The sequence below is a fragment of the Actinomycetospora sp. TBRC 11914 genome (genome assembly GCF_012933465.1).
Lineage (GTDB): Bacteria > Actinomycetota > Actinomycetes > Mycobacteriales > Pseudonocardiaceae > Actinomycetospora.
The window spans coordinates 115,344-173,014 of sequence record NZ_JABBND010000005.1 but is presented as its reverse complement, the minus strand read 5'-3'; the positions used below and the strand labels follow the sequence as shown (position 1 = coordinate 173,014).

50 protein-coding genes (2 of these 50 cut by a window edge) are annotated in these 57,671 nt (G+C 73.9%); 24 read left to right on the top strand and 26 right to left on the bottom strand.

What is annotated here, in order from left to right:
- On the top strand, positions 1-427 hold the final stretch of the coding sequence (locus tag HH311_RS11530; protein ID WP_169183801.1) for a 2-dehydropantoate 2-reductase. 455 nt of this gene lie to the left of the window's left edge; the window shows 427 of its 882 coding nt (coding positions 456-882); its start codon lies beyond the left edge, outside the window; the stop codon is at positions 425-427.
- A gap of 32 nt (positions 428-459) precedes the next feature.
- On the opposite strand, the gene HH311_RS11525 is transcribed toward HH311_RS11530, so the two are convergent.
- The 3 genes from HH311_RS11525 to HH311_RS11515 are packed head-to-tail and all read right to left on the bottom strand — an operon-like array spanning position 460 to position 4,129.
- Positions 460-2,496 (bottom strand): xanthine dehydrogenase family protein molybdopterin-binding subunit, encoded by a 2,037-nt coding sequence (locus HH311_RS11525; RefSeq protein ID WP_169183865.1) that lies wholly within the window; start codon positions 2,494-2,496, stop codon positions 460-462.
- A 20-nt stretch (positions 2,497-2,516) separates the two neighbouring features.
- Positions 2,517-3,581 carry a xanthine dehydrogenase family protein subunit M gene (locus HH311_RS11520; protein ID WP_169183800.1) on the bottom strand — a complete coding sequence of 355 codons (1,065 nt, stop codon included), beginning with the start codon at positions 3,579-3,581 and terminating at the stop codon, positions 2,517-2,519.
- Complete coding sequence (locus tag HH311_RS11515; protein ID WP_312030084.1) at positions 3,578-4,129, bottom strand: 2Fe-2S iron-sulfur cluster-binding protein; 552 nt, start codon at positions 4,127-4,129, stop codon at positions 3,578-3,580. Before HH311_RS11515 ends, HH311_RS11520 begins: the two co-directional genes overlap by 4 nt.
- A 129-nt stretch (positions 4,130-4,258) precedes the next feature.
- Here HH311_RS11515 and HH311_RS11510 point away from each other — a divergent pair, with 129 nt between their 5' ends.
- The 3 genes from HH311_RS11510 to HH311_RS11500 all read left to right on the top strand — a co-directional run bounded on the left by HH311_RS11510 (position 4,259) and on the right by HH311_RS11500 (position 6,130).
- Positions 4,259-4,495: a ribbon-helix-helix protein, CopG family gene (locus HH311_RS11510; protein WP_169183798.1), complete on the top strand. Its 237-nt coding sequence runs from the start codon at positions 4,259-4,261 to the stop codon at positions 4,493-4,495.
- The gene (locus tag HH311_RS11505; protein WP_169183797.1) at positions 4,492-4,923 is read left to right on the top strand and encodes a type II toxin-antitoxin system VapC family toxin; all 432 of its coding nucleotides are present in this window, start codon (positions 4,492-4,494) and stop codon (positions 4,921-4,923) included. Before HH311_RS11510 ends, HH311_RS11505 begins: the two co-directional genes overlap by 4 nt.
- Before the next feature lie 217 nt (positions 4,924-5,140).
- Positions 5,141-6,130 carry an LLM class flavin-dependent oxidoreductase gene (locus HH311_RS11500; RefSeq protein ID WP_169183796.1) on the top strand — a complete coding sequence of 330 codons (990 nt, stop codon included), beginning with the start codon at positions 5,141-5,143 and terminating at the stop codon, positions 6,128-6,130.
- 95 nt (positions 6,131-6,225) lie between these two features.
- Here HH311_RS11500 and HH311_RS11495 read toward each other — a convergent pair whose 3' ends face one another.
- Positions 6,226-6,918 (bottom strand): FadR/GntR family transcriptional regulator, encoded by a 693-nt coding sequence (locus HH311_RS11495; RefSeq protein WP_169183795.1) that lies wholly within the window; start codon positions 6,916-6,918, stop codon positions 6,226-6,228.
- 172 nt (positions 6,919-7,090) lie between these two features.
- Between HH311_RS11495 and HH311_RS11490 the strand changes: the two genes are divergently transcribed.
- From HH311_RS11490 to HH311_RS11470, 5 genes are all read left to right on the top strand, one after another.
- Positions 7,091-8,005, top strand: a complete 915-nt coding sequence (locus tag HH311_RS11490; RefSeq protein WP_169183794.1) for a fumarylacetoacetate hydrolase family protein — start codon at positions 7,091-7,093, stop codon at positions 8,003-8,005.
- On the top strand, positions 8,002-8,766 hold the full coding sequence (locus HH311_RS11485) for an alpha/beta fold hydrolase (protein ID WP_169183793.1): 765 nt from the start codon (positions 8,002-8,004) through the stop codon (positions 8,764-8,766). The genes HH311_RS11490 and HH311_RS11485 overlap by 4 nt, the downstream gene beginning before the upstream one ends.
- Positions 8,767-8,803: 37 nt before the next feature.
- A complete protein-coding gene (locus HH311_RS11480; protein ID WP_248292445.1) occupies positions 8,804-10,102 on the top strand; it encodes an amidohydrolase family protein in 1,299 nt (432 codons plus the stop codon).
- A gap of 171 nt (positions 10,103-10,273) precedes the next feature.
- Positions 10,274-11,899, top strand: coding sequence for a cytosine permease (locus HH311_RS11475; RefSeq protein ID WP_169183792.1), 1,626 nt, complete (start codon positions 10,274-10,276; stop codon positions 11,897-11,899).
- 77 nt (positions 11,900-11,976) lie between these two features.
- Positions 11,977-12,309: a DUF1636 family protein gene (locus HH311_RS11470; protein ID WP_169183791.1), complete on the top strand. Its 333-nt coding sequence runs from the start codon at positions 11,977-11,979 to the stop codon at positions 12,307-12,309.
- 145 nt (positions 12,310-12,454) lie between these two features.
- Here the strand turns inward: HH311_RS11470 and gvpJ are convergent, their stop codons facing one another.
- Genes gvpJ through HH311_RS11455 form a run of 3 tightly spaced genes read right to left on the bottom strand, consistent with a single transcriptional unit; the run spans position 12,455 to position 14,390 of the window.
- Positions 12,455-12,847 carry a gas vesicle protein GvpJ gene (gene gvpJ, locus HH311_RS11465; RefSeq protein ID WP_169183790.1) on the bottom strand — a complete coding sequence of 131 codons (393 nt, stop codon included), beginning with the start codon at positions 12,845-12,847 and terminating at the stop codon, positions 12,455-12,457.
- The gene (locus HH311_RS33245; RefSeq protein ID WP_169183789.1) at positions 12,844-13,452 is read right to left on the bottom strand and encodes a PadR family transcriptional regulator; all 609 of its coding nucleotides are present in this window, start codon (positions 13,450-13,452) and stop codon (positions 12,844-12,846) included. The genes gvpJ and HH311_RS33245 overlap by 4 nt, the downstream gene beginning before the upstream one ends.
- Positions 13,449-14,390: a ParA family protein gene (locus HH311_RS11455; protein ID WP_312030083.1), complete on the bottom strand. Its 942-nt coding sequence runs from the start codon at positions 14,388-14,390 to the stop codon at positions 13,449-13,451. The genes HH311_RS33245 and HH311_RS11455 overlap by 4 nt, the downstream gene beginning before the upstream one ends.
- A 1,105-nt stretch (positions 14,391-15,495) precedes the next feature.
- Here HH311_RS11455 and HH311_RS11450 point away from each other — a divergent pair.
- The 6 genes from HH311_RS11450 (at position 15,496) to HH311_RS11425 (ending at position 23,667) form a co-directional block, all read left to right on the top strand.
- Positions 15,496-16,518, top strand: a complete 1,023-nt coding sequence (locus HH311_RS11450) for a Gfo/Idh/MocA family oxidoreductase (protein WP_312030090.1) — start codon at positions 15,496-15,498, stop codon at positions 16,516-16,518.
- Positions 16,515-17,672: a DegT/DnrJ/EryC1/StrS aminotransferase family protein gene (locus HH311_RS11445; protein WP_169183787.1), complete on the top strand. Its 1,158-nt coding sequence runs from the start codon at positions 16,515-16,517 to the stop codon at positions 17,670-17,672. Before HH311_RS11450 ends, HH311_RS11445 begins: the two co-directional genes overlap by 4 nt.
- A 70-nt stretch (positions 17,673-17,742) precedes the next feature.
- Complete coding sequence (locus tag HH311_RS11440; protein WP_169183786.1) at positions 17,743-18,897, top strand: hypothetical protein; 1,155 nt, start codon at positions 17,743-17,745, stop codon at positions 18,895-18,897.
- Entirely contained in the window at positions 18,894-20,504 is a 1,611-nt protein-coding gene (locus tag HH311_RS11435; RefSeq protein ID WP_169183785.1) for a lipid II flippase MurJ, read from the top strand. The genes HH311_RS11440 and HH311_RS11435 overlap by 4 nt, the downstream gene beginning before the upstream one ends.
- Positions 20,498-22,606 (top strand): sugar transferase, encoded by a 2,109-nt coding sequence (locus HH311_RS31665; RefSeq protein ID WP_248292444.1) that lies wholly within the window; start codon positions 20,498-20,500, stop codon positions 22,604-22,606. Before HH311_RS11435 ends, HH311_RS31665 begins: the two co-directional genes overlap by 7 nt.
- The gene (locus HH311_RS11425) at positions 22,603-23,667 is read left to right on the top strand and encodes a GNAT family N-acetyltransferase (protein WP_169183784.1); all 1,065 of its coding nucleotides are present in this window, start codon (positions 22,603-22,605) and stop codon (positions 23,665-23,667) included. The genes HH311_RS31665 and HH311_RS11425 overlap by 4 nt, the downstream gene beginning before the upstream one ends.
- On the opposite strand, the gene HH311_RS11420 is transcribed toward HH311_RS11425, so the two are convergent.
- Positions 23,655-24,773, bottom strand: coding sequence for a GNAT family N-acetyltransferase (locus HH311_RS11420; RefSeq protein WP_169183783.1), 1,119 nt, complete (start codon positions 24,771-24,773; stop codon positions 23,655-23,657). The genes HH311_RS11425 and HH311_RS11420 overlap by 13 nt on opposite strands.
- Before the next feature lie 131 nt (positions 24,774-24,904).
- Here HH311_RS11420 and HH311_RS11415 point away from each other — a divergent pair, with 131 nt between their 5' ends.
- The 3 genes from HH311_RS11415 to HH311_RS11405 are packed head-to-tail and all read left to right on the top strand — an operon-like array spanning position 24,905 to position 28,280.
- Positions 24,905-26,179 (top strand): FAD-dependent monooxygenase, encoded by a 1,275-nt coding sequence (locus HH311_RS11415; RefSeq protein WP_169183782.1) that lies wholly within the window; start codon positions 24,905-24,907, stop codon positions 26,177-26,179.
- Positions 26,179-27,054: a hypothetical protein gene (locus tag HH311_RS11410; RefSeq protein ID WP_169183781.1), complete on the top strand. Its 876-nt coding sequence runs from the start codon at positions 26,179-26,181 to the stop codon at positions 27,052-27,054. The genes HH311_RS11415 and HH311_RS11410 overlap by 1 nt, the downstream gene beginning before the upstream one ends.
- Positions 27,045-28,280 (top strand): glycosyltransferase, encoded by a 1,236-nt coding sequence (locus HH311_RS11405; protein ID WP_169183780.1) that lies wholly within the window; start codon positions 27,045-27,047, stop codon positions 28,278-28,280. Before HH311_RS11410 ends, HH311_RS11405 begins: the two co-directional genes overlap by 10 nt.
- On the opposite strand, the gene HH311_RS33240 is transcribed toward HH311_RS11405, so the two are convergent.
- The 9 genes from HH311_RS33240 to HH311_RS11360 form a co-directional block, all read right to left on the bottom strand.
- Positions 28,267-28,725 (bottom strand): LysM peptidoglycan-binding domain-containing protein, encoded by a 459-nt coding sequence (locus HH311_RS33240; protein WP_169183779.1) that lies wholly within the window; start codon positions 28,723-28,725, stop codon positions 28,267-28,269. The two genes, HH311_RS11405 and HH311_RS33240, sit on opposite strands and share 14 nt — an antisense overlap.
- Positions 28,726-28,820: 95 nt before the next feature.
- Positions 28,821-29,333, bottom strand: a complete 513-nt coding sequence (locus HH311_RS33235) for a hypothetical protein (protein WP_169183778.1) — start codon at positions 29,331-29,333, stop codon at positions 28,821-28,823.
- Between the two features lie 111 nt (positions 29,334-29,444).
- Complete coding sequence (locus HH311_RS11390; RefSeq protein ID WP_169183777.1) at positions 29,445-30,164, bottom strand: hypothetical protein; 720 nt, start codon at positions 30,162-30,164, stop codon at positions 29,445-29,447.
- 32 nt (positions 30,165-30,196) lie between these two features.
- Entirely contained in the window at positions 30,197-30,895 is a 699-nt protein-coding gene (locus HH311_RS11385) for a hypothetical protein (RefSeq protein WP_169183776.1), read from the bottom strand.
- A gap of 8 nt (positions 30,896-30,903) precedes the next feature.
- Positions 30,904-31,683 carry a methyltransferase domain-containing protein gene (locus tag HH311_RS11380; RefSeq protein ID WP_169183775.1) on the bottom strand — a complete coding sequence of 260 codons (780 nt, stop codon included), beginning with the start codon at positions 31,681-31,683 and terminating at the stop codon, positions 30,904-30,906.
- An 8-nt stretch (positions 31,684-31,691) separates the two neighbouring features.
- Positions 31,692-32,726: an NAD-dependent epimerase/dehydratase family protein gene (locus HH311_RS11375; protein ID WP_169183774.1), complete on the bottom strand. Its 1,035-nt coding sequence runs from the start codon at positions 32,724-32,726 to the stop codon at positions 31,692-31,694.
- A gap of 44 nt (positions 32,727-32,770) precedes the next feature.
- Complete coding sequence (locus HH311_RS11370; protein ID WP_169183773.1) at positions 32,771-33,757, bottom strand: class I SAM-dependent methyltransferase; 987 nt, start codon at positions 33,755-33,757, stop codon at positions 32,771-32,773.
- A complete protein-coding gene (locus HH311_RS11365; RefSeq protein ID WP_169183772.1) occupies positions 33,754-35,007 on the bottom strand; it encodes a glycosyltransferase family 4 protein in 1,254 nt (417 codons plus the stop codon). Before HH311_RS11365 ends, HH311_RS11370 begins: the two co-directional genes overlap by 4 nt.
- A gap of 304 nt (positions 35,008-35,311) precedes the next feature.
- On the bottom strand, positions 35,312-36,112 hold the full coding sequence (locus HH311_RS11360) for a hypothetical protein (protein WP_169183771.1): 801 nt from the start codon (positions 36,110-36,112) through the stop codon (positions 35,312-35,314).
- Positions 36,113-36,292: 180 nt separating this feature from the next.
- Here HH311_RS11360 and HH311_RS11355 point away from each other — a divergent pair, with 180 nt between their 5' ends.
- Together HH311_RS11355 and HH311_RS11350 are read left to right on the top strand one after the other, a co-directional pair.
- Positions 36,293-37,057 (top strand): hypothetical protein, encoded by a 765-nt coding sequence (locus HH311_RS11355; RefSeq protein ID WP_169183770.1) that lies wholly within the window; start codon positions 36,293-36,295, stop codon positions 37,055-37,057.
- A gap of 60 nt (positions 37,058-37,117) precedes the next feature.
- On the top strand, positions 37,118-37,879 hold the full coding sequence (locus tag HH311_RS11350) for a sulfite exporter TauE/SafE family protein (protein ID WP_169183769.1): 762 nt from the start codon (positions 37,118-37,120) through the stop codon (positions 37,877-37,879).
- A 79-nt stretch (positions 37,880-37,958) separates the two neighbouring features.
- Here the strand turns inward: HH311_RS11350 and HH311_RS11345 are convergent, their stop codons facing one another.
- From HH311_RS11345 to HH311_RS11315, 7 genes are all read right to left on the bottom strand, one after another.
- On the bottom strand, positions 37,959-38,180 hold the full coding sequence (locus HH311_RS11345) for a helix-turn-helix domain-containing protein (RefSeq protein ID WP_211190126.1): 222 nt from the start codon (positions 38,178-38,180) through the stop codon (positions 37,959-37,961).
- A gap of 129 nt (positions 38,181-38,309) precedes the next feature.
- Complete coding sequence (locus tag HH311_RS11340; RefSeq protein WP_169183768.1) at positions 38,310-38,981, bottom strand: DUF2690 domain-containing protein; 672 nt, start codon at positions 38,979-38,981, stop codon at positions 38,310-38,312.
- A gap of 63 nt (positions 38,982-39,044) precedes the next feature.
- Complete coding sequence (locus HH311_RS11335) at positions 39,045-39,857, bottom strand: FHA domain-containing protein (RefSeq protein WP_169183767.1); 813 nt, start codon at positions 39,855-39,857, stop codon at positions 39,045-39,047.
- Positions 39,854-41,476, bottom strand: a complete 1,623-nt coding sequence (locus HH311_RS31655; protein ID WP_312030082.1) for a serine/threonine-protein kinase — start codon at positions 41,474-41,476, stop codon at positions 39,854-39,856. The genes HH311_RS11335 and HH311_RS31655 overlap by 4 nt, the downstream gene beginning before the upstream one ends.
- Positions 41,477-41,537: 61 nt before the next feature.
- A complete protein-coding gene (locus HH311_RS11325; protein ID WP_169183766.1) occupies positions 41,538-43,964 on the bottom strand; it encodes an ATP-binding cassette domain-containing protein in 2,427 nt (808 codons plus the stop codon).
- A gap of 1,514 nt (positions 43,965-45,478) precedes the next feature.
- Entirely contained in the window at positions 45,479-46,984 is a 1,506-nt protein-coding gene (locus HH311_RS32600) for a protein kinase domain-containing protein (protein ID WP_169183765.1), read from the bottom strand.
- A gap of 116 nt (positions 46,985-47,100) precedes the next feature.
- Complete coding sequence (locus tag HH311_RS11315; protein WP_169183764.1) at positions 47,101-48,711, bottom strand: protease pro-enzyme activation domain-containing protein; 1,611 nt, start codon at positions 48,709-48,711, stop codon at positions 47,101-47,103.
- Positions 48,712-49,235: 524 nt separating this feature from the next.
- Here HH311_RS11315 and HH311_RS11310 point away from each other — a divergent pair.
- From HH311_RS11310 to HH311_RS33225, 3 genes are all read left to right on the top strand, one after another.
- Positions 49,236-50,030 (top strand): hypothetical protein, encoded by a 795-nt coding sequence (locus tag HH311_RS11310; RefSeq protein ID WP_169183763.1) that lies wholly within the window; start codon positions 49,236-49,238, stop codon positions 50,028-50,030.
- Positions 50,031-50,108: 78 nt separating this feature from the next.
- On the top strand, positions 50,109-51,086 hold the full coding sequence (locus HH311_RS33230; protein WP_169183762.1) for an SIR2 family protein: 978 nt from the start codon (positions 50,109-50,111) through the stop codon (positions 51,084-51,086).
- 62 nt (positions 51,087-51,148) lie between these two features.
- Positions 51,149-54,715 carry a WD40 repeat domain-containing protein gene (locus HH311_RS33225; RefSeq protein ID WP_169183761.1) on the top strand — a complete coding sequence of 1,189 codons (3,567 nt, stop codon included), beginning with the start codon at positions 51,149-51,151 and terminating at the stop codon, positions 54,713-54,715.
- Positions 54,716-55,149: 434 nt separating this feature from the next.
- Here the strand turns inward: HH311_RS33225 and HH311_RS11295 are convergent, their stop codons facing one another.
- Positions 55,150-55,428 carry a chaplin family protein gene (locus HH311_RS11295; protein ID WP_211190125.1) on the bottom strand — a complete coding sequence of 93 codons (279 nt, stop codon included), beginning with the start codon at positions 55,426-55,428 and terminating at the stop codon, positions 55,150-55,152.
- A 339-nt stretch (positions 55,429-55,767) separates the two neighbouring features.
- Here HH311_RS11295 and HH311_RS11290 point away from each other — a divergent pair, with 339 nt between their 5' ends.
- The gene (locus tag HH311_RS11290; RefSeq protein ID WP_169183760.1) at positions 55,768-57,423 is read left to right on the top strand and encodes a polysaccharide deacetylase family protein; all 1,656 of its coding nucleotides are present in this window, start codon (positions 55,768-55,770) and stop codon (positions 57,421-57,423) included.
- 38 nt (positions 57,424-57,461) lie between these two features.
- On the opposite strand, the gene HH311_RS11285 is transcribed toward HH311_RS11290, so the two are convergent.
- Positions 57,462-57,671, bottom strand: the 3' end of a protein-coding gene (locus tag HH311_RS11285; protein ID WP_169183759.1) for a GMC family oxidoreductase. Its footprint extends 1,311 nt past the window's final position; the window shows 210 of its 1,521 coding nt (coding positions 1,312-1,521); its start codon lies off the right edge, out of view — the gene reads right to left on this strand; it ends in the stop codon at positions 57,462-57,464.

The following is a 57,671-nucleotide window of genomic DNA, read 5'->3' as shown; positions in this document are numbered from 1 at the left end:
CCTCGCCGCGCTGGTCGGCGGGGGCGACGACGGCGTCGAGGTGGCCGGCTCCACCGACTACCGCACCGACGCGTGGCGCAAGCTCATCAGCAACGCCGTCGCGAACCCGATCACCGCGCTGACCATGCGCCGCAACGAGGTGCTCGCCGAGGACCACCTGGCCGACCTGGTCCTCGGCCTCTCCCGCGAGGTCGTCGCCGTCGGCCGGGCCGAGGGCGCGGACATCTCCGACGACGACGTCACCGCGCTGCGGCGGCACTACGCGACGATGCCCGCCGGCACCGGCACCTCGATGCTCTACGACCGGCTCGCCGGGCGGCCGACCGAGCACGAGTACCTCTCCGGCGCCGTCGTCGCGGCCGGCGCGCGCCACGGCGTCCCGACCCCGCTCAACGCGACGATGCTGGCGCTGCTCCGCAGCATGTGAACGGATGTGGTCGTCCCGGCGACCACATCCGTTCACATGAGCGGCAGCTCTCGGCGTCGCACCCCCGTCGCGTGGTACGCGGCGTTGGCGATGGCGGCGGCCGTCCCGACGATGCCGATCTCGCCGATGCCCTTGGAGCCCATCGGGTTCACGTAGGGGTCGTCCTCGTCGATCCACTCCGCCGTCATCTCGCGCACGTCGGCGTGGGCGGCGATGTGGTAGCCGGCGAGGTCGTGGTTGACCACGTGGCCGAAGCGGGGGTCGACGACGCTCCGCTCGTGCAGGGCCATCGACAGCCCCCACACCATGCCGCCGAGGAACTGCGAGCGGGCCAGGGTCGGGTTGAGGATCCGGCCGGCCGCGTACACCCCGAGCAGCCGCGGCACCCGGATCTCGCCGGTGTCGGCGTGCACCGCGACCTCGGCGAACTGGGCCCCGTAGGCGGCCATCGACAGCTCGCCCGCCCACGGGTTGTCCGGGGTGGCGGCGTCGGCCTCGGCGCCCTCCTCCGGGTCGTCGCCCCACTTGTCCCGGAACCGGTCGGCGGCCTCGCTGATCGTCGACCCCCAGGACGCCGTGCCCGACGAGCCACCCGCCACCGTCCCCCGCGGCAGCGCGGTGTCGCCGATCGCGACCTCGATCCGGTCCGTGGGCACCCCGAGCGCGTCGGCCGCGATCTGGGTGAGCACCGTCCGGGCGCCCTGCCCGATGTCGGTCGCCCCGATCTCCACCTCGTAGCGCCCGTGGCGGAACCGGATCACCGCCGTCGAGCCCGGGAAGCGGATCGCCGGGAACGTCGCCGCCGCGACCCCGGTGCCGTGCCACCAGCCGTCGACCAGTGAGGCCCGCGGCTGCGGTGGTCGCGCCGACCACCCGAACCGCTCCGCCCCGCGCCGCAGGCACGCGACCAGGTTCCGCGTGGAGAACGGCACCCCCGACTCGGGATGCACCTCGGGCTCGTTGCGCACCCGCAGCTCGATCGGGTCGAGGCCCAGCGCCACCGCGAGCTCGTCCATCGCGCACTCGAGCCCGAAGCTGCCCGGGGCCTCCCCGGGGGCTCGCATGTAGGTGGGCGGGTCGACGTCGAGGGGCACCAGGTCGTGCGACGTGCGCCGGTGCGGCGCCGCGTACATCGCGCGGGTACCGGTCGCGGTCGGCTCGCCGAACTCCTCGATCCGCGCGGTGGACGCCACGACGTCGTGCGTGATCGCCTCCAGCCGCCCGTCGGCCGTCGCCCCCAGCGCGAGGTGCTGCACCGTCGCCGGCCGGTGCCCGACCGTCTCGAACATCTCCCGCCGCGACAGCGCCCGCTTCACCGCCCGGCCCGGCACGGTGCGCGCCGCGAGCACCGTCAGCACCGTCCCGGCGTGCAGCGAGCCCTTGGCGCCGAACCCGCCGCCGACGTGCGGCGACGCCACCTCGACGTCGTCCTCGCCCAGCCCGAACAGCGCCGCGACCGTGTCCCGCGCGCCCGCCACCCCCTGCGAGGACTCGTACAGCACGACGTGATCGCCGTCCCACGCCGCGACCGTCGCGTGCGGCTCCATCGGGCTGTGGTGCTGCACCGGGGTGGTGTAGGTGGCGCGGACGGTGACCGCGGCCGCGTCGAGCGCGGCGTCGGGATCAACGATCCCGCTGGTCGGCGGCGCGTAGTTCGCGAGCGTCGCCGCCGGGTGCCGCGCGGGGGAGTGCTCGTCGAACGCGGTGACCTGCGGTTCCTCCGCGACGGTCACGACGACGAGGCCCGCGGCCTCCCGCGCGACCTCCGGGGTCTCGGCGAGCACCGCCGCCACGTACTGGCCACGGTGGTGGATCTCGTGGTGCTGCAGCACCCGGAGCTCGGGGTCGCCGAGGTCCGCGAGCCGCGGCGCGTCGTCCGGGGTGAGGATCCCGACGACGCCGGGCACGGCCCGCGCCGCGCCCGTGTCCAGGCCGGTGATCCGGCCGCGGGCGACCGTCGCCTGCACCGGGTGCAGGTGCAGCGGGGCGTCGACCGGCTGGTCGGCGGCGTACCGGGCGGTGCCGGTGACCTTGTCCGGGCCCTCGACCCGGCGGACCGACGTGCCCATGACGCGGGCGTCGAGGACGGTCACGAGTGCTGCTCCTCGGTGAGTCGGCGCAGGGTGTCGGTCAGCGCGCCGACGACCAGGTCGAGCTTGAAGCGGTTGCCGCCGAGCGGGCTCTCGACCGGGTCGGCGTCGGCGAGCTCGGCGCGGGCGGCGGCGCGGTACGACTCGTCGGTGGCGGGGGCTCCCCGCAGGGCGTCCTCGGCGCGGGTGGCGCGCCACGGCTTGGGGGCGACCCCGCCGAGCGCGATCCGGACGTCGGCCACGGTGCCCTCGCGCACCCCGAGCGCCGCGGCGACCGAGACGAGGGCGAAGGCGTACGAGGCCCGGTCGCGCACCTTGCGGTAGGCCGAGCGCGCCGCGATCGGCGAGGCCGGCAGATCCACCGCCGTGATGAGCTCACCGTGGCGCAGCACGGTGTCGTGGGTGGGGTCGTCGCCGGGGAGCCGGTGCAGCTCGGCGACCGGGAGGGTGCGCGTGCCGTCGGCGCCGAGCACCTGGACCGTCGCGTCCAGCGCGACCAGCGCGACCGCCATGTCCGACGGGTGCGTCGCGAGGCAGTGCTCGGACGCGCCGAGGATCGCGTGGTAGCGGGTCCAGCCCTCCCGGGCCGAGCACGGCTGGGTGAGGTCGCGCTTGGTGCACGGGGTGGTGGTGTCGGCGAAGTAGACGCACCGGGTGCGCTGGAGCAGGTTGCCGCCGGTGGTGGCCATGTTCCGCAGCTGGCCCGAGGCGCCGGCGAGCAGGGCCTGGGCCAGCGCGGGGTAGCGGCGGCGTACCAGCGGGTGGGCCGCGACGTCGCTGTTGAGCGCGCCCGCGCCGATCCGCAGACCGCTCCTCGTGGTCGAGCTCCGCGCTGCTCCGTCTCCGTCCCCGTCTCCGTCTCCGTCCCCGCCGTCGTCGAGCTCGGTGATCGCGGTGCTCGTGACCCGGCCCAGGTCGACGACGGACGACGGGGTCGCGACGCCGAGCTTGAGGTGGTCGAGCAGGTTGGTGCCCCCGGCCAGGAACACGGCGCCGGGGTCGGCGCCGACCGTGGCGACCGCGGCCTCGGCGTCGTCGGGACGGGCGTAGGTGAACGGCCTCATCGGTCGGCCCCCTCGACGGTCGAGCCCCGCCGTGCGGCGTCTCCCGCCACCTCGGCGACGGCGGAGACGATGTTCGTGTACGCCGCGCAGCGGCACAGGTTGCCGCTCATGCGCTCGGCGATCTCGGCGCGGTCGAGCACCGTCGGGCCGGTGAGGTCGTCGGTGACCGCGCTCGGGGCGCCGTGCGCGGCCTCGTCGAGGACGCCGACCGCGGAACAGACCTGACCCGGGGTGCAGAAGCCGCACTGGTACGCGTCGTGGGCCAGGAACGCCTCGGCGACCGGGTGGAGCGCACCGTCGGGGGCGAGCCCGTCCGCCGTGGTGACCTCGGCGGCGTCCTTCGCGACGGCGAGGGTCAGGCAGGACAGCACCCGACGCCCGTCGACGAGCACCGTGCAGGCGCCGCACTGGCCGTGGTCGCAGCCCTTCTTCGGGCTGGTGTTGCCGAGCCGCTCGCGCAGCGCGTCGAGGAGGGTGGTGCGCGGGTCGACGTCGAGGTCGTGGTGGCGGCCGTCGACGGTGAGTCCGATGGGGATGGTGGTGGTCACGTCGCTCCCGGGGGGTGTCGTGCACTCCACGGTTCCACGGTGTCGATCTCCGAGCATGGGACCGTCGGTCCCAGGAAGCCGCGGCCGAGACGCCACGCATCATGATGCACACTCGGTATGCTGTGATGCATGCGCACGACGATCACCATCGACGACGGCCTCCTGGCGCAGGTTCGGCGTCGCGCGGCCGAGCTCGGCCAGACGGTGAGCCAGGTGATCGAGGACAGCGTGCGCGAGAAACTGCTGCGCCGTGACGATCAGGAGGCCGCCGGCTTCCGCGTGCGGGCGTTCCGAGGAGGGCGGCTCCGTCCGGGAGTGGACCTCGACGACAACGGTGCGCTGCTCGAGGTCCTGGACGAGCGGTGATCGCCTGTGACGTCAACGTCCTCGTGCACGCCTTCAACGCCGACGACGCGGCGCACGAGCCCTACCGGGCGTGGCTCGAGCGAGCCGCGGCCGGCCCCGAGCCCTTCGGGCTGGCCTCGGTGGTGGCCAGCGGCTTCGTCCGCGTGGTGACCCACCCCAAGGTCCTGGCCGAGCCGCTCGCCGTCGTCGACGCCCTGGAGCGGCTGGCCGATCTGCGAGCCGCGCCCGCGGTGGTGCCGATGGAGCCGGGCGACCGGCACTGGGCCCTCTTCGACGATCTCTGCCGGCGCACCGGCGCCCGGGGCAACGCGGTCCCGGACGCCTACCTCGCCGCCCTGGCGATCGAGCACGGCTGCACCTGGATGTCGGCTGATCGCGGATTCGCCCGATATCCGGGTCTCCGGTTCCGGCACCCCCTCGACCCGTGATGCCGCGGGAGCGCGTCGGCGAGCAGCCGGGTCCGCGCGACGCGGTCCACCAGCACCCCCGGCGGCAGCGCTACGTCCACCCCTCCCTCGGCCGGCCGGCACCGTGACGGTGTCCGCGCACAGGTGACTTGCCCACGCCGCGCCGTGACCGGGAGCATGCGCCCGGTAACCCAGATCACAGCCGATCGTCACCGGTGACGAGACGGAGGAGCTCCCCATGCAGGTCTCGTGCGCGTTCCCGACCGCCCTGCACTCCCCGGACGACATCGCCCTGGCGGAACAGCTCGGCTACGACCGCGCCTGGGTCTACGACACCCCGCAGCAGAGCCCCGACGTGTGGATGACCCTCGCGCTCGCGGCGGAGCGGACCGAGCGCATCGGGCTCGGTCCGGGCGTGCTGGTCCCGAGCCTGCGCCACCCGATGGTCAACGCCGCCGCCACCGCCACGCTCGCGGCGCTCGCCCCCGGCCGGACCGCCGTCTCCTTCGGCACCGGCTTCACCGGGCGTCGCGCGATGGGCTACCGGGCGATCACGTGGTCGTTCATGGACGCCTACCTCCGCGCGTTCCGGGGGCTGCTGCGCGGCGAGGTCGTGGAGTGGGAGGGCGCGCAGATGCAGATGCTCCACCCCGACGGGCACGCGCCTGCCCGCCCCGTCGACGTCCCGCTCCTCGTCGGGGCCCTCGGGCCGAAGGGGAACGCGGTCGCGCGGGAGCACGGCGACGGGCTCTTCGCGACGCTGCAGCTCCCGGACTTCCTGCCCGAGTGGTCCTGGGTGCCCTACCTGGCCTGGGGGACCGTGCTCGACGAGGGGGAGCCGCCGGACTCGGAGCACGCGCGGGTGGCGGGTGGACCGGGCTGGGCGCTCGCGTACCACGGGGCCTACGAGTTCGGCGGCCCCGACGCCGTGCGGGGCCTGCCCGGGGGCGCCGAGTGGCTGGAGACGGTCGAGAAGTCTCCAGAGGACCAGCGCCACCTCGCCGTGCACTCCGGGCACTGCGTCGAGCTCAGCGACGCCGACCGGGCGGCCTGGGACGCGGGTGGTCACTCGATGCTCCCCGACGTGACGATCAGCGGCACCCGCGCGCAGGTCGGCCGGCGGATCGAGGACCTCGCCGGGCACGGCGTCACCGAGATCGTGTTCCAGCCGTGCGGGCCGGACACCCGCGGCGAGCTCGAGCGGTTCCTGGAGGCGGCGCGCTCCTGACGCCGGCGAGCCGCGACGATGCGGCTTTCCTCCCACTGGTTGCCAGCAACGACGCTTCGCTTGCGCCGGGGAAGGGTGCCCGCCGGGGGAGGGGCTCAGTGCGGGCCGAGCAGGTTCGTCCGCACGTCGACGAGGTGCCCGCGCATGTGCTCGCGCGCCGCGTCGGGGTCGCGCTCCACCAGCGCGGCCACGATCTCGCCGTGGCTGCACTCGTAGCCGTGCCGGCGCTCCGGGGTGGCGGAGCGGCGCTTGATGCTGCCCCAGACGGGGAGGTCGCGGGCGGCGTTCATGGTGTCGAAGAGCCGCAGCAGCAGGCCGTTGTGCGCGGCGGCGGCGATCGCGCGGTGCAGCGCGGAGTCCCAGGCCTCGAACTCCTCGTAGGTCGCGGTGGAGTTCCCCCGGCGCAGGCAGTGGTGCACGTGGTCGATGTCGGACTGCGTGGCGTGCCGGGCCGCGAGCGCCGCGATCTCGGGCTCGAGGACCAGGCGGGTCGCCATGATCTCGGCCGGGCTGGTCTGCAGGGTGCCGCGCGCCGCCGCGGGGAGGCCCGGCTCCGCCTCGAGCTCGGCGAGGAAGGTGCCGCGCCCGACGTGGCGGGTGATCCGGCCCTCGCGCTCGAGCTCGGCGAGGGCCCCGCGCACCGCCGTCCGCGAGGCCTGCAACGACTCGCACAGCGCGCGTTCCGTGGGGATCTTCGCGCCCGTCCCGAGCGTGCCGTCGGCGACGGCCTCGTCGAGCAGCCGCCGCAGGCGGGTGACGACGGGTGCGGTGCTCGCCGGTGCTGCCATGCGACCAATATTAGACCAATGACGGCGAGCCGTCGGTATTGGCATCGCATACGCGGCGTCATATGGTCGGGGAAGCCCGCGAGGTGAGGTACCACTCCCTCGCAATGGTCCTGATTGGTCCGCAAAGGTGCGCTCCGCCCGAGCGTGCGGCGCACCTCGGGAAGGAGTCTGCGTGAAGCTGGTGACGTACGCCGTCGGCGGCCGGGAGGCCGTGGGTCTGGTCGACCCGGCCGACGACACCCGGGTGCTCGACCTGGTGCCCGTGGTGGGCGACCGGTCGCTGCTCGAGGTCGTCGAGGACTGGGAGCGGTTCGCGCCGGCGATCCGCGACACGCGCGACCTGCCCAGCGTCGTCGGCGCCACCCTGCGCGCCCCGTTCCCGCGGCCGCGTCGGGACCTCTTCGCGGTCGGCAAGAACTACCGCGAGCACGTCGCCGAGTTCGGGCGCTCGGGCTACGACACCCCGCAGCGCTCGGAGGACCTCCCGGACAAGCCGATCGTCTTCTCGAAGGCGACCACGAGCGTCACCGGCCCCTACGACGACGTCGAGGCCCACGCCGGCATCACCGCCGAGCTCGACTACGAGGCCGAGCTCGCCGTGATCATCGGCCGGGGCGGCCGCGGCATCTCCCGCGAGGACGCGTTCGCGCACGTCTGGGGCTACACGATCGTCGACGACGTCACCGCCCGCGACGTCCAGCGCGACCACAAGCAGTGGCTGCTCGGGAAGTCCCTCGACACCCACGCGCCGATGGGCCCGTGGGCCGTGACCGCCGACGAGGTCGGCGACGTCACCGCCCTCGAGGTGTCCTCGACCGTCAACGGCGAGCCGCGCCAGAAGGCCCCCGTCGCCGACCTGATCTTCGACATCCCCGAGCTCATCCGCGTCATCTCGGCCGGCATCACGCTCCTGCCGGGCGACGTCATCGCCACCGGCACCCCGGCCGGCGTCGGGATCGGCTTCGACCCGCCGCGCTTCCTGCAGTCCGGCGACGTCGTCGAGTGCGCGATCACCGGCCTCGGCGCGCTGCGCAACACCGTCCGCGCAACGACCCCCGACACCCCCACCAGGAGGACGAGCACGTGAAGGTCAACGGCAAGGAACTGGCGGTCGAGGTCACCGGAGAGGGCCCGGTGGTGCTGCTGGTCCACGGCCTCGGCGGCACGTCGAACTTCTACCAGCCGCAGGTCGCCGCGCTCGCCGAGCGCTTCACCGTCGTGCGGCCGGACATGGAGGGCTCCGGGCGCAGCACCGTCCGCGGGCGGCTGACCATCCAGGGCTTCGCGAACGACCTCGCCGATCTCCTGACGTCGCTCGACGCCGGCCCGGCCCGCGTCGTCGGCCACTCGATGGGGACCATCACCGTCCGGCTGCTCGCGGCCACACATCCCGAGCTGGTCTCGCACCTCGCGCTCCTCGGCGCCGTCCCCGCCCCGCTGCCCGAGGCCGGCCAGCAGGGCCAGCACGACCGCGCGGCCAAGGCCCGCGCGGGGGAGATGCCCGCGATCGCGGACGCCGTCATGGGCAACGCGACCGCCGAGGCCACGCGGCGCGACCACCCGGCCACCGCGGCCGCCGTCCGGGAGCTCGTGCTGCGCCAGGACCCCGAGGGCTACGCCCGGTCCTGCGAGGCGCTCGCCGCCGCGCCCGACCCCGGGCCGGTCGACCCCGAGCTGCCGCTCCTGCTGCTGACGGGAGCCGACGACGGCGTCGGCCGCCCCGAGGTCAGCCAGGCCCTCGCCGAGGCGCACGGCGCGGCGACGCTCGACGTCCTCGCCGACTGCGGCCACTGGACCGCCCTGGAGCGCCCGGTCGAGGTGACCGAGCACCTCCTCAAGTTCTTCTAGCCCGATACCGCAAGCCTCGACGACGAGGAGTCCTCCCATGAGCAAGGTCCTGTTCCGCAACGTCTCGATCCTCGACTCCACCGGCGCCGACCCGTACCCGGGCGACGTGCTCGTCGAGGACGACCGCATCGCCGCGGTCGGCACCGTCGACGGCTCGCGCGCCGAGGGCGCGCAGGTCGTCGAGGGCCGCGGCCGCACCCTCATGTCGGGCCTGTGCGACGCGCACACCCACTTCAGCTGGAACAACTCGGCCGACCTCGACGGGCTGGGCATGATGCCGGTCGAGGAGCACCTGCTCTTCTCGATGGAGTCGGCGAAGAAGTACATCGACTCCGGCTACACGATGTGCCTCGGGGCCGCCTCCGCGAAGGAGCGCCTCGACGTCGTCTGCCGCGACGCCATCAACGCCGGCCGCATCCCCGGCCCCCGCTACCTCGCCAACGGCCCGGAGATCGCGGTGACCGGCGGCGCGCTGATCAAGTCGATCACCAAGTTCGCCGACGGCCCGGAGGGCATGCGGCTCGCGGTCCGCGAGCTCATCGACCTCGGCGTCGACCAGATCAAGCTGTCGATGACCGGCGAGGAGATCACCGGCACCCAGCGCGCGGAAGACACCTACTTCTCCGACGAGGAGACCGCGGCCGCCGTCGCCGAGGCGCACCGGCGGGGGAAGCGGGTCTGCGCGCACGCCCGCTCCGCGGAGTCGGTGAAGATGTGCCTGCGCAACGGGGTCGACATCATCTACCACGCCAGCTTCACCGACGCCGAGGGCATGGACATGCTCGAGGCCAACAAGGACTGGGTGTTCGTCGCGCCCGGCATCAACTGGCTCATCGCGACCCTCTACGAGGCCGAGGCCTTCGGGTTCCCGCAGGAGGCCGCCGAGGCCGTCGGGTACAAGAAGGAACTGGAGATGGCCACCGACGGGCTGCGCGAGATGCACCGTCGCGGCATCAAGCTGCTGCCCGGCGGCGACTACGGGTTCGCGTGGACCCCGCACGGCACCTACGCCCGCGACCTCGAGCACTTCGTCGAGCGCCTCGGCTTCACGCCGATGGAGGCCATCATCTCGGCCACGGCCTGGGGCGGGGAGATCATGCTGCGTCCCGACGAGCTCGGGAAGGTCCAGCCCGGCTACCTCGCCGACCTGATCCTCGTCGACGGCGACCCGCTCGCCGACATCACGATCCTGCAGGACCACGACAAGCTGCACGCGATCATGAAGGACGGGCAGTTCCACAAGCAGGACAGCCCGATCGCGCCGCACAGCGGCCTCGACGCCCCGGCCGGCCAGCTGAGCGGGGCCACCCGCGAGTACGTCGAGGCCCGGCCGTAGGCACGTCCCGCCGCCCTCCCTGACCGCCCGACCCCTCCCTGACCGCCCGACGTCGGGTGCCGTCCCCGCTCCCGGGGGACGGCGCCCGACGTCGAGGCCTCTCGCCTCCCTCACCCCCCAGCCGTCGCGCCGCCGCGCGTCGGCCCTGTCCGCGCGCCTCCAGGAGCCCCGATGACGTCCGACGCCGACACCCCGGCCTCCCTCCAGCCCCCCACCTCCGGCCTCCCGCCCCTCGAGCTCTCCCGCACCGACGACCCCGAGGTCCTCGCCGAGGCCGCGCGCGACGACTACTCGCTGCACGTCGTCCCGCGCTCCTGGCGCCTGCGCGCCCCGAAGATGGCCCTCGCCTGGTCGGCGCTGATGTCGGCGATGTTCTGGGTGGTCGTCGCCGCCGGCGCCTCGCTCGTCGTCGGCACCGTGCAGGCCCTCGTCGGGCTCGCCGCGGCCGTCGTCGTGCACGGCACGTTGTGCCTGGTGATGTCGCGGACCGCCGCCGACTCCGGCCAGACCGTGGGCCTCTTCTCCCGCGCGATGTTCGGATACCGCGGCGCCGCGATCGCCACCCTGGCCCTCGGCCTCACCGGCACGTGGTTCGCCGTGTTCGAGGGGTCGGTGCTCGCGGTGGCTGCCCAGGCGGAGTTCGGCGGGCCCGTCTGGATCTGGTACCTCGTCGTCACGCTCGTGTGCATCCCGCTCGTCATCGGCGGTGTCCGGCAGGCGATCGAGAAGGTCAACGCCTGGCTGCTGCCGGTGTTCGCCGCCGGGCTGGTCCTCACCGTCGTCTGGGCCACCGTGGTCCACGGGTACGACGGTTCCTGGCTCACCGCCCCGCCCAGCACGCCGACGACGATGGCCGGACCGGGCTGGCTCTACGTCTTCGCCATCTACATGGGCGTCTTCTCGAACGTCCTCTACTCGTTCGACTTCGCCCGCATGGGCCGGCCGCAGGACCACCGGGTCAACGGCCTGCACACCTTCGGCTACACGTTCTACTTCTTCACGATCCTGGTGAACGGCGCCGTCGGCATCTACCTGGTGCACACCATCCCACTGGCCGAGGTCAGCGAGTCGGGCCTGGTCGTGGGCATCGTGCAGATGATGGGGCTCCTGGGCGTGGTGTTCATCGTCGCCACCCAGCTGAAGATCAACACGGCGAACTTCTACGTCGCCTCGACCAACTTCCAGGGCCTGTTCTCGCGGACGTTCAACCTCACGCTCTCCCGCACGACCTGGGTGTTCATCGTCGGCGCGCTGTCCTTCGCGGTGATGACGCTGAACATCTTCACGTTCATCAACACCTGGCTCTCCTACCAGGGTGCGGTGCTCGTGGCGTGGGTCGGGATCGCGCTGGTGACCGTCGCCGACGCGCGCCGCCGGGGCCGCGCGCAGGACGTCGCGTTCGAGTTCCGGCCGGGCCGGGTGCCGCGGGTGGACGTCGCCGGCGTCCTCGCGTGGGTGATCGCGTCCGGGGTCGGCATCACGCTGATCGCCACGGGCAGCGCGATCGCGAGCACGTGGGCCCTGGTCGGAACGTTCGTGCTCGCCGTGGTGATCGCCGCCGTCGGGAAGGCGCTGCGCCACGGCCGGCCCACCGGGATCGCGACCCGCCCGCACGACCCCCGCGACGAGGTCGACGACGTCTGGACCGACCGGGTCCGCTGCCACGTCTGCCACCGGTCCTACGTCGCCGTCGAGATGGACCGTGATCCGGCCCACGACCACGCGGCCATCTGCGCGGCGTGCGCCACCTCGACGGCGTTCCTCGACGCCGTCGCCGCCGAGACCCCGCGCGCCTGACCCCTGGCGTTGTCGCGGGCGCCGTCCCTCGCCGGGGACGGCGCCCGTCGCGCGTCCCCAGCACCGGAAGGACGTCCGTGCCGCTGCTCGTCTGCCGCACCTGCCCCCGCGACCACCCCGACAGCGGTTCCTTCGGCGTCGCCCTCGATCGTGCGCTCTGTGCGGACGGCGTCCGGGTGCGGCACGTGCCGTGCCTCGGGGGCTGCCCGAACGCGGGCAACGCCGCCGTCGACGGGCCCGGCAAGCCGCGGGTGCGCTTCTCCTCCCTCACCGACGACGACGCGGGCCCGCTCCTCGCCGCCGCGGCCGCCTACGACGCCAGCCCGACCGGCATGCCCGACGACGGGTGGGAGGTCCCGCCCGCGCTGCGCGACCGGCTCACGGCGGTGACGCCGAAGCGGGTCGTCTAGAGCCGCCCCGGGCCGGTTGATCAGGGGCACATAAGGCAGGCGCGGGGCCGGTCTGGCCTGCCCCTTGTGCCCCTCGCGCCCGAGCCCGGCCTGCGGTGCACTCGGCATGATCAACCGCCTAGGGCGCCCACCACCCCACCCGCCGTCAGGAGCGCCTCCGACGACGACGCCGCGGCTCGTCCTTCCCGCGGACCTCGCGCCACGTCTCGTGCACCGCGTCGAGCGCGCCCTTGGTGATCCCCTTGGCTGCGCCGTGCATCGTGTTCTCGGTCATGCTGCCGACGAACTCGTCGAGGGGCTTGCCGCCCTTCGCGTGCAGGTCCAACCGGTTGGTGGCCTCGGCGAACCGCAGGTAGGTGTCGACGCTCGCCACCACGATGCGGGCGTCGATGGTGAGGATCTCGATGCCGACCACCGAGACCTTCACGAACGCGTCGATGACCAGGCCCTTGTCCAGGACGAGGTCGAGGACCTCCGCGAGCCCGCCCTGCGGGGACCTGCGGACGCCGCCCGACTGCGGGCCCCGTGCGACCGTCACACCGCGCCTCCTCGCCGGGCGACGGCCTCCACGCCGCGGGTGAGTGCCTGCCACTCCCGCAGTCGGGCGCGGATCGACCGCTCGCCCGCCTCGGTCAGAGCGTAGAACTGCCGGCCCGACCGCGGGTCGGGCCGGCGGCCGAGCAACCGGTTGCGGGTGAGGCGGTGCAGCGTGACGTGCACCGTGCGTTCGGGGGCGTCCAGGTGCCCGTCGCTGCTCTCCCGGACCCGCGTGATCACGCCTCGCCCGTCCGTCGGGCCCTGCCGCAGGGCGAGCAGGACCAGGAGGTCGACCTGGTCGCGACCGGCGACGCGGGCGATGCTGCGGCGTCGGGCCGGCGCCGCGTCCGGGGACCGGCGGGCGCGGGTCCTCGGGCGCTCCTCCTCGGGCTCGTCGTCACCCTCGAGGGTCGGCTCGGGAGCCTCCTCGCGGGCAGGCTCGGCGGCCGCCCCGGCACCGTCGTCGTCGCGGGGGTCGTCCTCCGGCTCGCGTGGTGCGGGCACCGTGCGGTCGGTGCGGTCCCCGCCGTCGCGGTGGGGGAGCAGGCCCCGCAGGCTCGCCGTCGCCGGCTGCCCGAAGGCGTGGCTGAGGTCCTGGATCGTCACATGGCCTCCACGTCGCGACCGGTGGTGGACTCCTCGGCGGCGCGCAGCAGCGTCAGCAGCTCGACGCCGAGGTCGCGGTAGTCGGCCGCGACCCCGGCCGCGGCCGTCGACAGGCGGGGGGTGGCGGTGCTGCCGGCCCGCAGCGAGGCCCACCACGCGGGCTGCGCGGCCACCTCGAGCTCGAGCTCGTGGGCGAGCCGGCCCAGCCGCCGCGCGTCCTGGGCGCTGCGCTCGGCGTGCCGGATGACCGTGGCGAACAGCGGCGAGTGCCCGCCGAACGCCGCCGCCACCGCCCCGCGGAGCTCGGCGTGCACGCGCCGCGAGCGGGTCCCCGTCGCGAAGAGGACGGCGCCGAGGAGCGCGAGGTCGGGGTTGCGCTCGCGCGCGACGGCGAAGCGCTCGGCGACCAGCCGCATCCCGACGAGCCCGCCGACGTCGGACTTGGTCGGCATGACGATCCAGCGGGCGGCCGTCAGCGCGAGGTCGGTGAGGATCGTCGACTCGGGCGGGCAGTCGACGAACACGACGTCGTAGGGCTCCGCGGTCGGCGCCAGGACCTCGGCGAGGACGTCGAACGCCGCGCGGCCGCGCTCCTGCAGCCGCGACACCATCAGCGGGACGAGGTCGGCGAGGCGGGCGCCGCCGGGTACGACGTCGAGGCCCGGGCGCACGTCCTCGACGGGGGTCAGCGGGCTCTCGGTGAGGATCGAGAGCACGAGGCCCGCGCCCTGGTCGTCGTCCTCGTCGTCGCGGTAGCCGAGGTCGTCGGCGAGGTTGGCCTGGCGGTTGAGGTCGACCACCAGGCAGCGGTAGTCGGCCGCCGCGAGCTGGCCGGCCAGGTTCGCGACCAACGAGGTCTTCCCGACCCCGCCCTTGTCGTTGACCATCGCGATGACCCGGCCCAGCGCGTGGGCCCGACCCGCGCCACCTCCGTCCACGGCGCGGAGGGTGACCACCCGACCCCGCCGGGCACAAGTCGACGCACGGCCGCCCGGCGGAGTTGGGCCGGGCGCCGGAGCCGGCGGCGCGGACGGCCCAGGACGGACCGGCCCGGACACCGGCATCCGGGTGCGGAGCATTCGGCGGCGTCACCCCCGGCGAGCCCGCGAGCCGCTCACCGCCACGCGCTCCCGCTCACGGGCGCGGTGATCCGACCCGACGATTCCGGGGCACCGGGGTCCGCGGTGCCCGGTGCCGAGCCGGAGCGGCCCGGCCTCGTGGTGCCGGTGCCGGCCTGACGACCGTGTCCTCCCGCGGTCGGCGCGGCCGGGGGATCACGGGTCGGCGCATCTCGTCGAGCGCCTGGTCGTCGAGGGTGCCGTGACGGGCCATCGACACCCAGGGGGCCGCGATCCACGCGATCCCGGCCGCTCCGGCCACCACGAGCGCCCCCACCAGCACCTTCACCACGCCCCCCGACGGACTTGCCTCGACGACCGCCCCATCGTGGAGGAACCGGTCGAGGGGGCACAGGGCCCGGGAGCGCCGAGCCCCCAACGATTCGGTGACGACCCGTCGTGATCCGGGGTCCTCCTGGCCCGGACGAGTGACGGATCACTGCGAGCGGGTCAACCGTCTCGTGCGGACGATGATCCCGGGGAGTTCCGGGTCGGCGGCGAGGTCGACGGGCCCCGCCGGGACACCACCGCGGGAGGAGCGTCCCCGCCGCGGAGCCCTTCGGGCGGTACCGCCGAGATCGGCTCGTCGAGACAGGGACGTCCGGCCCCCATTTCCCGTCGAAGGTCCCGAATGGTGTGCGGACGCAACTGTCAGGATACCGATCTAATGTCACTCATCGATATCTTCCTGGTACCTCATCGATGCCCACCGGTGAGCAACCCGCAAACACTTCATACGTCCAATGAGTGCCCGGGAAAGTCTCTCCGGTTCTGTGCGACTTTCCTCGGGCGCTGGCCGAGCGAATCTCCGGGACCTTGGTCCCCATTTCACGGGAAAGTAGTGACAGTGCACTCCCATCGTGCTTCACTTCCCACCTCGTCTGAAGGGGACTTTGGTCGGGGGCACGGGCAACCAGGGGGTGCGGTGTACAGTTTGCGAATCGGCGTCGCGGGATACGGATACTGGGGGTCCAAACACGTCCGCGTGCTGAGCGGCCTGCCCGGGGTCGAGGTGACGGTCGTCGACGCGGACGAGAGCAGGCTCGCGGAGGCCCAGCGCGTCCACGGCCCGATCGTCGCCGTGAGCAGCCTGGACGAGTGCCTGGACGAGCTGGACGGCGTCGTCGTCGCCGTTCCGCCCGCCGCCCATGCCCCGCTGGCGCTCGCGGCGCTGGACGCCGGGAAGGGGGTGCTCGTCGAGAAGCCGCTCGCGACGACCGTCGCCGACGCCGAGACGATGGTCGAGCGTGCCCGCGCCCGCAATTGCTGCCTGATGGTCGGTCACACCTTCGAATACAACCCCGCGGTCTGGAAACTGAAGGAGATCATCGATTCGGGGGAACTCGGTAAGATTCTGTACATCGATACCGCGCGGCTCGACCTCGGTCGCTACCAGAACGACTGCAACGTCATCTGGGATCTCGCTCCGCACGACATCTCGATCGTCTCCTACCTGCTCGACGAAATGCCCGACGAGACCTCGGTGTGGGCGCGGCGGCACATCGGGCGCCGGCACGCCGACGTGGCCTACCTGCGCATGACCTTCCCCCGCCGGGAGGTGAGCGCCTATGTGCACGTGAGCTGGCTCGATCCGTGCAAGGTCCGGCGCGTCACCGTCGTCGGGGAACGCAAGATGGCGGTCTACAACGACCTTTCCGACAACGAGCGGGTGCGGGTCTACGACATCGGGGTGGACGCCCTCGAGTCCGACGACGTGCACGCCATGCCGGTCTCGTACCGCACCGGGGACATCGTCTCGCCCTACATCCAGCACGCCGAGCCACTGCTGGTGCAGGACACCCACTTCGTCGAGAGCCTGACCACGGGCCGTGCCCCGGCTACGCCCGGTGAGCGGGGACTGGAGGTCGTGCGGGTGCTGGCGTCGACCGACGAGGCCGCCGCCCCGGCGACGGCGGGCCGGTTCCGTTCGCTGGGCACCGCCTCATGACCACCCTCGCGACCGGGCGCCCGCAGGGCGTGCCGTTCCTCGACCTGCGGGACGAGCACGCCCGGATCCGCGGCGAGCTCGACGCGGCCTGGGCCGGGGTGCTCGCCCACGGGCACTACATCGGCGGACCCGAGGTCGCCGGGTTCGAGCGGGAGTTCGCCGAGTACGTCGGTGCCGCGGCCTGCGCGGGGGTCGCGAACGGCACCGACGCACTGGAGCTCGTGCTGCGCGCTCTCGGCGTCGGGCGGGGAGACGAGGTCCTCGTCCCGACGAACACCTTCGTCGCCACTGCCGAGGCGGTCCTGGCGGCGGGGGCGACCCCGAGGTTCGTCGACGTCCGGCCGGGCGACCTGCTCGTCGACCCGGCCGCGGTCGAGGCGGCGATCGGGCCGCGGACCGCCGCCGTCGTGGCCGTGCACCTGTTCGGGCAGGTCGCCGACGTGCCCGCCCTCGAGGTGCTGACCCGGCGTCACGGCCTCGCCCTGGTCGAGGACGCCGCGCAGGCCCACGGCGCCCGCCTGGGCGGGCATCGCGCGGGCAGCGCCGGGCATGCCGCGGCGTTCTCCTTCTACCCCGGCAAGAACCTCGGCGCCCTCGGCGACGGCGGGGCCGTGACCAGCACCGACACCGGCCTCGTCGAGCGGGTGCGCCGGCTGGCGGACCACGGCCGCGACCCGCGGGACCGCCACGTCCACCAGGTCTCCGGGCGCAACAGCCGGCTCGACACGCTCCAGGCCGCGGTGCTGCGGGTGCGCCTGCGCCGGCTGGACGACGACAACGCCGCCCGGCGGCGGGTCGTCGAGCGGTACCGCGAGCTGCTCCCCGACGGGTGCCGGCTGGTGGGTCTCGAGCCGCGCGGGGAGCCGGTCCACCACCTCGTGGTCGTCGAGGTCGACCGGCGCGAGGACGTGAGCGCCGTGCTGACGGCGGCCGGGATCGGGTGGGGGATCCACTACCCGGTGCCGTGCCACCGGCAGCCGGCCTTCGCCGACGGCACCCCGCCACCGTCGTTGCCCGTCGCCGAGGCCGCCGCCCGACGCATCCTCTCGCTGCCGTGCTCGCCCCACACGACCGACGAGCAGGTCGAGCGCGTCGCGGACGTCCTCGCGAGCGCGGTCGGGAGGTTCCGCGACCACTCCCTCCCGGCCCCGTGACGCGACGCCGGCCCTGCCCCCGCGGCGCGACGACCGCGCCGGAACCCCCGCGGTTTCCGAGGAGGAACCGATGACCGACCACCGGGACGACGCCGAGCCCACCCCGGCCCCCCACGACACCGCCTCGGACCCGGACCGCGAACGGACCCGGACCGTCGCCCTGATCCCCACCCCGCGCGGGACGTTCCCCCGGCCCACCCCGGCGCCCAGGAGCGAGGAGCCCGACACGGTGTCCGACATCCCGACCGCGAAGGACATCCCGACCGCGAAGGACATCCCGACCGCGACCGACACCCCGGCCGAGACCGGGACCGACACCGCCACCCCGACCGGGACCGACACGGAGCCGGCCGGGTTGACCGGCCCCGTCCGGCGGGGCTCCCCCGGAGGCCCCACCGACCCCCGTGGCAACGGGAACGGGGGAGCGGGCACCACGGCGCCGGCGGGCGAGCCCGGCGACGACGAGGGTGGGCCGCCGGGTCCCCCCGCGCTCGGCGCCGACCGGATCCGCCGGCTCGCGGTCGTGGGAGTGGTCATCATCGTGCTCGGCGCGCTCGTCGGCTTCGGGGCCTCGCTGCTATGGCCCACCGAGTACGCGGGCCGGGCCTCGGTGCTCTACATCATCAGCCAGGACCAGCCGACCGGCTTCCTCCGCGAGGACCGGAACCTGACCACGCAGGCGATGCTCGCGCAGAGCAACGCCGTCCTGGCCCCGGTGGCCGCACAGTACGGGCTCACCGCGCCCGGGCTCGCGCAGAAGCTCACCGTGGTCGTGCCCGACGGGAGCGAGATCCTGGAGTTCGAGGTCCGCGACCCGTCCCAGGACCTCGCCGTCCGGCTGGCCGACGCCGTCACCAAGCAGTACCTGCAGATCAGCGCGTCGTCCCAGCCGCAGTCGGACCAGATGCGCTACCTGCAGGGGCAGCTCACGGCGGCGCAGGCCCAGATGCAGCAGCTGCGGGTCGACGGCAGCGCCCCGGCCCTCGCGCAGCTCCCGGCGGTGGCCGACCGCGCCGGCAGCCTCGCCTCCCAGGTCGACACGCTGATGCTGGCCCAGGTCGCGCAGCCGCAGGCCCAGATCGTCGTCCCGCCGTACGCGGGCGGCGCGGTGAGCCCGCGGCCCGGGTTCGGTGCCGCCACCGGCGCCGTCTGCGGGCTCCTGGTCGCCCTGGTCACCGTCGCGCTGCTCGCCCGGCGGTGGGTGCGCCGCGGCCCACAGCCGTGACCCACGCCGCGGCCGGCCCGGAGGCCGGGGCCGCCCCGCCCGGCCCGGCGCGGGGGTCGATCACCGTGGCCGGCTGGACCGTGGTGAGCCGGGGCACCGGCCTGCTGCGGATCCTGGCGGTCGGGGCGGTGTTCGGCCCGACCTTCTTCACCAACGTCTTCCAGTCCACCAACCAGGTCCCGAACCTCATCTACGAGGTGATGGCCGGGCCGGTGCTGGCGCTGGTCGTCGTCCCCGCCGTGGTCCGGGCCCGGGCGCCCGGGAGCGGGGGCGACCACCAGCGGCTCCTCGAGGGGCTGACCGGTCTGCTGCTCGCCGCCGCGGGGCTCCTGGCGGTCGTGGTGGTCGTGGCGTCGCCGCTCGCGGCGTGGGCGCTGACCGCGGGCATCGGGGACTCCGCCGAACGGACTCGCGCCTTCTGGCTCGCCGTGCTCCTGCTCTGCTGCGTGGCCCCCCAGGTGCCGCTGTACGCGCTGGCCTACCTCGGCGCCGCCGCCCAGCAGGCCCGGCACCGGTTCGCCCTCGCGGCGGCCGCCCCCGCGGTGGAGAACGTCGGCCTGATCGCCGTCGTCCTCCTCCTCGGCCGGGCCACCGCCCCGGGCGTGGACGTGGGCACCGTCCCGCTGTCGCTCGTCCTGCTGCTCGGGATCGGCAGCACGGCGGCGGTCGCCGTGCACGCCGGGCTGCAGGTCGTCGGCGCCGCCCGCGCCGGGACCCGGCTGCGCCCGCGCCGGCGCCGTGACCCAGAGCTGCAGGTCGTCGCGCGCCGGCTGCGGGGCTCGGTGCGGGTGGCCGCGCTGCCCGCGCTCGGCGTCTTCGTCCTCCTCGCGGTGGCGGCCACGTCGCCCGGCGGGGTCACCGTGTTCTGGCTCGCCTACAGCATCGGGGCCGTCCCCACCGCGCTCGGCGCCCGCGCGGTCACCACGGCGGTCCTGCCCGAGCTCTCCCGGGCCGTGGACCGCGACGAGCACGACGCCTTCGCCGTCGGCTGGCGCCGCGCCCTCGGGTACACCACGTTCGTCAGCGCCCCCGCGGCCGTCGTGCTGGTCGTCCTCGCGGGCCCCATCGCCGGGGTGCTGGCCACCGGTGAGCTCCGGACCCCGCTGGTCGTCGAGCAGCTCGCCCTGTGCACCGCGGTGATCGGGGTGTCGCAGATCTTCGGGGGTGCCTACGAGATCGGGCGGCAGGCCCTCTTCGCCCGCCTCGACGTGCGGGGCGCCCGCCGCGCGACCGACTGGGGGACGCTGCTCGGGATCGCCGTCGGTCTCGCCGCCCTCCTCGCCGCGCCGGCGGACCGCCCGGCGCTGCTCTGCCTCGCCGTCGTGGCCCGCGACGCCACCGCGACCGCGGTGGTGTTCGCGCGGCTGCGGGGGGCGCTGCGGCCGCGGGCCCTCCTGCCCCGTCGGACGCTGACCGCGGTGCTGGTCGCGACCGCGGTCGCCGTGCCGGTCGCCCTCCTGGCCCGCGAGGGGTTCGTCGCGGTCGACCCGGGCGGGCTCGGCGCGTACGCCGTGCTGGCCGCGGCGGGCCTCGTCGTCGTCGCCGCCTTCGCCGGCGTGCTGCGCGGCGGGCTCGCCCTGGTCGGTCGCGGGAGGCCGGGATGGTGACGCTGGACAGGCGCGCCCGCGCGGGGGTGCCCGTCGCGACCCTCCTGGTCGGGGGCCTCGGGGCCGCCGGTCTGGCGCTGCTCGCGACGCGGCTGGACACCGCCGTCGCCACCCCGACCGTCGAGGCCGTACTGATCGCACTGCTCGTCGGCGGCATCGTCGTCGTGACCGCGCTGCGGCCCGTCGCCGCGGTCTACCTCTACGTGGTGACGCTGCCGTTCCTCGCGGGGATCGACCGGTCGACGCTCCTCCCGCTGGTGCGTCCCAACGAGGCCGTGCTCGTGCTCGGGCTGACGGGCGCCGGCCTCGGGTGGCTCCTGCGCTGGATCCGCACCGGTGCCGTCCCCCGCCCCGTCCTGCACCCCGTCGACGGCCCGCTGGCGGCGTTCGTCGTGCTCGCCACGGTGTGGCCGGTCGCCTCGATGATGCTGCGCGGGCTCACCCCCACCACCACGGACCTGGCCGCGACGCTGCCGATGGTCAAGCTCGCCGCGCTCTACGTGCTGGTGCGGGTGACCGTGCGCCAGGCCCGGCAGGTGGAGCGGCTCGTCCGCCTCGTGATCTGGCCCGCGGTCGTGGTGGCGGTGATCGCGGTGCTCCAGACCCTGCAGGTCGGGCCGGTCCTGGGGCTGCTCCAGCTCTTCTGGGCGAGCCAGGACTCGCCCGCGGATCTGCAGGAACGCGGCACCACGACGCTGGGCTCCCCCCTGGCGACCGGGGACGTGCTGGTGATCGCCGGGGTGATCCTGCTGTGCTGCGCCGCCCGCGGCATGCTCGGCCGGCGGGAACGGATCGTCGCGGGATCGGTGCTGCTGGCCGGGATCCTCGCGACCGGCCAGATCACGGCCTGGCTCTCGGCGATCGTGGCGGCCGGCTTCCTCCTGGTCGCGTTCCCCGCCCTGCGCCGCCGGCTGGGCCGCTGGCTCGTGCTCGCCGTCGTGCTGCTCGTCGCCGGCATCCCGGCACTGGGCGCCCGATTACAGGACACCAGCTCGTCCGGCATCCCGATCAGCTGGCTGACGCGGTGGGACAACCTGTCCAGCTTCTACCTGCCTGTGCTCGGTGACTTCCGCTTCGTGCTCGGCATCCGCCCGAACTCGGTGCTGGCCGCGCCGGAGACCTGGCGCGACGTGATCTACCTCGAGTCGGGCTACCTGGACCTGCTCTGGATCGGCGGTATCCCGCTGCTGCTCGGCTTCTGCTGGCTCTCCTGGGGGGTGCTGCGGACCGCGCGGGAGGCGGCCGCGGGTCCGGGCGCCCGGGGCGCCGTCGCGCAGGCGCTCGGGATCTGCTGGTGGACGCTGATCGTCGTCTCGGTCATCGACGCGCACCTGACCCTGCGCGGCACCGGCGACCTGCTCTTCGTGATGCTGGCGCTCGCCGTCGGGGTCGCGCCCCTCCGCGCGGCGACCCGCGTGCCCCGGAGGTTCGACGACGAGGCCGCTCCGGCCCTCCCGGCCGGCGTGGCGGCGGCGACGGGAGGCGTCGGCGCCGTGCTGCGCCGCGCGACGGACGTGGCCGCGGCCTCGGTCGCGCTCCTCGTCCTCGCGATCCCGCTGCTACTCATCGCCGCCGCCGTGCGGGTGAGCAGCCCGGGCCCGGCGCTGTGGCGGCAGCGGCGGGTCGGGCTGGACCGCCGCTCCTTCGTGCTCCTCAAGTTCCGCACCATGCGCGTCGGGAGCTCCGACGCCGCGCTCCGGGCGCTCATCGCCGCCGAGCTCCGCGGCGAGGACACCGTGGTCGACGGCAGCACCAAGCTGCCCGACGATCCCCGGGTCACCCGGGTCGGTCGGGTGCTGCGCCGCACCAGCCTCGACGAGCTGCCGCAGCTGCTCAACGTCCTGCGCGGCGACATGACGCTCGTCGGCCCGCGCCCGTGCCTGGAGTGGGAGGCGCCGCTGTTCCCCGAGCCCTACGGGCAGCGGTTCACGGTCAAGCCCGGCCTCACCGGCCTCTGGCAGGTGACGGGCCGCAGCACGCTCGGCACCCTCGACATGCTGCGCCTCGACCTCGAGTACGTGAACCACCGTGGCTGGCGTGTCGACCTCGAGATCCTCCTGCGCACGGTGCCGGTGCTGATCCGCGGCGAGGGGGCCCGGTGAGCGCCGCAGCGCTGGGGAGCCGGCAGGACCTGGTCGAGGTCGACCCGCGCGACGACCCGCGGTGGGCCGCGTGGATCGCCGGTGGGCGCGGCAGCCTCTTCAGCTCCCCGCCGTGGCTGCGTGCGGTGTGCCGGACCTACGGCTTCACCGCGCACGCCCGGCTGCTCCTCGCGTCCGGAGCCGTCGACGGCGCCGTCGAGGGGGGCGTCGCGTGGGTGCCCGTCGACGACGTCCGCGGGCCCCGCCGGGTGTCGTTGCCGTTCTCCGACCGCGCCGACCCGCTCCCGCGGGACCCGGCGGTGCTGGCCCGCCTGCTCGCCGACCGGCCCGACGACGCGCCCTGGACGCTGCGCCTCCTCGAGCCCGACGGCCCGTTCCTCCCGCCCGGCGGCGAGGTCACCGGCCGGGCGGCCTGGCACGCCACGACGATCGACGCGGACGACGACACGCTCTCCGCACGGCTGCACCCGACGGCCCGGCGGAACATCCGGGTCGCGGCGCGGCGGGGCGTCCACGTCCGCCGCGGGACCTCCGCGGCCGACCTGCACACCCTGCACGCGCTGCACGTCCAGCGGCGCCGCGAGCGCTACGGGATGCTCGCCCCGCCGGTCGACCTCTTCGACGAGCTGGCCGCGGAGTTCGACCCGGACGACACCATGACCGTGCTGCTCGCCGAGGTCGACGGGCAGGCGGTCGCGGGAGCGCTGTTCCTCGAGTGGGACGGCGTCCTCTACTACAAGTTCGGCGCCTCCCGCGCCGGGGCGTTGCCGCTGCGCCCCAACGACGCGCTCTTCTGGGCCGGGCTCCGCCACGCCGTCGACCGCGGCCTGGGCGCGCTCGACTGGGGCGTGAGCGACCTCGACCAGCCCGGCCTCGTCGGGTTCAAGCGCAAGTGGGCCGACGACGAGCGCCACGTCACCGCGCTCCGGCTCGGCCCGCCGTCGTCGTCGGTCCCGGTCGACCGGCTGCTCGGCGCGGTGACCGCGCTGCTCACCGACCCCCTCGTCCCCGACGAGCTCACCGCCCGCGCCGGGCGTGAGCTCTACCGCTACTTCTGCTGAGCCGGCCCGCCATGACCAGGACGCGCCCCCCGCAGCCGCTCGGTCGCGGTCGAGAGCAGTCGGCGACCCGTCTCGCTGTGCCGCGCGGCGTCGTAGGCCCAGCGGGCCGGGGCGGCGACCCGTTCGACGGCGGGCGGGTAGGCGTACGCCGTGCCCCCGAAGGACAGCTTCGCGCGGTCGGCGCCCGGCCAGGACTCCTCGTTCTCGCTCCGGCCGGCCAGCAGGTCCGCGAGCATCTCCGCGTCGATCCCGCCGAAGTCGAACCACCGGTAGCCCTGCTCCCGGGCCCAGCGGATCGCCGTCCAGCGCATCGCGCCGGGCACGCTGAGCTTGCCGGCCGGCCCGGAGCGGTCGAACCCACCCAGCCGACCCTTGATCACCCCGCCGCACCCGGTGAGCAGGTCCGCGGCCACCGGGCGGCCGTCGACCTCGCCGACGAACACCACCGCGTGCCCACCCGGGGCGAGCTCGCCGTAGAACGCCTCGACGTAGTGGCGGGGGAGCGGCTCGTAGCCCTGGTGGCGGGCGGTGTGCGCCATGAGCTCGCTCAGCAGGCCGAGGTCGCGCTCGTCGCCGCGGCGCACCGCGACGCCCCGCTCGGCCCACTTGCCGGTCCAGTAGCGCAGCCGGCGTCCCAGCCCGGCTCGCAGCGCCTCCTCCCCGACCGCGAGGTCGAGCCGCAGGGTGCCCGCGGGGGCCACCCCGGCCTCGGAGCGACGGAACCCGCGGGCGGCCAGCGCGGCGCTGACGTCCTCGCCGCCGTCGGGGGGCTGGACGAACAGCGGCCGCACCGGGTTGGACCACCCGGCGAGGGCGTCGGCCAGCACCTCGACGACGGCGGCGCGGTCGGCCACGGACGCGGAGATCACCGGCCCCGACGGCAGGTAGGCGAGACCGGCGGGCCCCACCCGGGCACGGAGCAGCAGCTGCGCCCCGGCCACCACGGCGCCGCCCTCGCGCACCAGCAGGTGGTGGGCCGAGTACCCCACGGTGGCGCGGACCCGCGCCCAGGCCGTGAGCTGGTTGACGTCCGTGCCCGCGGTCGCGGCGACCAGCGCATCCCACTCCCGCGCCGACGCGGGATCGAGCCCGTGCACCACCTGCATGTCGCTGTCGCCCCCCGTGGCCGGCCCCGGCTGACGGCGCGGCACGCGCCCAGCCTGACATCACCACCCCCCGACGGACCCGGGCCGAACGGCCCTTGTGTCGCCGACACCCACGAGCAGGAGGCCCGAGGATGAGAGTGCAGTGCATCGGCGGCGGCCCGGCCGGGCTCTACACCGCGATCGCGCTCAAGCGCCAGGACCCCCGGCACGACGTGACCGTGTGGGAACGCAACGCCCGCGGCGTCACGCACGGGTGGGGCGTGGTCTTCTGGGACGACCTGCTCGACGAGATGCACCGGGTCGACCCGGCCTCGGCGAGCGCCGTCCGCGACGCCGCCGTCGTCTGGGACGGCCAGGCCGTGCAGGTCGGCCGGCGTTCCCCGGTGTTCCTCGGCGGGGCGGGCTACGCGATCGGCCGGCAGCGCCTCCTGACGCTGCTCGGTGACCGGGCCGAGGCCCTCGGCGTCGACCTGCGCTACGCCACCGCCGCGCCGGAGGACCTCGCCGGGCCCGGCCTGCGGGCCGGGGAGCCGGCGTCACTCGTCGTCGCCGCCGACGGCGCGGGCAGCGGGCTGCGTCGTCGTCGGACCGAGGAACTGGGCACCCGGCTCGCGGCCGGCCGGAACCGCTACCTCTGGTCGGGCACTCCGGCACTCTTCTCGACGTTCACCTTCGGCTTCGTCGACACCGGCTCCGGCTGGATCTGGTGCCACGCGTACCGGTTCGACGAGACCACGAGCACGTTCATCGTGGAGGCCCCGCCGGACACCTGGGCCGCGCTGGGGTTCGCCGACCTCGCGACCCCGGCCTGCCTCGACCTCCTCGCCGAGATCTTCGACCCGGTGCTGCACGGCGCCCCGCTCCTCGCGGGGCGGAGCGAGGACGCGCGGGCGCCGTGGCAGACGTTCCGGCGCGTGACCAACGAGCGCTGGTGCGACGGCCGGCTCGCACTCGCGGGCGACGCCGCGCACACCACCCACTTCGCCATCGGCTCGGGGACGCGCCTGGCGCTGGGGGACGCGGTCGCGCTCGCCGAGCACGTACGTGAGGTCGAGCTGGACGAGCACCTGGCCGCCGCGCTCGCGAGCTACGACGCCCGGCGCCGACCCGAGATCCGGCCGCTGCAGGACGAGGCGCTGCGCAGCAGCGCCTGGTTCGAGGACCCGGTCGGGCTGCTCGAGCAGGGCGACGACCTCGGGCTGGGCTGGTCGCTCTGGCAGCGGCGGCGTCGGGCCCCGGCGTGGCGGTGGTACCTGCACCGCGCGAGCCAGCACGCGCCGATGCGCCGGGTCCGGACGTCGGCCGGCACGTTGCGGCGCCACGTGCGGGCCCGACGCCGACGGTGGTCGGTCCCGCTGTCCGCGGGCCCGGCGCGTCCGCGCGCGACCGTGGGGGAGGAGCGGTGATGGGCCGTCGATCACTGCTGGCGGTGCTCGTCGTCGTCGGGGCGCTCGTGGTCGCGTGCTCCTCGCCCCCGGCGGCCGTCGACCCGAACCTCACCCCCGCGCCGCGCCCCGCCGCCGGGGCCCCCGACGACGCGGTCTCGCACGGCCCGCCGCCGCTCGACGGGTACTTCGCGCTGCGCCCGGCGGGGGCGTTCGCGTCGCTGCCCGACGACCTCGCCGCCGCCCAGATGGTGCGGCGCTCCTCGTGGGAGCCCCGGCCCGCCAACACCCAGGCCAACCACACCGTCCCGCCGCCGGACTTCCGGCCCGCGGGCTACCCGGGGATGGTCAACGAGGCGGCGGTCTTCGGCCGGGTGACCGGCAACTTCACCGGCACCACCGACGAGATCATCCAGTGGACCGCGGCGAAGTGGGGGCTGCCCGACGAGCTGATCCGCGCCGAGGCGGTCGCCGAGTCGGGCTGGTACCAGAACCACAAGGACCCCGACGGCAAGCCGATCGACCAGCAGGGCTACGGCGACTTCGGGGACTGCGGCGGCTCGCCCGGCGCCGCTCCCTACGGCCCCGACGGCCCGGCCAGCTTCGGCATCATGCAAGCCAAGTGGTGCACGCTGAACGACCCGACCCAGCCCGGCTACGGCGGCTGGCCCTGGACCGAGAACTCCACCGCGTACGCCCTCGACACCTACGGGGCGATCATCCGGGCCTGCTACGAGGGCTGGGAGACGTGGCTCGGCCCCACCTACCAGCCCGGCGACCTGTGGGGCTGCGTCGGCCGGTGGAACGCCGGGGCCTGGCACAACCCGACGGCGCAGAACTACATCGCCCGGGTCCAGCACGCCCTGGCCGACCGGCCGTGGCTGCAATGGCACTGAACGGGACCCGGCCCACCCGGGTGTGCGTCGTCCGGCAGCACTACGTGCCCCGCGACACCCGGGTGGCCCGAGCCGTCGGCGCCCTCACCGAGGCGGGCTTCGCCGTGGACGTCGTCTGCCTGCGCGCCCCCGGTGAGCCCGCCCGGGAGGAGCTCGGCCTGCTGCGCATGCACCGTTTGCCGCTGCGGCACCGGCAGGGCGGCGGGGCGCTGGGTTACGCCGTCGAGTACGCCGCGTTCCTCGTCGCGGCGACGGCCGTGGTCGCGGCCCGCCACCTGGTCGCCCGGTACCGGCTCGTGCAGATCCACTCGCTGCCCGACGTCCTGGTCCTCGCCGGCCTCGTCCCGCGCCTGCTGGGCGCCCGGGTCCTGCTGGACCTCCAGGAGTGCATGCCGGAGTTCTTCGCGACCAAGTTCGGGGTGGGGCCGACGCACCCGGTGGTGCGGCTGCTCGAACGCCTCGAGCAGCGCGCGATCACGCTCGCCGACCACGCCGTGACCCCGACCGACCAGATGCGGGCCGTGTTCGTCGCCCGGGGGGCCGACCCGCAGCGCATCACGACGATCATGGACGGAGCCGATCCCTCGGTATTCGTGCGTCCCGCCGGGGCGCGGCCGCTGCCCGGCGACCGGCACTTCACGCTCGTCAGCCACGGCACGGTGGCGGAGCACTACGGACTCGACACCGTCCTGCGGGCCGTGGCGCTGCTGCGCGAGGAGATCCCCGAGCTGCGTCTCGAGGTCTACGGCGACGGCCCGGACCTTCCACGGCTGCGGGCGCTGGCGGACACCCTCGAGCTCGGGGACGCCGTCCGGTTCAGCGGCCGGTTCGTACCCGAGGCCGAGCTCGTCGACGCCCTCGGCCGGGCCGACCTCGGCGTCCTCGCCGTGCGCCGCGACCCGTTCCGCGACGTCGCCCTCCCCGGCAAGATCTTCGACTTCATCGCGATGGGGCTGCCCGTGGTGGCGTCGCGCACCCGGTCGATGGCCGAGACGTTCGGCGACGGCGTCGAGCTGTTCACCTCCGACGATCCCGCCGATCTCGCCCGCGCCGTGCGCGCGCTCCACCACGACCCCGCGCGCCGCGCCGAGCTCGTCGCCGCGGCGCACGCCCGGAGCCGCCCGCTGCGCTGGGAGCGCCAGCGGCTGCGCTACCTCGCCGTCGTCGCCGACCTCCTCGCGGGGCGAGAGGTGGCCGAGGTGGAGAGCGGCGTCAGCGTGGACTGACCCGCAGGTGGAACGCGCGGTCCGCGGGCGCGCCGGAGAGGTCCACGATGCTGACCCGCAGCGCCGTCGGGTCCTCCGGCGCCGGGGCCAGGGTGATCACGCCCGGCGCCGGCACCCGGTCCCCGTCGCCGACCACGGTCGCCTGCCACGTCCACGAGGACACCTCGACGGGGAAGAGGGCCGTGTACAGCCCGCGCTCCTCGCGCCGGGCGGCCACGCGGTACTCGGAGCGCCGGGTCACCTGCCCGGTCGGGTCGACACCGACCGTGAACTCGACGACGGCGGGCACGACGCTGCTTGGGTCGACCCGGAGGGTCTGGCCGACGTGCAGGGCGTACGGGCCGGACAGCGTCGGGTTGAGCTCGAGCAGGACCTCCCGGGTGGTCCCGAAGCGGCGGGCGATGCTGTCGATGAGATCCCCCGAGCGCACCGTGTAGGTCTGCACGTCCGTCCCCCCTCCTGGCCGCGTACCCAGGCGCCAGGGTCGGACGGCCGGAGGACCCGGGGCCAGGGGCGGAGGTCCCGCCGGACCGGACCGGCCTACCCGCCGCGCTGCACGTCGGGCAGCTGCGGGTCGCCGTCGGGCGCGGCGAGGGGGCCCGACACCCACCCGAGGTAGCTGGCCACCACCGCGGCCGAGGTCCCCTCCACACAGGCGTCGACGCCGGCCTGCAGCGCCGCCTCGCGCAGCGGGCCGGGGGCCGGGCCCGAGAACGCGGCGAGCAACCGGGCCCGGGGAGCGGCGCGGCGTACCCGCGCGACCTGGGTGGTCCGCGGGGCGTCGAGCACGACGGCGTCCGCGGCGGCGGACACGGCGCGGTCGGCGTCGATCTCGTGGACCTCCCATACCGCGGGCGACAGCTCCCTCGCCAGGGCCGCGGCGAGGCCGGGGATGCCCACCACCTGGACCAGCAGCCGGTCGGTGTCCACCTCCGCGGCGCGTGCGCTGCCGTCCGCGGTGTCGCCGGGCTGCTCGGTGGGGTCCGCGGCGACCTCGGCGGACGCGGCGCGGTGCCAGCGCTCCACGACCCAACCGGTCTTCACGGGGTCCACGGTCCCCCACCTTTCCGGCCGAAGCTGAGCAGATCCATGCGTGAAGCTGTGGATCCGCTGAGCCGGTCGGGTCAGGCGCCGACCGGATGGCACAGGGTCAGCGGGACGGGCTCAGACCTCCGCGTGCCGCCGACGGGCGTCGTCGAGCTTGCTCTGCGCGTATTCTCTGGACAATAGACGCATCTCTGTCCGTCCGACGAATTCGTGCGCCTCGGAGAGGTCGGAGACGATGCGGGCCGGCACGCCGCCGTACACCTTGCGGGGTTCGGTCAGCGGCTTCGCGGTGGTGGCGCCGGCCGCGACGACGCTGTGTGGCGGCACCGTGGTGCCGGCGAGCAGGGTGCAGTTCGTCAGCGTGACCGCGCCGCGCTGCAGGATCACGGGCGCGCCCCGCTGCTCCCAGTCGTGCAGATCGGCGTAGTGGGTGAGCACGGTGCTGCGCACTCCGCCGATCACCGAGAACTCCTCCAGTCGGACACCCCCGGAGCAGTCGACGTAGTGCCGCGAGGTCATCGCGGCCCGGGCCTCGAGGACCAGCGTGCCCGCCAGGCTCGCGTCCTCGTGGGCCACGTACAGGGCCTGCCCGGAGAACCAGTTGAACTGGCCGACGTCCGCCCGCTCGCCGAGGTCGACCACGAGCAGTTCGCGGAACGCGTTCCCCGCTCCGACGTAGGCGTCCTCGCCGACCCGGAACGTCCCGATCCGCCAGAGGACCACCGGGTGGATCCGCGCGGAGGGCGCGATCCGCCAGCGGCGCGAGGTCAGGCCCAGCAACCGGTTCTTCAGCCGTGAGGGCGGGAGCAGGCCGAGCAGCAGCTGCACGACGGTCATGGCGGTTCCTCCTCCGAGGAGATGCGGGCGGGTCATCCCGCCCAGGTGTCGTAGAGGTGCACGTCCGCGCCGCCGGCGGCGTCGCGGAAGAACTCCCAGCAGGCGGTGGCGGCCGGCAGCGCCGCGACGTCGGGGCCGCGGGGCCCGACGAGGCTGCCGTCGGGCAGCCGGACCACGAGGGCGTCCCCGACGACGACGGCGTCCACCCGGACCGGGCGTCCGTCCTGCGGGATCGGGGTCGCGAAGGTGCCCGAGCCGATCTCGGTCACCGCGGCGTCGACGAGCGTCCCGGCCACCCACCGGTCGGGGGCGATCGCCAGGTGACACGGTCCGGAGAAGGGCCGCCCGGGGCTGAACAGGACCAGCGCGAGCGAGCCGTCGGTCGTCCCGGGCCCGAACCCGAAGGTCGCCCCGATCCGTCGCAGCCCGCCGCCCGGGGTCTGCAGGACGTACGCCGCGCCGTGCCGGTCGGGCAGGTGGCCGACGAGCGCGCCGCCGGCCACCGACGGGGGCGGCTCGATGTCCGGGCCGGTCAGCGTGAACGGCACGCCCTCGTCGCCGCGGGCCGGGAGCGGTCCGTCGGGCCGGGCCGTCCACCGGGTGCGCACCCGCAGCGGGACGTCGGGCGGCGGCGGCACCGGCGAACCGGTCGCGGCGTGCGCGCTGCAGGCGGCGGCCAGACCGGTCACGGCCGCCGCGCCCCCGACCGCGAGCGCCCGCCGGCGGCTCATCGTCGGTCTCAGATCCACGGGTGGGGTCGGGCGAGGTCCTTGCGGATGACGAACCCGAAGATGTTGCCCTGGCCGCGGGCGAGCGTGTTCAGGCCGCGGTTGAGCGCCGTGCCCGCCCAGGCGCGCACACCGCGGGGCGCCGCGCCGCGCTCGCCCAGCACCGCCCGCATCCCCGGGGTCAGCGCCCGCTCCGGACCCACGAGCCAGTGGGCGTGGAACTCCACGGGCACCTCGCGGCCCGGGTCGAACGTCCGCACCGTCTTGAGGACCTCGCGGCGCGTCCAGCGGTACACGTGGTTGGGCACCCCGGTGCCGTCCACCCCGCCGGTGGTGCCGCCGCCGTCGGCCACCGCGTCGAACTCGTAGGTCCCGGCCAGCCCGGCCCGCTGGGCCACCCGCATCAGCACCGAGTCCTGGTTCTCCACGGCGACCACGGTCCCGCGCGCGATCCGGTACATCTCGTGCAGCGCCTGGTGCGGGCGGCTGCAGTGGTGCAGCCCCGCGTGCCCGACGACGTGGTCGAACCCGCCGTCGGGCAGGTCCATGCGGTGCGCGTCGCCCTGGACGGCGTCGTCGAGCCGGGCCGACGGCGAGTCGGGGGCGAGGTTGACGAACGTCGCGCGCTCGAGCCCGAGCCGGGCGGCGACGTCGCGGTCGAATGCGCCGGCGAACTGCACCAGCACGGTGTCGTCCCGCCGCATCGCCCCGGTGGCGAGCAGGTCGCGCAGCAGCCCCTCGTACATCCCGGCACCGGCCTCGGGCGCGCCGGTCGGCGCCGTCGTGGTCACCACCGGGCTCAGACCGCCACGAGCTGGTACTCGGTCTCCAGCTCCTCGGCGATCCAGGCGTACGTCCGCGCCATCCCGGTCCGCAGCGCCGTCGAGGGCTCCCAGCCGTAGGTCTCGCGGAGGAGGGTGTTGTCGCTGGAACGACCGCGCACGCCCTGCGGGGCGTCGAGCCGGTGGCGGCGGCGGAGCCGGGTCCCGGCGATGTCCTCGACGACGTCGGCCAGCTGGTTGATCGTCACGAGCTCGGCGCTGCCGAGGTTGACCGGCTCGACCGCCGGGCCGGCCATGATCGTCTGGATGCCACGGATGCAGTCGTCGACGTACATGAAGCTGCGGGTCTGCTCGCCGTCGCCCCAGATCTCGATCTCGCCGGTGCCGTCGAGGACCGCCTCGATCACCTTGCGGCACATCGCGGCGGGGGCCTTCTCCCGGCCGCCGCGGTAGGTGCCGTGCGGCCCGTAGACGTTGTGGAAGCGCGCGACGCGGGTCTCCATCCCGAAGTCCTCGGCGAAGTGGCGGCACATCCGCTCGGAGAACAGCTTCTCCCAGCCGTAGCCGTCCTCGGGCATCGCCGGGTAGGCGTCGGACTCGACCAGCGGCACGACGTCGGGGGAGGTCTGCTTGCCCGCGGCGTACACGCACGCCGAGGAGGCGTAGAAGAAGCGGCCCACGGACGCGTCGCGCGAGGCCTGCAGCAGGTGGGTGTTGATGAGCACGGAGAGCATGCAGAGCGCGCGGTTGTTCTCGATGAAACCCATCCCGCCCATGTCCGCGGCGAGGTTGTAGACCTCCCCGACGCCGTCGACGGCCGCTTCGCACGCCTCGCGGCGGGAGAGGTCGAGCGTGCGGGTCTCGGCACCGTCGACCAGCTGGTACCACTGGTCGACGGGCTTGACGTCCACCGCGCGGACCTCCCGGCCCTGGCGGCGCAGCGTGCGGACGAGGTGCCCGCCGATGAAGCCGCCGGCGCCGGCGACGAGGGCCGGTCTGGCGGTGTCGGCGTTGTCCGGCACGGCGAGCGGGCCGGCGGGGAGCGCGGGCATGGCGGTCTCCTGACGAGGGGTGCTGGGGGAGCGGTGCCGCGACCTCACGGCCCGACCCTCGTGAGCCAGATGCTGGACGGGAAGTGGTCGGCGGACCCGTCGGTGTAGAGCCCGTCGTGCATGCGCCGCGGCCGGTAGTCGGGGAGGACGCCGGCCAGGGCCTCGGGGCGGTCGTGGTGCAGCACCGACTCGCAGGCCAGCACCCGCAACCGCGGGTTGTCGGTCAGGAGGGCCGCGAGCAGCGTCGTCTCCTGCCAGTCGAAGACGTTGTCGAGGACGTCGGGGGTGTGCAGGTAGGGCAGGTAGACGTCGTGGATGTGCACGACGACGCCCTCGGCGAGGCGCGGCAGGATCTCCAGGTACAGCCGGGCGAGCTCGGAGCCGGTACGCAGGGCGTGCGTCGAGTCGATGAACAGGACGTCGCCGGCGCCGAGGGCGTCGAAGTGCGCACGGTCGGCGTCCTGGGCCCGGTCGGCGACGACGTGGACGCCCGCCAGGGCCCGCAGCGCGTCCCGCGGGAACGGCTCGATGCAGGTGATGGCGGTCGGGCGGCGGCCCTCGGCGACGTTGCGGTCCGCGGCCCCGCGGGCGATGACCGTGGACACGCCGCTGCCGACCTCGAGGATCCGGGCGGGTGCCAGCGAGCGGACCACGCCGTGGAGCACCTGGGACTCGACCGGCCCGTAGCCCGGTCCGCGGTCCGACCCGAGGTCGCGCCACGCGTCGAGCCCCGCGACCTCCGGCACGTACGGCCCGCAGACCTCCCCGAGCCAGGCCAACTGGGCGTCGAGGTCCCAGCCGTGGCCGGACACGTCGATGCGCCGGGCCCAGCCGCGGTCCCGACGCAGCGCACGGCGGTCGGGGACCTCGGAGTAGTAGTGCACCGGTTGCACGCGGACGCCGAGCCGCTCGGTGAGCCGGTTGACCCGCGGAATGAGCGCCTTCGACGCGTCCCGGGCCCGGTCGCGCAGGCCGGCGCGGCGGGCCGGGGGAGCCGGGGTGGGCACCGTGGTGGTCACCGTGGTGGTCACCGGGCGCTCCCGACGAGCGTGCGGCGCCGGTCGACGAGGGACAGCGCCCAGTCGACGTAGGCGCCCAGCGCCTCGTCCTCGTCCAGCGTGGCCTCGGCGTAGGCGAGCCCGGCCCGGCTCATCGCCTCGTACTGCGCCCGGTCCTCGCAGACCGCCGTCGCGGCCTTGAGCAGCAGCGCCGGCTCGGCGGCGGGTACCAGGACCCCGGCCCCGGCCGCGGTGATCTCGGCGGCGCCGCCGCTGCGCGGGTCGGTGGCGGCGAGCACGGGCCGCCCGGCCGCGAAGTACGAGGTCAGCTTCCCGGGCACGCACATCTCGGCGAGTCCGGGCTTCTCGTTGAGCAGGCACAGGTCCGCGGCGGCCATCGCGTCGGTGAACGCGGTCGCCGGGAGCGGGTCGAGGAACTCGATCCGGGCGACGCCGCGGGCCAGGTCCTCGAGCGCCGGCCGGCGGGCCCCGTCGCCGAGCAGGACGAACCGCACGGGCGCACCGGCCTCGTCGGCCAGCCGCGCCGCCTCCACGACGTTCTCCAGCCCCTGCTTGTGGCCCATGTTCCCGGCGTGCAGGACGACGATCTCGTCGCGGCGCCACCCCCGCGCCGAGCGGGTCTCCGCCCGGAGCGCCCCGGAGGGTGGCGTGATGTGCGACCAGTTGCGGATGACCTCGATGCGCTCGCCGTCCACCCCGAGGTCGGTGAGGGTGTCCTTGAGCCGCTGGTGGATGACGGCGAGGCCGTCGGCCCGCCGGAAGAGTCCACGCTCGAGGCGGGCGACCGCGCGGCCGCCGTGCCCGTACATCGCGCCGGTCTCGGGGAACGCCCGCGAGTAGAGATCCTGGACCATCGCCCCGACCGGCGCGTCCTTCGCGCCGCGGCGGGAGAGCGCGGTCGCGACGGCGAGGATCGCGGGGCTCATCACGAGGATCAGGTCGGGGTCGCGCATCCCGCCGAACCGGGCCTGAGCGGCGAACACCGCCTCCATGACCACCCGGGCCGGCCCGCGGGTGTTGCGGGGCAGCGGGTGGCGCAGCCGCACGACCTCGACCGCGCCGTGCTCCTCGCGCCGGCGCCACCCGGACTCGTAGCCCGGGGAGAACGACCAGGCGGGGTAGTGGGGGAAGCCCGTGAGCACCTGGACCCGGTGACCCTCCGCGGCGAGCCGGCGGGTGACGCCGGTGGTGTACCGCGCGACCCCCGTGACCTCGGGGGCGTAGTTGATCCCCAGGACGAGGATGTCCAGCTTCCCTGCCATGCGTCCCCCACGATCGTCGTCCGTCGATCCGCATGCGCACAGCCAGGTGGGCCGTCGTTGTTCCCCCGTGCGGCACCGGCGCTGATCGCTACAACGGCTTCACAGGCGCGGGGGACGCGGAAGGCACCGGATCGGGTTATCTGGACAACCGACGATGAACAGAACGTGAGAGACGACGCGTACGAGTGGGTGCTTCAGCGCTCAGGAGCCGCCCACGACGAGGAGCGTGACGCGATGTGTAGTCGGCGGGGTGCCCGGTCGGGGGACTAGGTCACCACACGGGTGGCCCAGCGGCCCGGCCGGGTCAGGCGCCGACCGGACGCGGCGGCGTCATCGGCGCACCGCATCCGCTGCAGGACGGCGAGCCGGGACGGACCTCGGCCTGGCAGGTACCGCAGCGCTGGGACGGGAGCTTGATGGGCGCGGTCACGCCCTCGGGGACCTGGGCCACCTGCGGGTGATCGTAGGGCTGCTGCGCCCGGTACTGCTGCGGGCCGGACTGCGGGCCCCACTGCTGCGGGCCCCACTGCTGGCCCCACCGCTGCTGAGTCCCCTGCTGCTGACCCCACGGCTGCTGACCCCACTGGGGCCGGCCGAACCCGGCCGGCGGGGACATCGGCGCCGGTCCGCCCTGGGTGGGCACCGCCGGCGCGCCGTCGAAGAAGCGCCGCGAGCTCTCGGCACCCCAGAGCAGGGCCATGAGGACCGCGGGGATGACGAGCCCCAGCAGGCCGCCGAGGACCGGCGCGCCGTCGCGGTCGGCGAGCGAGCCGACGAGCGCGATGAGCCCGAAGGCCAGGTCGATGCCGCAGAAGACGGTCGCGACGATCCGGGCGGGGCGGCTCCCACGTCCGAGCGCCGAGGCGATCCAGAACCACAGCCCGACGAAGGCCAGGGAGATCACCGCGATCACGATGAGGCCGCCGGAGAAGAACCCGATCAGCCCCCCGAACGCCGTCCCCAACCCGGAGGACTCCGTGCCGGCGGCGCTCGCGGCGACGGACGCCCCGGAGACGAGCCCGACGACGCCGAGCACCAGCAGCAGGGCGCTCCCCAGCGCGGCGATCGCGCTGACCACCCAGATGATCACCTGGGCCGCGGTCACGGTCCCGGGTCGGACGATCACACCCTGCGTCATGGCTTCCCCCGCGGTTCACGGCCGCCACACGCGGCTGGTGTCTGACGATCGCGCGGTCGCCGCCGGTCGTTACGCCGACCAGGTCAGGGATCCCCCGGTGGGGACCGTCTCAGGGCGTGGACAGGTTCGTTGGGCACACTGATGAAGATGCGGTGGACGGATGTCAGGGCGGCGCTGCGGTCGGCCCGGTGGGTGCTCGTCGTCGTGGTGCTGGTGGGCGCCCTCGGCGGGCTGCTGCTCGACCTCCACCTGGACCGTTCCGCCGTGAGCTCCACCGCGCAGCTCACGGTCTCCGACGCCAGCGGTGCGCCGGCGAACTCGGACTCCGCCCAGACGATGACCTCCTACATCACCAACCAGATGCCGACCTACGCCGCGCTCGCCACCAGCGACAACGTCCTCGCGCCCGCGGCGAACGGGTCGGGGACCACGGTCGCTCTGCTGCGCCAGGAGGTCACCGCCACGGCGGTCTCGGACTCGACGGTGCTGGACCTCGACGTCCGCGCCGCCACCCCGGAGGCGGCGAGCTCCGAGGCGAACGCCGTGGTGCAGTCGCTCAGCGGGGCGATCACCCGGCTCGAGACGCCCGCCGGTCAGCAGTCCCGGGTCGTCGTCACCACCAGCACGCCGCCGACCACGCCCGCCGCGCGCTTCGTGCCGCCGATGGGGGCGCTGACGGTCGCTGGTGCGGTGGTCGGGGCGCTCCTCGTGCTGCTCGGCGCCGTGGCGTGGGCGACGACGCTGCCCCAGCGCGGGTGGCGACGCTTCTCGGCGTGGTTGTTCCGCCGGCCGTCGGACGCCGAGCTGGCCCGCATCCCCGCGCCGGACATCCGCGAGCGCCGCGACGACCCGGAACAGGCCCTGGCCAAGGTGGCCGGCCACTGGCTGAAGAAGCTCCGCGGCCGCGACTGACGGCCGCCGCGCTCGCCACCGGGCTCAGCGCCCGCCCCGACGGTGGGCGATCATCCCCCGGTGACGATCGGCGAAGCGGCCATCATCGCGGTCGCCGGGGTGTGGGCCGGGATGATCAACACCGTCGTCGGCTCGGGCACCCTGGTGACCTTCCCGGTGCTGCTCGCGCTCGGCTTCCCACCGCTGACGGCCAACGTCTCGAACGGGCTCGGTCTGGTGCCGGGCTCGGTGACCGGCGCGATCGGGTACCGCCGTGAGCTCTCCGGCCTGCGGGGACGGGTGCTGCGGCTGGCCGTCCCGACCGTCCTCGGCGGCCTCGTCGGCGCCCTGCTGCTGCTCGTGCTGCCCTCGGCCGCGTTCGACGCGGTCGTGCCGGTGCTGGTGGCGCTCGCCGTCGTGCTCGTCGTGATCGGGCCGTGGGTGTCACGCCGGGTGGCCGCGCGGCGCCCGTCGGGGGAGGGCCGGACCCAGGTGCGTCCCCCGTTGCTCGCCGCGGTGTTCGGCACCGGCGTGTACGGCGGCTACTTCGGCGCGGCGCAGGGCGTCCTGCTCATGGGCTTCCTCGGGATCCTGCTCGACGACGACCTGCAGCGGCACAACGCCGTGAAGAACGTCCTCGCGTCGCTGGCGAACCTCGTCTCGGGGATCGTGTTCGCGATCGTCGCGCCGGTGTCGTGGCCCGTCGTCGGTCTCATCGCGGGCGGGTCGATCATCGGCGGCGTCCTCGGCGCGCTGATCGGCCGTCGGCTGCCGCCGGTGGTGCTGCGTGGGGTCATCGTCGTGGTCGGCCTCGCCGCCTTCGTCCAGCTCCTGCTGCGTTGACCGGCCGACGCCGGCCCGGAGCGGTGTCGGACGACCGAGTCGTCGCGACCCGGTCGCTCGGCACCACATCAGCCCGCGGTCAGGACGTGTCGCGGTCCGGCGGACGCCGGTGCCGGTTGGGACCTCCCCGCGGCCGCATGGCGATCCCGCCCTCGAGGCACAGCCGCCGGACGTAGCCGTAGCTGCGTCCGAGCCGGGCGCTGATCTCCCGGAGGCTCGAGCCCTCCGCGTAGCGGTCGACGACGAAGCGCCGGTCGGCGTCGCGGTCCGTGGCGGGCCGTTCCGCGTGGATCGTGGACATCTCGTCTCCCCTCGGGCTGGACGTCCTCGACGTCCTGGAGGTGCGATGACCCACCCGGGCGCCCTGCGCGGCCCAGGGCCGGAGGTCCCCCGGTCCCCAGGAGGAGGGCCCGGCCGCGGCGTCGTCGGCTCACGGCCGACCGGTGCCGGACGTCCAGCCGGTCGCCGCGCTCGGGAGCTCTCCACCGGCCGCGGGCGTGACGACGACGCGGAGATCGTCGGCGGACGCGACGAGCATCGGGGTGGTGCCGTAGCCGAGGTGCCGGTGGCCGGGAACGGCGGCGATCGGGGCCTGCTCGGTGCGACCGTCGCGGCTCTCGACCGCGACGCCGCCGACGGGCGCCGTCGGGTCGACGGTGTAGCGGCCCCACACCGCGCGGCACGACGCCGAGGCCCGGAGCTCGACGAGGCCGACGGGCACCTCGAGACCACGCCGTTCGGCCGTGACGACGCGGCTCCCGACGGTGCGGGCGTCCTGCTGGCAGCCCGTGGTGGTCGGGTCGAGTCCCTCGCAGGAACCGCCGCCACACGGCGTCGAGGTGACGGTGGGAGCCGGGGGGAGCGGTGGCAGCGGGGCAGGAGTGGTGAAGGCGACGACTGCCGCGGCGCCGGCGATCGCCACCGCCGCGCCGAGGAGCAGGGCTCCGCGACGGGGCCACGGCGGCGTCGAGCGCACGGGTGGCTCGGGCTCGGTGGTCGGCGGTGGCGCGATCGACGCGGTCCGGATCCCGCTCGGGTCCGATCGGCGGGCGGCGGGGAAGGCGGTGGTGCGGGAACGGGTGGGGTCCAGCAGCGTGGTCATGACGACGACGCTAGGAAGATCGGACCGCCCGCCCCATCCCCGAGCTCGGGGGTGGCGCCGCCGTCAGACGTCCCACCACAGTGCCTCCTGGTGACGGAGCCAGTCCTCGTCCTCGAGCAGCGCGAGGTGTGCTCGGGTGACGACGCCGGACACGACGAGGAGATCGACCATCATCGCCGGGGTCAGGCGGCTCCCGCGCGGCGCGAGGCCGGCGCGGAGGAGCTTGGCCCGGAGCGCCTTGAGGTGCTCGTGGACGCGCCCGGTGAGTCGGTTCCGGGTCGTCTCGTCGGTGTCGAAGGCCTGCAGCAGGTGCCAGCTGTTCGTCGCCTCGAGCACCTGGCGGGTGAGCTGGGGAACCGCCGGCGGCGCCGAGAGGTCCGTGGCGTCGAGGAGCCGGCCGCGGCACAGCAGCATCGTGGTGAGGAACTCCTTCGTCCGTGTGCGGAGCTGGAGCGGCTCCTCCGTGGCCGTCCCGGTCGCCACCCCGGACGGCGTGGAGGTGCTGGAGGACGGGGCCTGCGGCACCACGACGGTCACGTGGAACGGCGACCGGTCCCACGACGGTCCGGTGATCACCGCCGTGCCATGGGTCAGGACGTAGCTGCCCCTCGGGCCCTGCGGCGCGGCCGGGGGCAGCCGGGACAGGGCGCCTTCCGCGTCGACGACGAGGCCGTGCGTCCGACTCAGGTTGCTGATCATCACTCCGGTGTCGAGTGCCTGCACGCGCGCCGCGCGGCGCGACAGCCGGGCCTCGTCGGGGAACGCGAGAGTGCACTGCGCGTCGCGCCCGATGATCGCCTGGCCGTCCTCGTGCAGCACCACGGTCCGGTCGCCACCCCGGATCCGGGCCGTCTCGCGGGCGGTGGAGACGGTCACCAGGCCGCACCGCCGGGCTCGACGCGCGCCGCGCCGACCGGTCGTCCGTCGACGACGGTGCTCATGGTGGCGGGGTCCAGCGCCGGCGCCGGGGACGCCGTGGCGCCGTCCTGGAGGATCCCGACCTGCTTGCCGTTCGCGAGCACGATCCAGCCGATCTTCGCGCTGCCCGACGAGGCCTCGTACAGGCCCGCGGGCGGTGCCGAGCGCTCGGCCGAGAAGGGGAGTGTCCGCCCGTCCACCGTCATGGTGCCCAGGGCGCTGTCGGCGGACAGGTCCGCGTCGACGAGGCTCCCGTCGCCGCTGGTCAGGTGCACCGTCGTCCCCGACACCGTGCCCTGGAACCAGGCCTCGACCTTCTTCCCGTCACAGAGGTACGCGGCGACGTGGCCGCCCTTCGTGGCGAGTGCGACGGTCACCTCGTTGCCGCTGGTCCTCCCCGTGAAGGCACCGTCGGCGACGGTGGCGGCCACGGCGGGCGTCGCCGCCCATCCCTGGGTCTGGACCGGCCGCGCGGGGGCGGGCGCTGCTGCCGGCGGGGTCGTGGTCGTCGTGCCCGCCGAGGCGAACGGGACCACGGCGACGGCACCCAGTGCGCAGGCGGCGACCGCTCCGGCCGCCAGCGCGAGCCTGCGGCGAGGACGACGGCGGGCGGTGAGTGGCGGCGGGGGCCCGCCCGGGGCCGGGACCGCGGGGGAGGGCATCGGGTCGGTCACCGCCGGTGGCACCACGGGCTCGGTCGCCGCCGACGCCGGCACGGCGGTGGCGACGTCGGCCTGGGGCACCCCCTGCTGCAGCGCCGCCCGCGCGGCGGACGCGAGGGCGCCGCATGTGGCGTAGCGGTCCGCCGGGTCCTTGGCCATCGCGACGGCCACGACCTCGTCGAGCGCGGTGGGGACTCCGTCACGGCCCTCGGAGGCCCGCGGCGGCTCGAGGTACAGGTGGGCGTGCATCGCCTCGGGCATGCTGGCCGCGGGGAACGGCTTGTCACCGGTCAGGGCTTCGTGGAGCACGCAGCCGAGCGAGTAGACGTCGACCATCCGGTCCGTCCGGCGGCTCGTGTACCGCTCGGGCGCCATGTAGTCGACGGTGCCCGCGGTCGCGTTCGTGGTGCTCAGCCCGGTGTCGGCGCCCCCGATCTGGGCCACGCCGAAGTCCGTCAGGTAGGCGAACGCGGGGCGCTCGTTCTCGTCGAGGGTGATGAGCACATTGGACGGCTTGACGTCGCGGTGGACGAGCTCGTCGGCGTGCGCCGCGTCCAGCGCGGCCGCCACCTGGCCGACGACGTCGACGGCCTCGTCCGGGCCGAGCGGGCCGTGCTTGGCGAGCAGGCTGCCCAGGTCGGGACCCTCGACGTGGCGCATGTCGAGGTAGAGCCGCCCGTCGATCTCGCCGTAGTCGTGCACGGGGAGCACGTGGGGTTCGGTGAGACGCGCCGCCACCTCGGCCTCGGTGCGGAACCGGCGGCGGAACGCCTCGTCGCGCGCGAGCGAGACCGGGAGCCGCTTCAGGGCGACGGTCCGCTTGCGCACCGTGTCGTAGGCCCGGTGCACCTCTCCCATCCCGCCGCGTCCGAGCAGCTCGTGCAGTTCGTAGTCACCGAACGTCTCTGTCGACACCCCGAGCTCCCCCATCCAGCCCTCATATCCGGTTGGTTGATCGAGGAGAAGTTGCTCTCCGTTACCGGCGCTGCGGATCGGGGCGGCGCAACAACCACCAGGTCGCCGCGACGAAGAGAGCGCTGACGACGCCGAGCGCGGCCACGTCGAGCAGCCACGTCCCGGCGCCGTGGTCCCACAGCGCGTCGTGCTGCTGGTAGAGCGAGTGCGTGTCCGGCCCGGTCGGCAGCCCGATCGTCGCCGCGCCGGCCGCGAACCCCCACCGCGCCGGGACCAGCCACGCGAGCTGCCCCAGCCCGGGGCGACCCCCGATCTGCAGCAGCGCGCTCGAGAGGATGAACTGGAGCATCGCGAGCAGCACGAGCAGCGGCATCCCGCGGTCGGCGTTGTCGATCAGCGCCGAGACCGCGAGACCGACCGCCATGCTCGCGACGGTCAGCACCGCCAGCGCGACGACGATCTCCAACGTCGCCGAGCCGAACACCACCGGCGCGTCCGGCGGCGGCCGCCCGACCGTCCCGAGCACGCCGAGCACCACCGCCTGCAGCCCGACGACGACCCCGAGCACCAGCAGCTTCGAGGTCAGGTAGGCCCCGCGGGAGAGCCCGATGGCCCGCTCCCGACGGTAGATCTCCCGTTCCTTCACCAGCTCCCGGATGGATGCGGCCGAGCCCATCAGCGCCGCCCCGATCACGAGCACCAGCCACAGGCTGTTGGGCGCTCCGGCCGCGCCGCGGAGCTGCTCGGCCATCGACAGCCCGGCGTCCCCGGGGAGCGCGTGGGCGAGGAGGCTCAGCACCAGTGGGAGCGCGGCCATGAAGACCAGGTACTGCCGGTCGGCCGCGATCACCGCGAGGTAGCGCCGGCACAGCACCGAGAGCTGGCGCCACACCGACTGCTGGCGGGTCGCGGCGGCGCCCGCCGTCGACCCCAGGTGCTCGGTGCGGCCCGGCGTCGCTCCCGGCCGCCCGACGTGGCGCGCGTAGGCGGGGGAGCGGCGGAACCGTCCTCCCCAGTCGGCCTCGGGTTCCTCCTGCAGCGCGAGGAACACATCGGCGAAGTCGTTCCGCCCGAAGTGGGCGAGCGCCTCCTGCGGCGGCCCGAAGAACGCGACCTTCCCGCCCGGCGCGAGGAGCAGCAGGCGGTCGCAGAGGTCGAGGTTGGCGACGCTGTGGGTCACGACGACGACCGTGCGCCCGTCGTCGGCCAGCCCCCGCAGCGTGCGCATCACCGACTTGTCCAGCCCGGGGTCGAGACCGGAGGTCGGTTCGTCGAGGAAGAGCAGCGACGGTCGCGTCAGCAGCTCGAGCGCCACCGAGGTCCGCTTGCGCTGACCGCCCGAGAGGCTGTGGATCGCCTGGTCGGCCTGCCCGGTGAGCCCGAGCTCGGCGATCACCTCGTCGACCCGACGCTCCCGCTCGCCCGACCCGACGTCGTCGGGGAACCGCAGCTCGGCGGCGTAGCGCAGGGCCCGTCGGACGGTGAGCTGCGGGTGCAGGATGTCGTCCTGGGGCACGAGCCCGATGCGTTGACGGAGCTCGTCGTAGTCGGCGTAGAGGTCGCGGCCGGCGTACTCGACCCGGCCTTCGTCGGCGGGCCGGAACCCGGTCAGCGCCTTGAGCAGGGTCGATTTGCCCGCCCCGCTCGGCCCGACCACCGCGAGCAGGCTCTTCGACTCCAGCGCGAACCCGACGTCGTCGAGGAGCTGCTTCCCCGTCGGGGTCCGCACGACGATGCCCTCGGCGCGGAACCCGACGTCACCGGTGTCGACGTGCTCGACGAGCCTGCCGTACCCGTCCTGACTGCCCTCGAGGTGCAGGAGCACGTGGCCGATCCCGACGACGTCGTCGGGCCCGATCTCCTGCCGACGGATCCGCTGCCCGTTGACGAACGTGCCGTTCGCGCTGCCCAGGTCGATCAGCACCCAGCGCCGGCCGTCGCGGACCAGCTCGGCGTGCTGCCTCGAGGCGAGGAGGTCGGCGATGACGACGTCGTTGCGCTCGTCGCGACCGATCGTCAGGCGCTGCGGGGAGGTGCGCAGGTCGTGGACCGCCGACAGCTTCCCCTGGCGCCCCGATCGTTGCGCCGCCGACGGGGCGCCGCGCTGCTCGGGGATCACCGGCGGAGCGGGCGTCGGCCGCGGCTGTGGCACGGGGCGGGGGACGAGCTCGACGGTCGGTGCGGTGTGGTCGGTGCCGAGCCGGACGACGAGGGGCCCGCGAACCGGTTCTCGGGTCAGGCGGCGACCGCCGACGAACGAGCCGTTGCGGCTCTCGTCGACGACCTCCCACCCGACCGGTCCGATCCGGACGACGAGGTGGCGGCGCGAGACCTGCGGCCCGAGGACCTGGAGGTCGCACGTCTCGTCCCGGCCGACGACGAACTCGGCACCGGGTCGGGCGAGCCGGTGGTTGCCGTCGGTCCGGATCTCGAGCGCGGTCGTCGGTGGTGCGGGCCGGCGGCCACCGGCCTCTTCGACCTGCGTCATAAATTCCCCCCAAGCGACCGAGTCTCGAGGACTCGGTTAGTCCGCAGCACTTCAGCCGGGACTCGTCCCGGCCGGCTCCGAGGCGTGCTCGGTGGTGACGCGGACCGGCCTTCGTCGGCCTTCTCGGCGTGCGTCGTGCGATCCCCCGGCAAGGGACAGTGTCTGATGGACACGGTCATGGATCAGTCAGCCAACGGGCGTGGTGTCGGGATTCGGGAGGAGTGGCCCCGTCGCGCTCCCCGCGCTCCCGGGCGAGGTGGATTTGGGGGCAGGCGTCGGTTTCGTCGGCTTCGTTGATTGCTTTGGCGGCACGGTGGCGCTGCGTCCTTCAGAGGTGTCCGTGCCTCCCGCTCCGCTCGAGCCGGCCGAGACCACCCCCGACCCAACCTGGGCTTGTGGTGCAGCGACCCCTGTTCCACTCGTCATAGCGAGTTGGTTCGGAGCCGGAAGGGAACCAGCAGACAGCGCCGGAGGCGCGGTTGGACCTGAGGCTTCAATGCCCGCACCGCCGGCGACGGCGGAGCTTCCTCCTGCAGATGACGTCGAAGCACCTCTCGGGCCATCGGCTGCCCCGAGTCGCGTCCCAGGTGGCGGGGGCAATTCCGGGTGGCTGGGGTCGGCGAGTGCGAGCAGGGGCTCATCGGTCTTCGAACCACTGCAGGTGGCGATCGACCTTCGTCCCGGGATCCGCACGTAGAGCATCGAGACGAAGAGCCCGTCGGTCGTCTTCACCCAGGTCGCCGTCTTCACCGATCCCTTGGCGACGACGTCCCCGGTCTCGCCGCATGACAGAGTCAACCGAGCCCCGCGCGCGGCGGTGTCGCGGGCGTCGTCGGGCCGGACCTGGGGGTCGGAGCGGAGGTTCACGCCGGCGGCGCCGACGTCGTAGACGATCCCGGTCCAGGTCACGGGGGCGACGGTCGCCGTCGCCGACGGAGCGCTCGGCCCCACCCACCACATCACCGCGCTGAACAGCACGAACGCCAGCGCCAGGGCCAGGACGCTGACCAGCCCCCAGCGAACCGGGCCACGACGGGCCAGGACGGCCCACGCCGTCGTCCACCGGTCCGCCGTCGAGGGGCCGGAGCGCTCAACCAGGGACGTGCGGTCGTCGTCGAGGTGCGGGCGGGAGTCGATCAGCGGTGAGCGCTGGGCGGGCGTGTCGGGGGCCGGCGTCGGCCGCGGCGGCGGGACCGCCCCCGGGGGAGCGGCGAACGGCGTCGGGAAGGGCCCGCTCGGACGTGGCGGCTGCGAGCCCCAGTTCGCGGGAGGCGCCCCCTGTGTCGGGATGCCCGACTGCGGCGTACCGCGCCCCTCACCTTCCCCGGGGCGTGCTGCTCCGGGTGCGCCGTTCGCCAGCGTCATGGATCCCCCCGTTCGCACCCCGTGATCGGGGCCACGGAGCCGTCATCGCTCCGACACTCGAACGAGTTACATCCGAGACCCAATTCTCTGCAGGCTGTGAGCACCCCGTGTCGGTACCGCGACACTTCGTGCTCACGAGCGAAGCGCAGCTACTGCGCGACGATGTCGAACCGGACCTGGTTCCCGCTCACCGACGTCACCGTCGCCCGGAGCGACTGCGTGCCGCCGCCACCGGTCGCGGTGCACACGACCGACGCGCCGACCCGCGCCGGGAGCGAGTCCGGGCAGGTCACCTGGCCGGGTGCGAGGCCCGACTGCGCCACGATCTGGCCCGCGACCGCGCTCGCCGAGACCACCGGCGTCCTGAGCAGGACGTATCCGGCCCCGACCGCGGCCACCGTCAGGACCGCGCCGAGGACGATCGCGACGGTCCCGCGCCGGTCTCCTCGACGGCGGGCGACGACCCCGAGCGCCAGGCCCACCGGCGCCACCAGCACGGCGTGGACCAGCGCGACGAGCCCGAGCCGACCGCGGTCGGCGGGCCGCGGCGTCGGCGGAGGGACGACCGGACCGCTGCCGGCACGAGGCTGCGGGATCCCGGGCGGCAGGGAGCCGGGCGCGGGGGAGGGCGCGCCGGTGCGGTCGCCGGGAACCGGGCGGGGCGCCCAGGGAGCCCGTCGGGCAGCGTCGGGACCCTGCGCCGGTGCACCCGCCGGCGGCGGCATCCGCACCGGGGGAGCGGGTCGGCGCGGCGCACCGACGGCCGCGGCGCGGGGCTCCGCCGGGCGGCCCGGCATCGTGTGGACGTCGTAGGTGCGCGCCTCGGTCGAGGAGGCCAGTCGCTCCAGCACGGATCGGGCGTCCCCGGCCAGCTCGCCCGCCGATCCCTGACGTCGCGCCGGTTCCTTCGACAGCGCCCGCAGCACCACCTCGTCGAGCTCCGACGGCACGGCCGGGGCGAACGACGACGGGCGCGGCGGATCGTCGTTGAGGTGGCTGAGCATGATCGCCATGCGCTCGCCGACGAACGGCGCGCGCCCGGTCAGGGTCTCGAACAGGACGCAGCCGAGCGCATAGACGTCGAGGCGCTGGTCGAACGGCTCGGCGCGCAGCTGCTCCGGCGCCATGTACGCCGGCGTGCCGAGGGAGGAGCCGGTGGCGGTGAGCCGGGGCTGGTCGGTGGCCGCGCGGACGTGGACGATGCCGAAGTCCGCGAGGTAGACGAAGTCGCGCGCGGCGAGCAGGACGTTCGATGGCTTGACGTCGCGGTGGACGATCCCGGCCTCGTGGGCCGCGTCGAGGGCGTCCGCGACCTGCTCGACGATCGCCACGGCGCGCTCCGCCGACAGCGGCCCCTCGGCGCTGAGCAGGGAGCCCAGATCGCGGCCCCGGACGAGGCGCATGTCGATGAACATGCGGTCGTCGATGACGCCGAAGTCGTGGATCGGCACGACGTGCGGGGAGTCGAGCCGGGCGGCGATGCGGGACTCGCGACGGAAGCGCTCGCGGACGTCGGGGTCGTCCTGGTCACCGGCGAGCAGCCGCTTGAGCGCGACGGTGCGCTCGCGGACGGTATCGAAGGCCTCGTGGACCTCGCCCATCCCGCCACGGCCGAGCCGTACCCCCACCCGATACGGGCCGAACTGCTCCGTCATCCATGCCCCATGCCGAGGTTCCCCGAACCGCGCAGGATCATAGACGCTCCGTGGCCCAGGGGACGGGGCCGCGGAAGCGGCGCGAGACGGGCTACTGGGCGACCGCCGCCCTCACCTCAGGCCAAGGACCCCACGAAGAAGTCCCGCAGTCCGCGCCCCCGGACGCTGCCGTGGCCGGTGCACGGGTCCCAGCCCTTGTCGGCCTGGTAGCCCGTGACGGCCGGGCCGAGGTCGCCCGTCTTCGGCGTCGAGTTGTCCCCGGCGGTGATGTCGCGGACGAGGCCGTCGAGCTGCGAGGCGCTGGCGGCGTACAGCGAGATCGGGAACTGGGCGCCGATCGGCGTGGGCGTGGCCTGGTTGATCAGCGCGACCAGGCCGGCATAGAGCGGCGCGACGGCGCTCGTGCCGCCGACCGGCCCCCAGTTCCCGTGGACGAGGATGACGTAGCCGGTGGCGATGTCGGCGTTGCCCGCGACGTCGGGCACGCCGCGCCCGGCGAACCCGTCGACGAGGAGCAGGCCCGGCTCGTCGATGCGCTGCCAGTGCGGCGTCGGGAAGATGCGGCTGACGCCGCCGCCGGTCGCCCAGCCGTCATGGTCGTTCCACACCGTCTCGGCGGTGATCTGCGACGAGGCACCGATGAGGGCCGTTCCGCCGCAGGCCACCACGTGCGGGCTGGCGGCCGGGTAGTCCACGCGCCGCTCCCCGTCGCGCCGACGTGACGCGTCGCCCGCGCCGTGGTCGCCGGCGGCGCAGAGCACCGTGACGCCGAGCGCCGCGGCATCGGCGAAGGCCTCCTCCATCGCCGTGCGCGCCTGGACGGTCCAGTCGTCCTCCGGGCCACCCCAGCTGATGCTGACCACCGAGGGGTTGTTGACGCTGTCGTGGACGGCCGTGGAGATCGCGTCGACGAAGCCCTGGTCGGAGTTGGGGGCGAAGTAGACGGCGATGGTGGCCTTCTGGGCGATGGTGGCCGCGACCTCGATGTCGAGGAGCACCTCGCCGTCCGCGTCCTGCCCGGGGCTGTTCTTCCCGCCGTCCACCCCCACCGACAGGATCTTCGGCCGCTTCACCCCGATCTTGGTGAAGTAGCCGTCGAGGTCGGGGTCGGTGTAGCCCCCGCCGAACTCCAGGATGGCGATGGTCTGTCCCGAGCCGTCGACGTCGGTCGGGAAGTCGTAGAGCTCCGCCACCTGCGTGGTCCACAGCGGCTGGGGCTTGGGCACGGTGGCGGCGTGGGCGGCCACGGCCGGCGGATCGGGCAGCAGCGTGCTCGCGGGAGCCCCCAGGTCCGGGAGATCGTCCTCGGAGAGGGTGTCGCCCTGCTGCAGGTGCGCCCGGCCCTGGCGGCGGTCGTCGAGTCCGAGCACCGCGGTGGCGTACTCGGCGAGCTGGGCCGGGAGCTGCACCTGGCCCTCGCGCCCGCGGTAGGTGGCCCCGTGCGCCTGGTAGCGGCCGAGGCTCACGCCGAACGCGGCCTGGGCCTGGCTCGTCGTGCCGGTCGCGGTCACCGTGCGACGGGCGAGGTCGGTGCTGACCTCGAGGCCCGCGTCCTCGAGGTAGCGCTCCACCGCGTCGGCCTCGTGGGGGTCGGCGCCGGCGAGCTCGGCGAACCGGCGGCGCCGCTCCGCCGGGTCGGTGTCGCGCACCGCGCCGAGGTCGGCGTCGGCGCGCCGGCGCAGCACGACGGTGACGCTCACCCGGTCGTCGGGTGCGACGTCCTCCACGCGCTCGGCACCGACGACCGGCGTCCGGTCACTTCCCGGGAGTGGGACGAGCCCTGAGTCGTCCGGTGTGTTCGCCATCGGGTCCCCCTGTTGATGAAATCCCCAGATGACTACGAAGAGTAGGAATTCGACGTGAGAGATCGCCATCGAGTCGCCCGAACAGCCTTGTCGTTCTGCTGACCCGGTGACGACCTCGTCGGCCCCGGATGTCCGGGTCGCGTAGTTCCCGGGATGCGTGTGCGGTCGCAGAGCGCCGATCGGGGAAGATCCTCGGCGAACGAGTCACTCCCTGCTGTGGTGGCCGGCGCACGGTGGGCCCCCTCGAGGTTCGCCGCGCCACGCAGGGGTGCAGGCGGTCGGACCCACCGCCCGGACGATCAGTGCGTTGCTGGCCGCGCGCACGCACTCGCAGCCGATGCCGCCGTGGGGACAATTCAGTCACTCGCATGCTTGTCACTACGGGACGTGGCGGGCGATCCTGCGCTGGCCGCCGAGGCGCGGTGGCGCAAGGGGGGGCGAGGCGGATGATCCGGTGGCCGAAACAGGTCCTGTCGGACGTCGCCGCGTTCCGCAACATCGAGGCCTACATCGTCGCCGTGGTCGCCGCCACGCTCGTCGTCGTGCACATCTTCCATGGCGAGGTGGCGCCGGAGGCCCAGGAAGCGACAGTCCTGGCCGCCCTGACGGTGCTGATCCTCCGCTCCGTGGCACCGAGTCGCTCGACCGGATTCGACCAGATCGCAGATGATCGGTCGGGCTTCGACCGGCACCCACTCGGTGAGCGGTGGAAGGGTGCGCAGGAGGTGTGCATCTTTGCCCCGTCTGGGGTGAACCTGTTGTCCGCCGCGAACGCCGATCTACTGCGACGGGAAGTGCTGGCCCGCCCGAGCGGGGTGGTGCGGGTCGTCGTGCTCGATCTGTCCAGGGGCCAGGCGGTCGAGCAGACCAGTCGCCATCTCGACGACGAGCTGGACTTTCCCATGCAACGGCTCGGAGCCGGCATCGAGGCGACGATGGCGCAACTCCGGACCATGGCCGGGTGGTCGGTGGCAGGGTCGTTCGAGTACCGCCTGCTCGACTACAACCCCGGCTTCAGCCTGGTCGTCACGAACCCCAGCCAGGCGAGGGGATCGGCGATCGTCGAGTTCCACGGGTTCCACAACGAGGCGACCGGCGGGCGCATGCACCTTGATCTGACCCGACAGATCAGCGAGCGCTGGTTCGCGTACTGGGTGGACCAATTCGAGCACCTGTGGCGGCGTGCTGAGCGTCCCTCCGAGGAACAACCCAGCGCATCTACGCTGGGGCTGAACGGGTGACCGTCCTAGGACTGTGACATTCTCGGTACTACTCTCCGCAACCAAGGTGGCGCGAGCAGAGGTGGCGCAGGGGGACTCGTGAGCATCATCGACGGTGGCGACGCAGAGATCGATGAGATCTACGATCGCGTGGCCCGTGTGCTCCGGAAGTCGAAGACGATCCCGGTGCTCGGAGCGGGCGCGAATCTCTGCGGCCGCCCGAAGGACGTGGGTTACGTGCCGGGGGAATACCTGCCCAGCGGGGTGGAGCTCGCGAGCCTGCTCGCGCGGTCCGTCGGCTACCCGGACCGTGATCACGAGGATCTCGCGCGGGTCTCGCAGTTCATCGCGTCCACCGAGGGGCCCGGGCCGCTCTACGACGAGCTGCACGAGGTCTTCGACCTGCAGTACTCGCCGACCGTGCTCCACCGCTTCCTCGCGCGGTTGGCACGGCACATGCGACTCGTGGAGAGCGCGAAGCAGCGGATGCTCTTCATCACGACCAACTACGACCACGCCCTGGAGCAGGCTTTCCAGGAGATCGACGAACCGTTCGACCTGTTGACCTACATCGCCGACGGGAACGACCGCGGCCGCTTCCGCCATCAGCCCCACGGAGGCGTCCCGGTCACCATCGAGAAGCCCGACGAATACCTCGACATCGACCTGTCGGAGCGACATCTCATCGCGAAGATCCACGGTGCAGTGGAGGCGGACGCGACCGATGACAGCTATGTCATCACCGAGGATCACTACGTCGACTACATCAGCCGAGCGGGGGAGAACTTCTTCCCGGTGACCATGCAGCGAAAACTCGTCCGCAGCCACTTCCTCTTCCTGGGCTACAGCCTGCGGGACTGGAACTTCCGCGTGATGCTCTACCGGCTCTGGGGGCTCCAGAATGGTCGCGGCTACCAGTCATGGGCCATCGATGCGAACCCGGACCCGGTGGATCGTGCCGCGTGGAAGGAACGTGGAGTCGAGATCGTCCCCGAGCGCCTCGAGAGCTTCGTGAAGTCGCTGGAGCTCCGATTCCCCGAGCCCTCCGATCACGACCCGGAACCGGTGGCCCCGTGACCACCACGGCACTCGGCGCCGTCCCTTCCCCACGCGGCGTCCGGAGCCCCGACTGTCCGTACGTGGGTCTCGTCCCGTTCACCGAGGACGACACCATGCTGTTCTTCGGACGCCGCCGTGAGGTGCAACTCCTCGCCGCTAACCTCGCCACCAAACGACTCACTCTGCTGTATGCCCCGAGCGGGGTCGGCAAGACATCGCTACTGCGGGCCGGCCTCGTGCCCCACCTGCGGGATCTCGAGGTGGACGACGACGAAGACGTACATGCCTCCGGATCGCTCGTCGTGTACCTCAGCCAGTGGAGCGGCGACGGAATCGAGGCCCTCGTCCGGGGCGTGGGCCGCGTCCTGGACGAGCATCCCCTGGATGTGGAGGTCCGAGAGCGGTTGCGAGCGCCTCTCACGCCCGACACCGCCTGGCTTGCCCAGGTCCTCGATGCGACCCGTGCCGAGACGCTCTACCTGATACTCGACCAGTACGAGGAGTACCTGCACTATCACCCCCCGCAGAGCGGGGACAGACTGCCGACGCTGATCGGCGACATCGTCCGAAATCGCGACCTGCGCGTCAACATCCTCCTGGCCATTCGGGAGGACGCCCTCGCGCAGCTCGATCACCTCAAAGGTGCCGTTCCCCGCCTTTTCGACAACTACTTGCGGTTGGCTCACCTGGGGCGTCGCGAGTCACGAGAGGCGATCGAGGGGCCACTGGCGCGCTACAATGCGCTCTCGGCCTCCGACGACCACATGACGTTGGAGCCCGGGCTCGTCGAGCGCCTGCTCGACCAGGTCCAGGTCGGACGGCTCACCATCGGCGCCGACAGCGACACCACCGATCCCGCCGAGATGCCTGCCGCAGTCGCGGACCGGCACGACATCGAGACGCCCTTCCTCCAACTGGTCCTGGTGCGCCTCTGGGAGGAGGAAAGGGCCCAGCACTCGGCCGTCCTCCGGGTGGCCAGCCTGGACGCCCTTGGCGGAGCACAGACGATCGTCCAGACCCATCTCGACACGGTCATGGGGGAACTCGGGCCCGAGGAGCGCGACCTTGCCGCCCTCGTCCTCCGTCACCTGGTCACCAGCCGGGGGTCGAAGGTGGCCCTCGGCGTCACCGACCTCGCCGACCTGACCGACGCGGACCCGGAGCGGGTCCTCGACGTCTTGGAAGACCTCAGCTCCGGCGCGCGCCGGATCCTGCGTCCCCTGCCCATGCCCAACCCGAACTCCGGGCCGACGACCTACGAAATCTTCCACGACGTCCTCGGCGGGGCCATCCTCGACTGGCGCAGGCGCCACCTTGCGGAGATGAAACAGCAGGCGAACGACCGAGCATTGCAGGCCGAGAAGGATGCTGCGGAGGACGTCCGTCGACGCCTCAGGCGCGCGCGCCTCGTCGTCGCTGCCCTCGCCGCACTGGTCCTCGTGCTCGTCCTCGCCGGTTCCGGTTATCTCGTCCATCGGGTGACGCAGAGCAGCCAGGCCCTCGAGCGGTACGCGACGGCGTCCGCGATCTCCCCGGCGAGCAGCCTGGACCCGGCTCTCAACGTCTACAACCTCAGCGAGACTCCCGAGACGACGTCCGCCGTGATGCGGGCATGGTCGGCGATCCGCGGGAAGGTGGTCGCTGGCACGCCCGAATCGCGGGCCCAGGCCGTGGTCCAGACGCGTGACGGACGCGTCGTCAGCATCGACCCCGTCGGCCAACTGACCGTCGTAGACAAAGATGGCAACCGTGTCGCCAGTCGACGGCTCCCCGGACTAGCAGGATTCATCTTTCTCTACGTCGACCCCCGCGACGGTGATCGTCTGGCCGCCGTCGACGAGAACGGGCACGCTCTCGTCGCGAGCATCGCCGACCGCTTCCCCCCCGTCGAGGTGAACGGTCTGCCACCGGGAACCCTGCTCGACTTCCTGGCCCCGTCCCCGGCACCCGTCCTGTTGGCGGTCGAGCCCAGCCACGACGTGGCCGTCGTTTCGGTCGGTGCCCCGGGGGCGCCTCGCGTCCTCGAGCACGGGGTGATCCTGAGCACGCCCAGTGACGACGGGCGGAGCGTCGTCACCGTGGGCGCCGACCACCGCCTGCGAGCCTGGGACACGACGACCGGCGCGCTGCTCGCCCAGAGCCAGGACCCATCACCTGAGGAGCCGGCGACGGCGGCCGCCGGAGCGTTCCAGCCGTATCGGAACGGGGTCGTGCTCGTGACACTCGGGTCCAAGTCCGACTACATCGTCACCTGGGACTGGCGGTCCCAGGCCCAACCGGTCCAGCACCCGCTGAGCGAGTTCCGCAGCGAGCTGAACGCAGTGTCGGTCGACGCGGAACGCAATCGCATCACGTTGGCGGTCGACGAGACGAGCCGGACCTACGACCTCGGCAGCGGGGCCTTCCAGGCTTCCATACCCGATCAAGCCGTCGCCGTGTTCACCGCGGTTTCCAGCCCCGACGGCAGGTGGCTGGCGACCGGGGGAGCGGACGGGAAGGTCTTCGTCTGGTCCCAGTACCCCGCCGGCGGGGTGAGCAGGCAGCCCATCTACACCTTGCAGGGGCACGAGGGCGCTGTCTGGCAGGTCGCGTGGGACACGGGCTCGCATGCGTTGTCCTCGTGGGGATCCGACGGGACGGTGCGGCGATGGGAGCTGCCACCGACCCAGGTCCTGACCCACGACCAGGACATCACCGGCCTTGATGTCAGCGACGACCGGTCGACAGTCGCCACCCTGTCCCCGGACGAGCTCGTCCTCAGCGGGAGCGCAGCCCTCGACAAGCCTGTTGCGAGGGTCAGCTACCCCTTGGGGGTGGAGCCGATGGTGCGCTTCGTGCCAGGCCACGACGACAAGGTCGTCACGGTCGACAACTACACGCTGGCGCCGACGCTGTGGACCCGTCGCGGGGACACGTTGGTCGCCGGGACGCCCTTCACGTCTATCAAGGCCGGTGGTGTCCGGATCAACGATCTGGCCGTGGCTTCGAACGGGGAGGTCGTCGCCGCTGACAACTACGGCTATCTGCACCGCTGGGATGCCACCGGCGCGCTGATGGCGTCTCTCGAACTCCCGCACCCGAACGGCACGTCCAACTTCACCCGATTCATGTCGGTAGCCTTCGACCGAACCGGTAACCAGGTCGTGGGTGGGAGCTTCGACGGGATCACGGTGTGGCGGCGTGACGCGAGCGGTCAGTTCGACACCAGCCATCCCCGGGTGCTGACCGTTCCGAGCGTGATCACGTCGGTCTCGTTCGACCCGGCGGGTGGCAGGGTCGCCGCCACCTCGAGCGACGGAGACCTACGGATCTGGAGCCCGTCCGACCCGGACCCGACCCACGTCCAGATCATCGAGGCCGGCCAGGACCAGCTCTACTCCGTCTCCTTCGATGACAAGGACAACGGCCGTCTCGCGGCGGTCGGGAGTCTCAACGGCACCATCCAGGTCTGGGACACCTCTACCGGCTCCCTCGTGACGCAGGATCACGAGCACGCGGGCAGCGTCAACGCCGTTGATTTCACTGCTCCTGACGGTTCCCGCTTGATCTCGACGGGGGTGGATCGGAGGGCGGTCTCATCGCCCTGCGACGCCTGCCGCGATCCGCGAGCCACCCTGGAGCAGATCGTGGGCCAGCCGCATCATTGAGTCCCGTTCTCGACATCCGCCCGGAGTCGGGGTCGTCATGGACGGCGATCAGCAGGGGCCGCGGGGGCCGCTCGAGATGGCTCGTGTGCACGTTCCGCAGGCGAGTCGTCCTCGGGTGAGAAGGTCGAGCCCTCGCGCGCGTACGCGCCCCCGCCCACCAGGAAGTCGCCTCGGGGGATCACGAGCGCGGCCCCCTCGGGCGTGTGTCCAGTCGTCCGGGAGGCCTCCTGCTCAGAGATCGGTTGGATGAAGGGACGCCGGTCTCAGGACGGGGCACGGGCGGCCGTCCGGCTCCTCGCCGTGTCCGTAGAGGCCGAGGGGCACCCACCACGTCAACCGGGTCCCGGCGCCCACCGGGCGGCCCACCCGGAGGTCGCCGCGGGCGGCGCGGGCCCGGGCCGCGAGGCCGGCGTTGCTGACGCTCTCGTCGCGAGCTACGGCGTACCCGCGGGCGCGGTGATGAACGGACCCGTGACCGCCGCGGAGGGCGAGCCGAAGACGTCGCTGCAGTTGAGCACCGGCACCTGGACGACGTTGCCGCTCGCGACACCCGGGCTGTTGCTCGCCGAACCGGTGGTGTCGCAGTTCTTCGACGGCGCCGAGTGTCCGTGGCTCGGCGCCGGGTTCGCGGAGGCGACCCCGACGGTCACCAGCGGCATCCCGATCAGCGCGGAGCCGGCCATGACCCCGAGGACGGTGCGACGCACAGTCATTTCTTCTCCCTCTGTCGTCGACGGCGACGTCGTGGAGCGCAGCGACGTAGCCCATGTGCAGCAGACAACGAGGCGTCCGGCAGCGCCGGTGCGGAGGCTGTAGACCCGAATGGTGGATGTTCTTCGTGGAAGCGACAGGCCGAACCGGTACGGGTGACCGAGTCGGCGCGACTCGGGCGGCTCCACCGATGGACGTCGCCAGACGCCCCACCAGCCATCACGCAAATGCATGGGGTCGTCGGCCGAGCGGTCGAGGACGATGACCTCGTGACGCTGCCCCACCGGCTCTTCGACCACCGGATGCGGGGCCCGATCACATGGCGGTGCCGAGGTGGCTCGATGACGAGCCTCGAGACGAACGGACGCCTCCGAGCCCTGCGATGGACGCGTCGCGTCCTGCTCGCGGCGCTCGCCGCCGTGCTCACGGTGTTGCCTGCCCTGACGGGCACGGCGGTGGCGGCGCCCGTCGGGGTCGCATCGGCGCAGGGAGCCCCGGCGCAGGGTGCCGCCGCGGCGCCCACCGTGGTGTCGCTGACCTTCGACGACGGCAACGCCGACCAACTGGGACTACTGGACACCCTCGAGGCCCACGGTCTGCACGGCACCTTCTACATCGTCACCGGGGCGATCGGCCAGCCCGGCTATCTGACCCGAGAAGGCCTCGCCCGGATCGCCGGCGCCGGCGACGAGATCGGCGGACACACCGTCCTGCACCCCCAGCTGACCGGCGACGATCCGGCCGAGGTGGCACGTCAGATCTGCGACGGCCGGGCGACGCTCGCCCAGTGGGGCTACCACCCCGTCTCGTTCGCCTACCCCTACGGCGTGTTCGACCCGGCGGTCGAGGCCGCCGTCCGCGACTGCGGCTACGCCAGCGCCCGCGCCGCGGGAGGGCTCGGCGTCGCCGGCCCCGGCTGCCCGAACTGTCGCACCGCTGAGAGCGTCCCGCCGGCCGACCCGTACGCCGTGCGCACGGCCGCGCAGGTCACGGACTCCACGACGCTGGCCGACCTCGAGCAGTCCGTCGTCGAGGCCCAGAGCACCGGCGGCGGCTGGGTGCCGTTCATCTTCCACCACGAGTCGTGCAGCGTCGGGTGCAACGGCGGTGACCTCTCGAGCACGCCGGCGCTGCTCGACCGGTTCGCCGCGTGGCTGGTGGGCCAGCAGCAGCAGGGTCGTCTCGTCGTGCGCACGGTCGGGCAGGTGGTGGCCGACCCCGACGGGCCGATCCACTCCGCCCCGCCCTCGACGCGGCCCGACGTCGCCAACCCGACCCTGACCGCGGGCAACGCCACGACTCCCGACTGCTGGCAGGCGGGAGGGTACGGAACGAACACCGCGACCTACCGTCGCGATCCCCCGGCCGCCGGCCAGTCGGCCGCCGAGACGATCACGATGACATCGTGGACCGACGGGGATGCGGTGTTGCTGCCCCGCCTCGACCTCGGTCAGTGCACCGCGTGGACGCAGCCGGGGCTGGTGGTCGACGCGGGCGCCTCGTACCGCTCGACGGTGCCCACACAGTTCGCGGTCTACGTGCGCGACGGGTCAGGGGCCTGGACGTACTGGACCTCGAGCCCCTGGTTGGACCCCTCGGACACCTGGCGGCGGGCGTCCTGGACCACGCCTCCGACACCCCCGGACACCACCGGCGTCGCGGCCGGGCTGATCATCGGTGGCGTGGGCACGCTGTCGACCACGGACTACCACGTCGGCCCGGTCGTACCTCCGCCACCGCCCGCTCCGCTCCGGACCTTGCCGGACCTGCGACAGGTGCTCCAGGTCGGCGGGACGGGCCTCGTGGTCCTGCTGATCGGGTCGATCATCTGGCTGCTCCGCCCCCGTCGGCGGCGGCGCCGAGGTGAGCCCACGGACCCCGGACACGGGTGGGGTCCGCCCAGTACCGTCGACGTCCCCGCCCCGAGGGAGGGCGCGGACCCGACGGGCTCGAACCACGTTTCGCGCATCGACCTGAAGGAGCGAGCGTTGCGCTAGCCCCGGCCCCACCGTCGGCCAGGCCCGGCAGGGCCGCCTCACGGAGCGGATCGTCCGGGGAGATCCTCCTCGAGGTGGTCGACCAGATGGCCGGCGAGGCGTTCGGCGATGACGACGGTGGTCAGGTTGGTGTTGGCCGAGGGGATCGTCGGCATGACGGACGCGTCGGCCACGTACAGGTTCTCGAGCCCGTGGACGGCGCCATGTCGGTCGACGACCGCGCCGGAGGCGGGGTCGCGGCCCATCGC

What these genes read in the sequence shown, in the direction of transcription:
- HH311_RS11525 (WP_169183865.1), bottom strand. Translation starts at nt 2,496, where the DNA reads ATGGGCACGTCGGTCCGCCGGGTCGAGGGCCCGGACAAGGTCACCGGC.
- HH311_RS11520 (WP_169183800.1), bottom strand. Translation starts at nt 3,581, where the DNA reads ATGAGGCCGTTCACCTACGCCCGTCCCGACGACGCCGAGGCCGCGGTC.
- HH311_RS11510 (WP_169183798.1), top strand. Translation starts at nt 4,259, where the DNA reads ATGCGCACGACGATCACCATCGACGACGGCCTCCTGGCGCAGGTTCGG.
- HH311_RS11500 (WP_169183796.1), top strand. Translation starts at nt 5,141, where the DNA reads ATGCAGGTCTCGTGCGCGTTCCCGACCGCCCTGCACTCCCCGGACGAC.
- HH311_RS11495 (WP_169183795.1), bottom strand. Translation starts at nt 6,918, where the DNA reads ATGGCAGCACCGGCGAGCACCGCACCCGTCGTCACCCGCCTGCGGCGG.
- HH311_RS11480 (WP_248292445.1), top strand. Translation starts at nt 8,804, where the DNA reads ATGAGCAAGGTCCTGTTCCGCAACGTCTCGATCCTCGACTCCACCGGC.
- HH311_RS11475 (WP_169183792.1), top strand. Translation starts at nt 10,274, where the DNA reads ATGACGTCCGACGCCGACACCCCGGCCTCCCTCCAGCCCCCCACCTCC.
- HH311_RS11445 (WP_169183787.1), top strand. Translation starts at nt 16,515, where the DNA reads ATGACCACCCTCGCGACCGGGCGCCCGCAGGGCGTGCCGTTCCTCGAC.
- HH311_RS11440 (WP_169183786.1), top strand. Translation starts at nt 17,743, where the DNA reads ATGACCGACCACCGGGACGACGCCGAGCCCACCCCGGCCCCCCACGAC.
- HH311_RS31665 (WP_248292444.1), top strand. Translation starts at nt 20,498, where the DNA reads ATGGTGACGCTGGACAGGCGCGCCCGCGCGGGGGTGCCCGTCGCGACC.
- HH311_RS11420 (WP_169183783.1), bottom strand. Translation starts at nt 24,773, where the DNA reads ATGCAGGTGGTGCACGGGCTCGATCCCGCGTCGGCGCGGGAGTGGGAT.
- HH311_RS11415 (WP_169183782.1), top strand. Translation starts at nt 24,905, where the DNA reads ATGAGAGTGCAGTGCATCGGCGGCGGCCCGGCCGGGCTCTACACCGCG.
- HH311_RS11410 (WP_169183781.1), top strand. Translation starts at nt 26,179, where the DNA reads ATGGGCCGTCGATCACTGCTGGCGGTGCTCGTCGTCGTCGGGGCGCTC.
- HH311_RS11405 (WP_169183780.1), top strand. Translation starts at nt 27,045, where the DNA reads ATGGCACTGAACGGGACCCGGCCCACCCGGGTGTGCGTCGTCCGGCAG.
- HH311_RS11390 (WP_169183777.1), bottom strand. Translation starts at nt 30,164, where the DNA reads ATGACCGTCGTGCAGCTGCTGCTCGGCCTGCTCCCGCCCTCACGGCTG.
- HH311_RS11385 (WP_169183776.1), bottom strand. Translation starts at nt 30,895, where the DNA reads ATGAGCCGCCGGCGGGCGCTCGCGGTCGGGGGCGCGGCGGCCGTGACC.
- HH311_RS11375 (WP_169183774.1), bottom strand. Translation starts at nt 32,726, where the DNA reads ATGCCCGCGCTCCCCGCCGGCCCGCTCGCCGTGCCGGACAACGCCGAC.
- HH311_RS11365 (WP_169183772.1), bottom strand. Translation starts at nt 35,007, where the DNA reads ATGGCAGGGAAGCTGGACATCCTCGTCCTGGGGATCAACTACGCCCCC.
- HH311_RS11355 (WP_169183770.1), top strand. Translation starts at nt 36,293, where the DNA reads ATGCGGTGGACGGATGTCAGGGCGGCGCTGCGGTCGGCCCGGTGGGTG.
- HH311_RS11345 (WP_211190126.1), bottom strand. Translation starts at nt 38,180, where the DNA reads ATGTCCACGATCCACGCGGAACGGCCCGCCACGGACCGCGACGCCGAC.
- HH311_RS11340 (WP_169183768.1), bottom strand. Translation starts at nt 38,981, where the DNA reads ATGACCACGCTGCTGGACCCCACCCGTTCCCGCACCACCGCCTTCCCC.
- HH311_RS11325 (WP_169183766.1), bottom strand. Translation starts at nt 43,964, where the DNA reads ATGACGCAGGTCGAAGAGGCCGGTGGCCGCCGGCCCGCACCACCGACG.
- HH311_RS32600 (WP_169183765.1), bottom strand. Translation starts at nt 46,984, where the DNA reads ATGACGGAGCAGTTCGGCCCGTATCGGGTGGGGGTACGGCTCGGCCGT.
- HH311_RS11310 (WP_169183763.1), top strand. Translation starts at nt 49,236, where the DNA reads ATGATCCGGTGGCCGAAACAGGTCCTGTCGGACGTCGCCGCGTTCCGC.
- HH311_RS11295 (WP_211190125.1), bottom strand. Translation starts at nt 55,428, where the DNA reads ATGACTGTGCGTCGCACCGTCCTCGGGGTCATGGCCGGCTCCGCGCTG.
- HH311_RS11290 (WP_169183760.1), top strand. Translation starts at nt 55,768, where the DNA reads ATGACGAGCCTCGAGACGAACGGACGCCTCCGAGCCCTGCGATGGACG.